The 57,671-nt window shown below is 57.8% G+C and carries 49 protein-coding genes and 2 tRNA genes (2 of these 51 cut by a window edge); 20 read left to right on the top strand and 31 right to left on the bottom strand.

The annotated features are described in order from the left end of the window. Both ACFC5L_RS08990 and ACFC5L_RS08985 read left to right on the top strand, forming a co-directional pair. Positions 1–256, top strand: the 3' end of a protein-coding gene (locus ACFC5L_RS08990; protein ID WP_375204084.1) for an RNA polymerase sigma factor. Its footprint begins 299 nt before the window's first position; only the last 256 of its 555 coding nucleotides appear in the window; the start codon falls outside the window, past its left edge; the stop codon is at positions 254–256. Positions 257–262: 6 nt separating this feature from the next. Then, positions 263–1,216, top strand: a complete 954-nt coding sequence (locus ACFC5L_RS08985) for a FecR family protein (RefSeq protein ID WP_375204085.1) — start codon at positions 263–265, stop codon at positions 1,214–1,216. Between the two features lie 38 nt (positions 1,217–1,254). Here the strand turns inward: ACFC5L_RS08985 and ACFC5L_RS08980 are convergent, their stop codons facing one another. From ACFC5L_RS08980 to ACFC5L_RS08945, 8 genes are all read right to left on the bottom strand, one after another. Next, positions 1,255–2,625 carry an MFS transporter gene (locus tag ACFC5L_RS08980; protein WP_375204086.1) on the bottom strand — a complete coding sequence of 457 codons (1,371 nt, stop codon included), beginning with the start codon at positions 2,623–2,625 and terminating at the stop codon, positions 1,255–1,257. A gap of 60 nt (positions 2,626–2,685) precedes the next feature. Beyond that, complete coding sequence (locus ACFC5L_RS08975; RefSeq protein WP_375210742.1) at positions 2,686–5,076, bottom strand: TonB-dependent receptor domain-containing protein; 2,391 nt, start codon at positions 5,074–5,076, stop codon at positions 2,686–2,688. A 126-nt stretch (positions 5,077–5,202) separates the two neighbouring features. Next, on the bottom strand, positions 5,203–6,120 hold the full coding sequence (locus ACFC5L_RS08970) for a fumarylacetoacetate hydrolase family protein (protein WP_375204088.1): 918 nt from the start codon (positions 6,118–6,120) through the stop codon (positions 5,203–5,205). A gap of 47 nt (positions 6,121–6,167) precedes the next feature. Next, a complete protein-coding gene (locus ACFC5L_RS08965) occupies positions 6,168–6,614 on the bottom strand; it encodes a nuclear transport factor 2 family protein (protein WP_375204089.1) in 447 nt (148 codons plus the stop codon). After that, positions 6,611–7,675, bottom strand: coding sequence for a malate/lactate/ureidoglycolate dehydrogenase (locus tag ACFC5L_RS08960; RefSeq protein ID WP_375204090.1), 1,065 nt, complete (start codon positions 7,673–7,675; stop codon positions 6,611–6,613). Before ACFC5L_RS08960 ends, ACFC5L_RS08965 begins: the two co-directional genes overlap by 4 nt. 85 nt (positions 7,676–7,760) lie before the next feature. Further along, positions 7,761–8,972, bottom strand: a complete 1,212-nt coding sequence (locus ACFC5L_RS08955; RefSeq protein ID WP_375204091.1) for a serine hydrolase domain-containing protein — start codon at positions 8,970–8,972, stop codon at positions 7,761–7,763. Then, positions 8,969–9,412: a hypothetical protein gene (locus ACFC5L_RS08950; RefSeq protein WP_375204092.1), complete on the bottom strand. Its 444-nt coding sequence runs from the start codon at positions 9,410–9,412 to the stop codon at positions 8,969–8,971. Before ACFC5L_RS08950 ends, ACFC5L_RS08955 begins: the two co-directional genes overlap by 4 nt. A 109-nt stretch (positions 9,413–9,521) precedes the next feature. Next, complete coding sequence (locus ACFC5L_RS08945; protein WP_375204093.1) at positions 9,522–11,516, bottom strand: M13 family metallopeptidase; 1,995 nt, start codon at positions 11,514–11,516, stop codon at positions 9,522–9,524. Between the two features lie 223 nt (positions 11,517–11,739). Between ACFC5L_RS08945 and ACFC5L_RS08940 the strand changes: the two genes are divergently transcribed. Next, positions 11,740–13,080 (top strand): amidohydrolase family protein, encoded by a 1,341-nt coding sequence (locus ACFC5L_RS08940; protein ID WP_375204094.1) that lies wholly within the window; start codon positions 11,740–11,742, stop codon positions 13,078–13,080. Positions 13,081–13,110: 30 nt separating this feature from the next. Here the strand turns inward: ACFC5L_RS08940 and ACFC5L_RS08935 are convergent, their stop codons facing one another. Further along, positions 13,111–13,977 (bottom strand): hypothetical protein, encoded by an 867-nt coding sequence (locus tag ACFC5L_RS08935; protein ID WP_375204095.1) that lies wholly within the window; start codon positions 13,975–13,977, stop codon positions 13,111–13,113. 216 nt (positions 13,978–14,193) lie between these two features. Here ACFC5L_RS08935 and ACFC5L_RS08930 point away from each other — a divergent pair, with 216 nt between their 5' ends. Beyond that, complete coding sequence (locus ACFC5L_RS08930) at positions 14,194–15,840, top strand: M28 family peptidase (protein WP_375204096.1); 1,647 nt, start codon at positions 14,194–14,196, stop codon at positions 15,838–15,840. A 54-nt stretch (positions 15,841–15,894) separates the two neighbouring features. Beyond that, positions 15,895–17,148 (top strand): serine hydrolase domain-containing protein, encoded by a 1,254-nt coding sequence (locus ACFC5L_RS08925; protein WP_375204097.1) that lies wholly within the window; start codon positions 15,895–15,897, stop codon positions 17,146–17,148. A gap of 71 nt (positions 17,149–17,219) precedes the next feature. Here ACFC5L_RS08925 and ACFC5L_RS08920 read toward each other — a convergent pair whose 3' ends face one another. Both ACFC5L_RS08920 and parC read right to left on the bottom strand, forming a co-directional pair. Further along, entirely contained in the window at positions 17,220–17,393 is a 174-nt protein-coding gene (locus ACFC5L_RS08920) for a hypothetical protein (RefSeq protein WP_375204098.1), read from the bottom strand. A 187-nt stretch (positions 17,394–17,580) separates the two neighbouring features. Next, entirely contained in the window at positions 17,581–19,866 is a 2,286-nt protein-coding gene (gene parC, locus ACFC5L_RS08915) for a DNA topoisomerase IV subunit A (RefSeq protein ID WP_375204099.1), read from the bottom strand. Positions 19,867–19,962: 96 nt separating this feature from the next. On the opposite strand from parC, the gene ACFC5L_RS08910 reads away from it, so the two are divergent. Both ACFC5L_RS08910 and ACFC5L_RS08905 read left to right on the top strand, forming a co-directional pair. Beyond that, positions 19,963–20,658 carry a hypothetical protein gene (locus tag ACFC5L_RS08910; RefSeq protein WP_375204100.1) on the top strand — a complete coding sequence of 232 codons (696 nt, stop codon included), beginning with the start codon at positions 19,963–19,965 and terminating at the stop codon, positions 20,656–20,658. Further along, positions 20,655–21,578: a hypothetical protein gene (locus ACFC5L_RS08905; RefSeq protein ID WP_375204101.1), complete on the top strand. Its 924-nt coding sequence runs from the start codon at positions 20,655–20,657 to the stop codon at positions 21,576–21,578. Before ACFC5L_RS08910 ends, ACFC5L_RS08905 begins: the two co-directional genes overlap by 4 nt. 75 nt (positions 21,579–21,653) lie before the next feature. On the opposite strand, the gene ACFC5L_RS08900 is transcribed toward ACFC5L_RS08905, so the two are convergent. Together ACFC5L_RS08900 and ACFC5L_RS08895 are read right to left on the bottom strand one after the other, a co-directional pair. Then, complete coding sequence (locus ACFC5L_RS08900) at positions 21,654–24,719, bottom strand: TonB-dependent receptor plug domain-containing protein (RefSeq protein ID WP_375204102.1); 3,066 nt, start codon at positions 24,717–24,719, stop codon at positions 21,654–21,656. 66 nt (positions 24,720–24,785) lie between these two features. Continuing rightward, on the bottom strand, positions 24,786–26,474 hold the full coding sequence (locus tag ACFC5L_RS08895) for an arylsulfatase (protein WP_375204103.1): 1,689 nt from the start codon (positions 26,472–26,474) through the stop codon (positions 24,786–24,788). A 356-nt stretch (positions 26,475–26,830) separates the two neighbouring features. Here ACFC5L_RS08895 and ACFC5L_RS08890 point away from each other — a divergent pair, with 356 nt between their 5' ends. Next, entirely contained in the window at positions 26,831–27,445 is a 615-nt protein-coding gene (locus tag ACFC5L_RS08890) for a TetR/AcrR family transcriptional regulator (protein ID WP_375204104.1), read from the top strand. A 23-nt stretch (positions 27,446–27,468) separates the two neighbouring features. Here ACFC5L_RS08890 and ACFC5L_RS08885 read toward each other — a convergent pair whose 3' ends face one another. The 5 genes from ACFC5L_RS08885 to ACFC5L_RS08865 all read right to left on the bottom strand — a co-directional run bounded on the left by ACFC5L_RS08885 (position 27,469) and on the right by ACFC5L_RS08865 (position 34,548). Beyond that, a complete protein-coding gene (locus tag ACFC5L_RS08885; protein WP_375204105.1) occupies positions 27,469–28,479 on the bottom strand; it encodes a formylglycine-generating enzyme family protein in 1,011 nt (336 codons plus the stop codon). A gap of 71 nt (positions 28,480–28,550) precedes the next feature. Next, positions 28,551–29,864 carry a spinster family MFS transporter gene (locus ACFC5L_RS08880; protein WP_375204106.1) on the bottom strand — a complete coding sequence of 438 codons (1,314 nt, stop codon included), beginning with the start codon at positions 29,862–29,864 and terminating at the stop codon, positions 28,551–28,553. After that, positions 29,865–30,818 (bottom strand): alpha/beta fold hydrolase, encoded by a 954-nt coding sequence (locus ACFC5L_RS08875; protein ID WP_375204107.1) that lies wholly within the window; start codon positions 30,816–30,818, stop codon positions 29,865–29,867. A gap of 91 nt (positions 30,819–30,909) precedes the next feature. Next, on the bottom strand, positions 30,910–33,303 hold the full coding sequence (locus ACFC5L_RS08870; RefSeq protein ID WP_375204108.1) for a TonB-dependent receptor: 2,394 nt from the start codon (positions 33,301–33,303) through the stop codon (positions 30,910–30,912). 159 nt (positions 33,304–33,462) lie between these two features. Beyond that, positions 33,463–34,548, bottom strand: coding sequence for a helix-turn-helix domain-containing protein (locus tag ACFC5L_RS08865; RefSeq protein WP_375204109.1), 1,086 nt, complete (start codon positions 34,546–34,548; stop codon positions 33,463–33,465). 151 nt (positions 34,549–34,699) lie between these two features. Between ACFC5L_RS08865 and ACFC5L_RS08860 the strand changes: the two genes are divergently transcribed. Continuing rightward, positions 34,700–36,433, top strand: coding sequence for a vWA domain-containing protein (locus tag ACFC5L_RS08860; protein ID WP_375204110.1), 1,734 nt, complete (start codon positions 34,700–34,702; stop codon positions 36,431–36,433). Positions 36,434–36,464: 31 nt separating this feature from the next. On the opposite strand, the gene ACFC5L_RS08855 is transcribed toward ACFC5L_RS08860, so the two are convergent. From ACFC5L_RS08855 to ACFC5L_RS08845, 3 genes are all read right to left on the bottom strand, one after another. Continuing rightward, positions 36,465–37,382, bottom strand: a complete 918-nt coding sequence (locus ACFC5L_RS08855) for a M48 family metallopeptidase (RefSeq protein WP_375204111.1) — start codon at positions 37,380–37,382, stop codon at positions 36,465–36,467. Positions 37,383–37,464: 82 nt separating this feature from the next. Beyond that, positions 37,465–39,348 carry a CHASE2 domain-containing protein gene (locus ACFC5L_RS08850; protein WP_375204112.1) on the bottom strand — a complete coding sequence of 628 codons (1,884 nt, stop codon included), beginning with the start codon at positions 39,346–39,348 and terminating at the stop codon, positions 37,465–37,467. Continuing rightward, complete coding sequence (locus tag ACFC5L_RS08845; protein ID WP_375204113.1) at positions 39,338–40,030, bottom strand: hypothetical protein; 693 nt, start codon at positions 40,028–40,030, stop codon at positions 39,338–39,340. Before ACFC5L_RS08845 ends, ACFC5L_RS08850 begins: the two co-directional genes overlap by 11 nt. Positions 40,031–40,229: 199 nt before the next feature. Here ACFC5L_RS08845 and ACFC5L_RS08840 point away from each other — a divergent pair, with 199 nt between their 5' ends. The 3 genes from ACFC5L_RS08840 to ACFC5L_RS08830 all read left to right on the top strand — a co-directional run bounded on the left by ACFC5L_RS08840 (position 40,230) and on the right by ACFC5L_RS08830 (position 44,791). Then, entirely contained in the window at positions 40,230–41,264 is a 1,035-nt protein-coding gene (locus tag ACFC5L_RS08840; protein WP_375204114.1) for a CsgG/HfaB family protein, read from the top strand. 128 nt (positions 41,265–41,392) lie between these two features. Next, positions 41,393–43,996, top strand: a complete 2,604-nt coding sequence (locus ACFC5L_RS08835; protein ID WP_375204115.1) for a hypothetical protein — start codon at positions 41,393–41,395, stop codon at positions 43,994–43,996. A gap of 90 nt (positions 43,997–44,086) precedes the next feature. Further along, positions 44,087–44,791, top strand: coding sequence for a Crp/Fnr family transcriptional regulator (locus ACFC5L_RS08830; protein WP_375204116.1), 705 nt, complete (start codon positions 44,087–44,089; stop codon positions 44,789–44,791). A gap of 56 nt (positions 44,792–44,847) precedes the next feature. Here the strand turns inward: ACFC5L_RS08830 and ACFC5L_RS08825 are convergent. Then, positions 44,848–44,932, bottom strand: a tRNA-Tyr gene (locus ACFC5L_RS08825). Between the two features lie 195 nt (positions 44,933–45,127). Here ACFC5L_RS08825 and rlmB point away from each other — a divergent pair. From rlmB to ACFC5L_RS08790, 7 genes are all read left to right on the top strand, one after another. Next, positions 45,128–45,994, top strand: coding sequence for a 23S rRNA (guanosine(2251)-2'-O)-methyltransferase RlmB (gene rlmB / locus ACFC5L_RS08820; protein WP_375204117.1), 867 nt, complete (start codon positions 45,128–45,130; stop codon positions 45,992–45,994). A 36-nt stretch (positions 45,995–46,030) separates the two neighbouring features. Beyond that, a complete protein-coding gene (locus ACFC5L_RS08815; RefSeq protein WP_375204118.1) occupies positions 46,031–47,155 on the top strand; it encodes a M50 family metallopeptidase in 1,125 nt (374 codons plus the stop codon). 72 nt (positions 47,156–47,227) lie between these two features. Continuing rightward, positions 47,228–47,851 (top strand): glutathione S-transferase family protein, encoded by a 624-nt coding sequence (locus ACFC5L_RS08810; protein WP_375204119.1) that lies wholly within the window; start codon positions 47,228–47,230, stop codon positions 47,849–47,851. Then, positions 47,852–48,235, top strand: a complete 384-nt coding sequence (locus ACFC5L_RS08805) for a GFA family protein (RefSeq protein ID WP_375204120.1) — start codon at positions 47,852–47,854, stop codon at positions 48,233–48,235. Continuing rightward, positions 48,236–48,883 (top strand): HAD-IA family hydrolase, encoded by a 648-nt coding sequence (locus ACFC5L_RS08800; protein WP_375204121.1) that lies wholly within the window; start codon positions 48,236–48,238, stop codon positions 48,881–48,883. An 84-nt stretch (positions 48,884–48,967) separates the two neighbouring features. Continuing rightward, positions 48,968–50,617: an acyl-CoA dehydrogenase family protein gene (locus tag ACFC5L_RS08795; RefSeq protein WP_375204122.1), complete on the top strand. Its 1,650-nt coding sequence runs from the start codon at positions 48,968–48,970 to the stop codon at positions 50,615–50,617. Between the two features lie 309 nt (positions 50,618–50,926). Beyond that, the gene (locus ACFC5L_RS08790; RefSeq protein WP_375204123.1) at positions 50,927–51,283 is read left to right on the top strand and encodes a hypothetical protein; all 357 of its coding nucleotides are present in this window, start codon (positions 50,927–50,929) and stop codon (positions 51,281–51,283) included. Here the strand turns inward: ACFC5L_RS08790 and ACFC5L_RS08785 are convergent. The 9 genes from ACFC5L_RS08785 to ACFC5L_RS08745 all read right to left on the bottom strand — a co-directional run bounded on the left by ACFC5L_RS08785 (position 51,267) and on the right by ACFC5L_RS08745 (position 57,036). After that, entirely contained in the window at positions 51,267–51,770 is a 504-nt protein-coding gene (locus tag ACFC5L_RS08785) for a tetratricopeptide repeat protein (protein WP_375204124.1), read from the bottom strand. The two genes, ACFC5L_RS08790 and ACFC5L_RS08785, sit on opposite strands and share 17 nt — an antisense overlap. Positions 51,771–52,036: 266 nt before the next feature. Then, the gene (locus ACFC5L_RS08780) at positions 52,037–52,303 is read right to left on the bottom strand and encodes a hypothetical protein (protein WP_375204125.1); all 267 of its coding nucleotides are present in this window, start codon (positions 52,301–52,303) and stop codon (positions 52,037–52,039) included. 246 nt (positions 52,304–52,549) lie between these two features. Then, positions 52,550–52,626, bottom strand: a tRNA-Pro gene (locus ACFC5L_RS08775). A 102-nt stretch (positions 52,627–52,728) separates the two neighbouring features. Continuing rightward, the gene (locus tag ACFC5L_RS08770) at positions 52,729–53,247 is read right to left on the bottom strand and encodes a MerR family transcriptional regulator (protein WP_375204126.1); all 519 of its coding nucleotides are present in this window, start codon (positions 53,245–53,247) and stop codon (positions 52,729–52,731) included. A gap of 37 nt (positions 53,248–53,284) precedes the next feature. Next, entirely contained in the window at positions 53,285–53,602 is a 318-nt protein-coding gene (locus ACFC5L_RS08765) for an integration host factor subunit alpha (protein ID WP_375204127.1), read from the bottom strand. Positions 53,603–53,731: 129 nt separating this feature from the next. Next, a complete protein-coding gene (locus ACFC5L_RS08760; protein WP_375204128.1) occupies positions 53,732–54,703 on the bottom strand; it encodes a beta-ketoacyl-ACP synthase III in 972 nt (323 codons plus the stop codon). Further along, entirely contained in the window at positions 54,700–55,779 is a 1,080-nt protein-coding gene (plsX, locus tag ACFC5L_RS08755; protein WP_375204129.1) for a phosphate acyltransferase PlsX, read from the bottom strand. The genes ACFC5L_RS08760 and plsX overlap by 4 nt, the downstream gene beginning before the upstream one ends. A 187-nt stretch (positions 55,780–55,966) precedes the next feature. After that, complete coding sequence (locus ACFC5L_RS08750) at positions 55,967–56,497, bottom strand: YceD family protein (RefSeq protein ID WP_375204130.1); 531 nt, start codon at positions 56,495–56,497, stop codon at positions 55,967–55,969. Continuing rightward, positions 56,494–57,036 (bottom strand): ubiquinol-cytochrome C chaperone family protein, encoded by a 543-nt coding sequence (locus ACFC5L_RS08745; protein WP_375204131.1) that lies wholly within the window; start codon positions 57,034–57,036, stop codon positions 56,494–56,496. Before ACFC5L_RS08745 ends, ACFC5L_RS08750 begins: the two co-directional genes overlap by 4 nt. 198 nt (positions 57,037–57,234) lie before the next feature. On the opposite strand from ACFC5L_RS08745, the gene ACFC5L_RS08740 reads away from it, so the two are divergent. After that, a protein-coding gene (locus tag ACFC5L_RS08740; protein WP_375204132.1) for an outer membrane protein assembly factor BamE crosses the window boundary here: on the top strand, positions 57,235–57,671 show its 5' portion. 22 nt of this gene lie beyond the right edge of the window; only the first 437 of its 459 coding nucleotides appear in the window; the start codon lies at positions 57,235–57,237; the stop codon falls past the right edge of the window.

Raw genomic sequence — 57,671 nt, 5'->3', positions numbered from 1 at the left:
GATTGATCGCGTTGACTGGGTGCTGGGCGAACCGGCTGAAACGCCTGAGGATGCGCTGATCAGAGGCGCCGAGAGTGAAAAGGTGAGAGCTGTATTTCAGGCGGCGACAGAACGGGAACAGGCGGTGTTTGTGATGCATTGGCAGCAAGGGCTGGTGTATGCGGAAATCGCGAAAAGATTGAATGTCTCCATACGAACGGTTGAACGCGACATGAGCCGTATCGTTAAACGAATGTTGCTGGAACTCGAGAGTTAACCCGGGATGATGTTCAGACAAATACAACGCTGGAAATGGCAAAGACGACTGGCTGCTATCGCAAAGGATTTTGCGTTGGAAGGCGGGTTTGAAAATGACACCTTTGGTCCACCGGCTGAGATCAGCCGGCTGAAGTCCATCCTAAGTGATATGGATCCCTTACCCGCGCCTGCCGCCTATATAGAAAGCCGCGCTCGCTCGCGCGCTTCCCGCGAAGCAGCTCCCTTAAATCTGTCGTTTTCCCGGCGGCGATTCGCTCTCCTGACAGGCGTCGGCGCGATCGCAGCGGCCGCTATCGGGGCAGTCTTGCTGATACCGCCGGCGGCGATCGAATACGCCACACCCATTGGACAGACCACCACAATCGCACTGGAAGATGGAAGCCAGCTATTTTTAAGCGGAAACAGCTCGGCGACGGTGCGCTTCGCCCCAAAAACGAGAGAAATCACGCTCGTATCAGGCGAGGCTTCTTTCAAGGTCGCCCATGATGCGGCGCGCCCGTTCTCGGTTGAGGCCCGGCACGTCCAGATTGTCGCCGTCGGCACGGAATTTTATGTGTCTCGCCGAAACGGCGTTGAAGTGGATGTTCTTGAAGGGCGCGTTCTTGTTCAGGCGCCGCAAGACGATGTCAAAGCTGTTCCCGTTTCAGCCGGCGGCAAAGCTGTCGCCAACCTGGAGACCGGCGCCATTACCCTCTCCGCCGCCGAAACAACACGAATCAGATCCCTGCAACAAGGAAGACTCTATTTCGACAATACCCCGCTGGCGGAAGCGTTCGAGGAATTTGAACCTTTCTCCCCAGTCCGGGCTCGTTTTACTGACGCCAGTCTGTCCCAACTTACTGTTAGCGGCGCCTTTGAAATCAGCGGCATTGAGGATTTTATTTTATCGTTGGAACAGTTGACCAATTCCAAAGTCAGACGCAACGGCAATAATATTACCATCAGCCCCACGCCATAGCGCTCCCGGCCGAGGGAGCTTAGCCTCCGGTTTTGGAATCATTGCGTTAGTAGCCCATCTTTTTCTATGACTCTCCGGATCTCGGCGTGGCGTTTACGATCTATCGGGAAGTGCCAGAAGAGGACGGCGCCCACGATATAAAGCGGCGCCGGCGCCACGAGATACAATGCACGGATTACCGGTGCGAGACTGTCGCGACTGACGGAAGGATCATCAAAACCGAAGAATGCGAGCAAGGGCAACCCCAAACCAATTGCAAAGGCATGCACGAGCTTTTGCATGAGGCTCCATGTTGCGAAATGCAGACCATATCGCATCCGACCTTTTTGCACAGCGTCATAATCGACAGCATCCGCGATAACAGCGGCAGGCAAGACCAGATATCCGGCCGCGGCGAGGCCGACGAAAAATTCGATAAGAACAAACCTCCATCCCTCGCCCGGGCCCAGAGGAACCGCAAAGATCATCAGGATTGAAACCGCCAGAACCAGAGACGCAGAAACGCTTTTATGTTTTCCAATCTTCTTGCTGATGGCAACCCATGCAGGCGTGCCGAGGATCACACCGCTAAAGGCTGCGAATAGAACATACCCGACCACTTCTGGCTGTTTCAGAACATAGGTGGCGTAATAAACGGTCATCGCGTTCTGAACGCCTTTCGCCAGCCCCATGCAAATGTAAGAAACCAGAACCAGAATAAATGGCCCTGTGAAGTTTGCGGACCGGAGACGAGCAATCAACCCTTCCCGCAATGATGGCTGAAACGAATCCGCTGGACGGTCTGGGAACGAAGCGGAAGCAATTAAAACTGTAACCGGCATGGCGAGCATGACAGCGCCCCCGATCATCGCCATCACAAAACGGTCTATGGAATCGTGACCAAAAAATACAGCGGCAATAATCGGTATGCTTGCAGCGCAGACGATTCCGATATTTGTAAATGTCTCTCGCGTGCCAGAGAGCACAGCGCGACGGTCATAGTTTGTAATCGTTTCTGCACCCCAGGCCTGATAAGGAATTTGTATGCAGGTCCATCCAAGAAAGACAGTTGTTGTCGCAAAAAAAAGATAAAGAACTCCCGCCTCTTCCGGCGGCATAAACATCATCCAGGCGCCGGTTATGAAAATCGGAACGCCGATTAACATCCAGGTGCGTCGCCGTCCTATTTTCAGCCGAGTGCGATCCGATATCCAGCCGACAAGCGGATCAGTGACGACATCAAGCAGCCGGGAATACAGGAGAATCATCCCAACGAGGCCCGCCGAAATGCCAATTACGTCATTATAAAAAAATGGAAGAAAAGCGTTGACCGGTATCAACATGACCGCCAGCGGCAAGGCTGGCGTACTATAGGCCAAAATACGCGCAATCCCCGGCGAATAGCCAGTGGATAACTGTTCTGTTTTCATGCTGCGGTTCCGTTAAAGCCGCCGCCAGCGTTTCCACCAGCGACGGCCCAGGGAGGAGTTTTAGAAACGCCCTGTAAGGGACACGCCAAAGGTTCTCGGCGCGCCATACCATGTTGCGGTTCCGTAAAAGCCTGCGCTCCTGAGTATATTCACAGCATAGGCTTTGTCGGTGATGTTCCTCGCCCACAAGTCGACAGTCACATTGCCTCCCGGCAATGTGTAGCCAATTTTACCTGAAAGCGTGGCGAATCCGTCCTGCGAACGCGATGTGTAATTGAACTCATCGAAATAGACTTTCGATTGATAGCTCACATCGCCGCGGATCAGCAAAGCGCTTTCATCGCCGAGATCCCACTTATATTCCGCTCCAGCGGATAGCTGCAGCTCCGGCGCTCTCGAAAGACGATTCCCCGCCAGGTCGATCACTGTCGCTGGCATGGCGCTGTCCGGATCGGTGGTCAGGAATTCTCCAAACTCCGCATCAAGCCATGACGCATTCAGATTAAGTGCAAACGCATCTGTCGGATTCAAATTGAACTGACCTTCGACGCCTTTAATATCGGCTTTCGCAGCGTTGGAAACGCCGCTGATAACGCCGCTAACGAGTGCACGAACCTGAAGGTCGCTATAATCGTAATAGAAACCCGTCAGGTTGGCGGTAAACAATCCGTCCCCCCAGACGGAACGCAAGCCCGTTTCATAGCTGTTGATCTTTTCTGGATCGAAACCAGGGACAGCCGTTGACGTTGCGTTGAACCCGCCTGACTTAAATCCTTTTGTGTAAGACGCATACAGCATGACATTATCTGTTGGCGTATATTCGAGCGCAACGCGGGGCGTAAAGGCGCTCCAGTCTTCGGAAGCCGAGTTGAAAGCGCTTGGCGGGTCGCCGGCCGTACGAACCATCGCCTCCTTGTCTTCACCGCTCCAACGGGCGCCAACCGTCAATCCGAGCTGATCCGCCAAACGGAACGTCGCCTGACCGAACACCGCATAGGCGTTCACGGTCGTGAAACCGTTCGGGACCACTCGGGTTGATGGAAGAATATTGATATCGAACAGCGTCGAGGCGTCCTCATTCAGATAGAACCCGCCAACCAGCCAGTCGAAATTTTCACCGCCGCCATAAATTTGCAACTCTTGCGTGATCATATCGGAGTCTTCTGTCTCCGGGTCGACGAAAGAGTGCGCGTTATCGCTGGCGTCAAGGTCAAGCGACAGTTGGAATTCACTATGACGAAGCGCTGTGATCGACTTCACATTGACGCCGCCAAGCGCCAACTCCCCGGTCGCGCTGACGCCATAGGCCTTGGTGTAAGTGCGCGCCGGATAATCCTTGCTGACCATATATGGATCGTCAAAAAATGTCGCACCTGCTGAACCGCCTCCTGGCTCCGTGACGCGGAACCCCTGCCCTCGCGTGCTGTCCTCGCGGCTGTAATCGCCGGCGATCAGCATTGAGAAGTTATCGGACGGCTCGAACAACACCTGTCCGCGAAAACCCCAAATATCCTGTCCGTCGAGCGTGCCTCCATCAAACGCATTATCCGTGAACCCGTCACGCTTCGCCCTGAAGCCAGTCAACCGGATGGACACGTCCTCTGTAATAGGCCCGCTGACTGTCGCATCACCGCGAAGCTGATCGTAATTGCCATATGTGAATCTGGCGGATGCTTCAAACTCGTCTGTCGGCTTTGCCGAAATGATATTGAGGACACCGCCGGTGGCGTTTCGGCCGTAAAGCGTTCCTTGGGGACCTTTCAGAATCTCGACGCGCTCAACATCGAAGAATTCCTGATAGGCGGACATGGGGCGCGTCAGATAAACGCCGTCAAGGTGAACAGCAACACTGGAATCCGACCCAATAGTCAGCGTACCATTGCCGATGCCTCGGATGTACGGTTGTCCAAAGACAACATTCGACCCCATGGTAAAACCCGGCGTTCTAAACTGAAGATCCTGAACATTTTGAATGCCCTGATTATCGAGATCTTCGGCGCTGAATGCCTGAACCGAAAGCGCAACATCCTGCAGATCCTGCTCCTTCTTTTGCGCCGTCACGACAATCGTATCGCGCCTCGACGATCCGCCGGAAGCGCTCGTCGCGCCGCCACCGCCGCCGCTTTGTCCTTGCATGAAAGACGCTTTGCGCACCACTGCCGTGCGCTCATTCACCATGGAGAACTCGAGGCCCGTACCACGCAGCGCTTGATCAAGCGCGCCAGACGCGGAATCAGTCTCAAGAACCGCGTTGGTGACAATGCCGTTTATATCATTGTTGGCGTAGAGGATTTGCAACCCGGACCGGCTTGATATCCCATCGAGCGTCGACGACACGTCCTGAGAAGGAAAGGCATATTTCTTTTCCTCCTCGGCCAACGCCGATTGCCCATAGGCGACCGCCAGCATGACTGAACCAGCCAATAATCGCTTCTTGAATGTTGAATTCATACCGACCACCCCTGCTATCGCATTATTCCAATGCATTTCACCCTCCCGCGTTACAGGCTTTAGCCTTTGTGTATATTGCTTAGACGCGCGTGGCCGCAGAACCCGACAGGGATTCCTATTAAAATTTTATTCTATTATTGAATTTGATAAAACACCAATTCCGTCGACTTCGATTTCAAGCCGGTCTCCGCGCGACAGCCACCGGTCAAGCTCAATCCCGCTGCCGTTTTCAATGCAGCCACTGGAAATTATCTCGCCTGGACAAAGGGTTTCTCCCGCACTTGCGAAACGCACGATGGATGGCCAGTCAAAAGCGGCGCCGGCGATTGTTGTTTCCGACCAACGCTCGCCATTGACGCGAATTTCAACAGCGCCGCATGAAGGTGAAAACTCGTCAGCCGTGACAATCACGGGACCGATTTTCATTCCCCCGTCGAATCCTTTTCCTTTGCAAGGGCCGACGCCAAACGGCATTTCCTGCAGCTGCGGAATGCGAGCGCTAACATCGTTCAAAATGGTGTAGCCAAAGATCGCATTTTCGGCGTCATTGTCAGTGAAATCCGCGCCACTCAAACCGATGATTGCGGCGATCTCGCATTCGAAATCAAGGTAGCGCGCAAAATCCGGCCAGGCGATTACATCGCCCGGACCGCCCAGCGCTTTATGATTGCCCCGGTAAAAGAACGGATGCTGAAAAAACAAAGGCGGAGGCTTGTCGGGAAACTCAGCCGGTTTCGGCGCGCCTAATTCGCGTTCGGCGAGCAACGCGGCGGCGCGCCGAGCACGAACATAATGCCCGGGATAGGCCGTACATAACCGTAATGCCGGCGGATTCGGCAAGGGACAGACAAGGTTGGAATATGGGTGTTGAGAAACATGGCCATCACAATCGCCTGCCGACGCCCTGTCCAGGCACCTGCGCGCTGCTTGCAACGCCTCATCTCCGCCGGAGATAAGCGTCATCATGCTTTCGAAGAAATGCGCCGGCTCTTTAATTTCCACCGCCACGGCCGCAAGGTCCGCGATCCCGCCCGAAGCCGTCAAGGCGCCCAGCCTGATCCGCCCATCCGTCGATCTGAATTGCGCCAGCCTCATTTCTTTTCGGCTGACCAGGTGAAAACAGAATTCACAATCCTGCTGCGAAACCTCCAACCGGGACCGTAACGCTCCAGGTCATCTTTATAATCCGCCACGACGATCAGAAAAGGAGAACCACCGTCTTCAGGGCCACGCATACCGAAACCCGCCGACCTGACTTCCATGTGATCGGAATTTTTCAGGCGCACCGTAACATTCCCGATGATATGACGGCTCGCGAATGGTCTTTCGCCCCGCCATCGCGCAAGAATTTCATCGCGCCCTCGCAACACTTGTCGCCCCTTCGGGGCCTCCAGTGACGGCAGGTCAAAAACAGCGTCCGGCGCGAACATCCGCTCCAGACTATCGCAATCGCCGGCGTCCACCGCAGTGGCGAATGCCGTGAGAAGCATCGTCGCCTGATGGAACGCTTCGATATCAGCGTTCAAAGACAAGCTCATACCTGACCCGCATCGCTGGCGAGTTCCGCTGTCGTTACGCCAAGCATTTTTCCTGTCTCTTCCAATAAGCGCCAAGCGCCATCCGAAAGCTCAAACCCTTCGACCAGGCGCATTTTTCGCGCCGCCGCCTCCGGTTCCCCCGGCGACAGGACTTTGTCTTGTCCTTCGATGGGCCGTGTCGCTTCAAGCCAGCCAAGGAGCGCGTCAGCTTCCTGTTCAAGTCGATCAGCAGGCAAGAACCGTGATGGATCAATCACGATGCTGAGCATGTTGTTGATAATCTTATTTGGCGCCTGCCGGTTTGGAAGACAGGCATTGCCTGCAAGGGCGCCGCCCAGAAGTTCGCACATCACCGAAAGCGCGTAGCCCTTATGGCCGGCCATGGGCAACAGCGCGCCGAGCGGCGCTTCAAACAGTCTGGCGGCGTCCGTTGTTGGGGCGCCTGTTGCATCACACAATGCGCCTTCCGGCGCGGGCCGGCCCGCCTCATAGGCGAGCCTTACTTTTCCGGCTGCAAAAGCGGACGTCGCAAAGTCGCATATGACAGGCGCACGCGCACCCATGCGCGGAAACCCCACACAGACGGGGTTAGTGGTCAACCGGGCTTCACGCCCCCAATGTGGCGCGACAAGAGATCGTGAAATAGCGCCAACAAAATGCACCGACACCAGACCTTCTCCAGCGCATTGCTCCCCCCAGGCGCCAATCCTGCCGAGGTGAAAGGAGTTTGCGATAGAAGCAACGCACACACCTTCCGTCTTTGCGATTTCGCATGCCGCTCTCATCGCTTCGCGGCCGACACGCTGTCCCAGCCCCTGATTTCCGTCGACGATTAAAATCGCACCTTGCCGACTGGAGTGAAGCTCAGCATTCAAACACAGATGCCCCGCACGCGCCGAGTTTGCATACATATAAAGAACGCCGATTCCGTGGCTGTCATGCCCGGCGAGATTGGCGTCCGTAAGCCCTTCCGCGCCGATCTGCGCTTCATCTTCATCGGCGCCCATGGCGGCGAGAATCCGTTTTGCAACAGCAATCGAGGCGGCTTTCGTCAGGCGCACAGCGGTCTCATCGATAACTCATCTGGTCTTAAGACGCATATCAACGCCAAACCCGACAGCAAGCGCCGGAAATGATTTTGTCAGGTCAGCTCGCAACCGCAGCGACAGCAAGATCAAGCAACGATTGGTGAATTTCTGCGTAAGCGAGATCGACCGTATTGATCATCAGCGACACAGCGAGATCATATCTGGGGAGATATTCGGTCTTTGCGATATATCCAAGCATATACCCGCCGTGAAAAAGACGGTCACCGAATTTCGGATCCTTGATGAACTGCAACGCAAGCCCGTATTCCGCACCCAAGGCGTCTACCGCTTCAGCGCGGCGAGATGCGTGCATTTCGGCAAGATACGAACCCTTCATCGCCGCTCCAGAGAAATACAGCTTCCCCCAGCGCGCGAGGTCTCCGGCCACCCCGACATAGCCGCCCCCGCCCCATTCGAATTCCGGGTCGTAAACGAACCCGTCATCATTGGCGGATTTTAACGGAAGCCCGCCAAACTGCTGCGCAACAGCTTCCGGCAAATATCCCGGCGCAACGCCCGCCATAGTCTTGCGTTGCGCTTCAATACTCGAAAGCTGAAACGGCTTCAGAAAGCCTTTCCTCACCTGCGCCTCAATTGATGCGCCTGCTGCGGTTTCCGCCACCATCGCGGCAAGAACATAATTGACGTCGGTATAGTGAAACCCTTCTCCCGCCGGAAATTCAGCCGCAGCCCCGGAAAGCGCGGCGGCGTAATCATCATGGGTCACCCCGAGCGCCGCAAGCGTCGTTCTTTCATCTATCGTTTGCTTGAGTTTTGCGAGGAGGTCCGGACGGTCTATGTAATCATATGGTGCGCCGGTTGAATGATTAAGCAGCATTCGAACGGTAATCGCATCGGCGTTCGGCCATGTTGGATACCATGGGCGGTCGCCCAGATAGGTGTGAACCTTGTCATCAAGCCGCAACACGCCATCCTGAACCAGGGCCAGAATAGCGGCTGCGATAAAGGTTTTTCCAATGCTGCCCATTGGCATGCGATGCCCGGGCTTCATCGCTATGGACTTCTCGACATCAGCAAACCCCGTCGCCGCCTCAAGCATCGAACCGTCAGGCAGAAGGATGGCGGCGCTGGCGCCCGGAAATCCATGCTTTGCCTTTTGCGCATCGAGCGCCGTCTGCATTGCGGCTGCAAGCTCGCGATGCGACTGCGCAGGGGCCTGAACATCCTTGCCGCGGCCTGAGACGGAGGCGCAGGCGGCGGGAAACACCGCCGCCGCCATCAGCCTGCGCAGAAACTGGGCCCGGTTCACGCCCCTGTTCCCGCTTCCGCATCCCAGATCATTTGCAAAACTTTCCAGCCGTCATGCGCGCGCACAAGTTGCAGACAGTTCACGCCGCTCCACTCTTCCGGCTGCGCGCCGCGGTTCAACCAGGCATGAAACCCGCTTCTGACATCAGCAACATCGCCGTAAACTTGGGCTTCATGGCTGATTTCTTCCTCACGAAAATCGAATTTGGCGAATAGCGCCCCGGCGCCCGCAATATACTCATCGACCGACATGATGACGCAACGTTGATCGCCGCTCCCTGTCTGCGCCGGCTGGCCACGGTCGGCGCGTCCATTCACCCGAATCAGCCTCGCCTGAGGGTGATAGGCGCTGCGAAACCGTTCCCAATCACGCTGACCGGCCGGGCCTGAAATCACGTCATACATGTCGCGCATCAACGGCAGAAACTCATCAGTTTTCATACAGGTGTCCTTGTTCCGGGAAGATACGAATGCAGCCATGACAGCAGAGGCGCACAACCCATGAGAGAGAGCTTTAGAAAAGGATTGCAACACCTCTGCGCCACGACGCCTACCAGATTTGCACGCGCTCTTCTGGAGGCAGGTATAGAGCATCCTCCGGCTTCACATTGAACGCTTCATACCAGGCGTCCATGTTTCGAACGATGCCGTTAACCCGATATTCCGCCGGGCTATGAGGGTCGGCAACCATCCGCCACTTCATATCTTCTGCGCGATATTTGCGTTTCCAGATTTGCGCATAACCGAGGAAGAACCGTTGATCGCCCGTATATCCATTCAGTATTGGCGCTTCTTTACCACCTAGCGACTTCCGGTATGCGTAATACGCAACCGCCATGCCTCCGATATCGCCCACATTCTCGCCCATCGTCAGCGCAGGGTCGATTTTCATACCGGGAACCGGCTCATACTCGGCGAACTGTTCTCCGAGACGGTCTGTTAGCTCCGTAAACCTTTGCTCGTCGCCCGCCGTCCACCAGTTACGCAGTCGACCGTCGCCATCAGACTTGCGTCCCTGATCGTCAAATCCATGACCGATCTCATGACCGATTACCGCGCCAATGCCGCCATAATTAACAGCCGGATCTGCTTCTGGATCGAAAAATGGCGGCTGAAGGATGGCAGCCGGAAAATAGATTCCGTTTCGCGGCGGACTATAATAAGCATTGACGACGTCCGGCGTCATGCCCCATTCATTTGCAGCATCCACGGGCTTGCCCAGCCTATTGGCGTAGTATCGCCAGTCCGCTTCATTTGCGCGTTTCAAATTCTCTAACGCATCATTCGAACTGACTTCCAGCGCGGAATAATCTCGCCACTTCTCCGGGCCTCCAATAAACGGCCGAAATTTCTGCAACTTATCCTTTGCTTCAACCTTCGTCTCTTCTGACATCCACTCGAGCCCATCGATTCTTTCATCAAAGGCATCGATAACATTATCAATCAACGTATTCATTTGCTGCTTGGCCTGAGGTGGAAAATATTTTGTCACATAAATCTCGCCGACCGCCTCGCCGAGGGCGCCGCTGACGGCTTCAATCGCCCGCTTGCGGCGGTCCTTTTGCTCCTGCTGACCTGACAATGTCGTGCCGTAAAATTGAAATACCGCGTCATCAATCTCACTGGGAAGCACGCTTGTATGAGCGATGAGATAGTGAAATTTCAGGTACTCGCGCCAAGTCTCTACGGGTGTTTGACGAAACAGCTCACCAAGAGTCTGTATTGCGTCAGACTCGTTCAGGACAAACTCATCCTGCCCTTCAATGCCAGCTGAAGCGAACAAGACCGCCCACGGGAACTCGGCGTATTGCGTCTCCAGCTCCTCTTTAGACACAAGGTTATAAGTCAGATTGGGGTCGCGTTGCTTTGAAATAGGCCAGTGAATAGCCGCAATCCTGGTTTCAAGGTCAAGCAGAACACTTTCCGCGTCTGCAAGTTTTCGTGCGCCCGCAAGGTCAAGCACCCGTCCGATAGTGTTTCGATATTGAGCTTTTTGAGACGCGTAGCGATCCTCCAGATAATATTCCCGGCCCGGCATGCCGAGCCCGGACTGGGTGACATGCACCAGATACCGGTCAGGCTGTTTCTGATCGATATAGACATATGGCGTGATCGGGGACGCCGACAAAAGACCGGGCCGCGTAAATGCGGCCGCCACATCCTCATGTGTCTGCAAGGCGTCAAAATAGGCCAGATCATTCGCGAACGCCTCGGCGCCACGGGCGTCTATGGCGCCCTGATCCAGGAAGGCCTCGTAATAATCGGCGATCTTGCGTTCGTTTACGGTCGGATTTTTAGCGTTGCGCGCCGAATCGATAATTTCGCCCAACCTGGCTTCCGAACGCTCTAACAGCATCGTGAACGAGCCATAATTCGAATATTCAGCGGGAATCTCAAAACTGTCCAGCCAATCGCCATTGGCGTACTGAAAAAAGTCATCCCCGGGTTTCACGCTCTCCTGCTGATATTGAAGATCCACACCCCATTGGCCGATTTCAGCACCGGCCGTGGCCGCCTCAACACCCGCGGCCTTGTTATTAGGCACGGTCACGCCTGGCCCATCGCAGGCGCTGACAATGAGCGCAACGCCGGCGAGCCAGGCGCTCTTGCGGAGATGATTTTTCATGTACTTGGTCTCTCTTCTCGCTCTGAAGCGTGCACTGGCAAGTGCTTGCCCGCAGCCAATATCCCCCGTCCCAGCTTTCGATTATGTCAGCATGGTTGATTATTCTTATTCATTTTTTTATTATTTTTTCAAGAGTAATTCGATGAAACGAGATATTTGCATGATGAAATCCTGCCTGCGTCTTTTCCTGATCTGCATATCCGTCGCGGTAACGACAAGCCCGGTTTACGCCCAGAAAACGATCGCCTTTACCCGCGTAAATATTGTCTCGGTTGAAAACGGGGAAATCATAGCGGGGCAAACGGTCGTCATCTCAGACGGACGGATCGTCGCTGTCGGTCCCACCGGTGGAACTGCAACGCCCCAATCCGCCACGATTATCGATGGCGCCGGCCAATATCTCATGCCCGGACTGGCCGAAATGCATGGCCATATTCCTGGCAACAATAGTTCATGGCCGGCGGAAGACGTTCTGTTCCTCTATGTCTCCCAGGGAATTACAACCGTCAGGGGCATGCTCGGCGCAGAAGGCCAGCTCGAGCTTCGCGAAAAAGCTGCAAAAGGCGAGATTATCTCTCCCACCCTCTATTTAGCCGCCCCTGCCCTTGGCGGGCATAATGTGGAAAGCCCGGAAGACGCCCGCGCAAAGGTCAAACAATACGCACAGGAAGGTTGGGACCTGTTAAAGGTTCACGAAGGGCTCAGCGCCGAAGCTTATGATGCGATCGCAGAGGCGGCGAATGAAGTTGGCCTTCCTTTCGCCGGCCATGTGACGGACAAGGTCACTCTTCAACACGCACTCGACAAGGGCCAGCGGACCATTGAGCACATGGATAACTACCTCGCATTTATCGGCGCGGAAGAAACGGCAGTGACCATAGCCCAGCTTCAGCAGGCTGTTGACATTACGCTAAAGGCTGGCGCAGGGATTGTCCCCACCCTCGCCCTCTTCGAACATTATGAAACATCTCCTGATGTGCTGGCGTCTTACGGTGAGCTTCGCTATGCGCCGCAGGACGTCACCGACAACTGGGCGAAGATAAGCAAGCAAGAATACGAACAGAATGCTGAGAACATGCAAGAAATTGTGCTGTTTCTTGAAAATCAGCGAAAGTTGTTAAACGCCTTGTCCAAAGACGGCGTTGAGATACTGCTCGGCTCTGATGCGCCCCAAGTCTATTCCGTTCCGGGCTTTTCTCTCCATCGTGAAATGGCGAGCATGGAAAATGCCGGAATGAATCGCAAAGACATTCTCTATTCGGGAACGGGAGCGGCAGGCGCCTATTTCGCTAGCGACGACACATTCAGCGTCATCGCACCCGGAGCCCGAGCTGACCTCGTGCTGCTCAGCGCCAATCCACTCGACGACCTTGCCAACACACAGCTTATCAATGGCGTTATGTTGAATGGGCGGTGGATTACAAAATCGGAAATCGCTGAGCGGTTAGAGGAGATAGCCGAACGCTATTTGAAAGACGAATAAATATCGCTTTCAAAATTCGCCTTTCTCCAGCTATTCCAAACTAAACGAGCCTTCCGCAGCGCAAACAGCCGACATATAAAAAATATCCGATGGTATCATAGGATCTTCCGCAGCGCGCTGGACAGGACGACTGGACCAATAGAAAGTTCCATCGAAGACTCTCGCGCCATCTTCGTATCCGGACTTGTTTACTGGCCCACCAAGCATGCGCGCTTCAGTCCAACGTCCATCTACACGCGTTGACGCATAAATGTCGTCACCGCCGGCGCCTGATTTCCGAATTGAACTGAACAACAGCGTGTCCGACTCTTCGATGTAAGCGCTGGGCCACGCGCCATCATCTGTGTTTATACGGCCTTCCAATTTTTCGACGATATAACCATTTGCTGCAGGCAGGGCGCGATAAAGACTCCACGGTCCATTCCTATCGGAAGAGAAGAATATCTCACCTCCCTTTCCGAAAACCGCGCAACATTCATTTTTGTCTGTATTGACGGGTGCATTCAAGAAGGCCGCCTCTCCAAAACGCCAGCCAGCCCCCTCAGTCGATACAGAAACGCTCCATATATTCCAGTTTCCTTCCGGCGCCACGTCGCTTTCCCGTGTGGATGTGAGAATCAGGCGCTTCATATCTTTCGAAAAAACTACACCCGCGTCATATCCGCCATTCGAGAATGGAAGCTTCTCGCTCCGCCACCCCGCAGCCTTTTTTGCTGCGAAATAGATTTCCGATGTAGAGAAATCAGGCGCGACGCGGGTGAATATAACCTTGTCCCCTGTCCCGGAAATCCAGTCCAAGCCTTCATGGAAGCCATCGCTCGATATTTCTCCGGGTACGAAAGTCTCAGGAGGCTCACATAAAGCACTCGGAGCCAGTTCCATCATTTCCAGAAGCATCGTTTATTCCCCTCTCCCTCTCATTGGCACGGATTTCTGGCGGCCACCTACGCGTCGCGCTCATTACCCATTCACTTTTTATTGTTTTTCTGATTTAGTAAAATGCAGAAAGTGTTGCTTGCGACCAACCGAAGTCAAACTGAGACGAAACGTTTCGGCCTCATAAACCCTTTTCGGCGCAGGCGGTGAGTTTAGCTTGGGATCAGGAGTATCCAGATGATGTTGAAGAGACTGCTCGTAGCCGCCGCCATTTCGGCAATCATAGAGCCGACGCCAGGCATGGCGGATGAGGCTTTCACTTCTATTACGAAGGAAGATCTTGCAGTTCATATTGAATTGCTGTCGTCAGACGCATTTGAAGGGCGGGCTCCGGGTACGGCAGGTGAAGAAAAAACTGTTTCTTACGTTTCCAGCCAATTTGAACGCGCTGGCGCCCAGCCCTGGAAAAGAAAAAGCTATGAACAGCCAATTCCGCTTGTAGAGGTGACCCGCAAAGACGGCGCCGTTTTCAGCGTCGAAGCGAACGGCGCCAAGGAAACCTTCAAACTTCTAGATGAATTTGTCCCATTTGCGGGCACGCCCAAAGGCGCCGCGGATCTCAAAAACGCCCGTCTTGTATTTGCCGGATACGGCGTTGATGCGCCCGAACTTGGCTGGAATGACTATCAGAATATTGATGTCGAAGGCGCGATTGTCGTCCTCATGCGGGGCGAACCGGCGCGCGAAAATGATGAAGATTTTTTCTGGGGCCGCGAACTTACGGAATACTATCACTATCAGAAGAAGTATGAGACAGCGGCTCAAAAGGGCGCTGTTGGAGCAATCTTGATTCATACAGAGGAAAGCGCGGGCTGGCCTTGGTCGCTCTTGAGCGGCGGCGGCGCAGGCTCATCCCAGTATTTTATCGACGAGGCACAATCGGAAGCATCGCTTGAAGTGTCTCTTCAAATCAGCGAACCGGCCGCCAAGCGCCTCTTTTCGCTTTACGGAAAAGACTACGATGATGTCATTCAACAAGCTAATGAATCAGCGGACGCAAGCTTCGTATTTGACGGCACAGCAGACATTCGCTTCGCTGGCCAACGCCGCAAACTTTCTTCAAGCAATGTTATCGCGAAAATACAGGGCGCATCGCAACCTGACGAGTGCGTTATTTATACCGCGCATTGGGACCATGTCGGCGTCAATACCGAGCTTGAAGGAGATCAAATCTTTAACGGCGCTCTCGACAACGCAACCGGGATTGCAGCGCTCATAGAACTGGCCGAAGCCTTCAATAAATTGCCTGAGGCTCCGCGCAGGTCAGTTTATTTCATCGCAACCGCGGTCGAAGAGAAAGGACTGCTTGGCGCGCAATATTTGGTCGATCATCCGGTTTGCGCACCGGAAAAAACGGTTGCTGTTCTCAATATCGATTCGCTCTTCCCCTTTGGTTCGTTTGAGGCGATGACTATCGTAGGATATGGTTATTCTGAAATTCAGGATGAGTTCGCAGCAGCCGTGAAGACGGTTAATCGCGTTATCCAACCGGACAGCAATCCGGAGATCGGCGGTTTCTTTCGTAATGATGCTTATCCCTTCGCCAAGGCAGGCATACCGGCGATCTATGCCGTCGGTGGACCGCTTAATGAAAAGATTGAAGATGATCCAGCGCTGCTCCAACGCTTCATCGACTATGGAACAAACAAATATCACAAACCCGCAGACGAATATGATGCGGAAACCTGGGACCTGCGCGGTGTAGAAGAAGACGTCAAGGTGTTCTTTGAGGTCGGTCGGTCACTGGCTGATAGCGAAAAATTCCCCAATTGGCGATATGATTTGCCGTTCCGCACCCTTCGCGATCGTATGATGGCGAAATGACAAGGCTTCTGACGCCCGGCGTTCCGGCGCCGGGCGGGCTATAAAGAGAGGGCGATGATGATGAAGTTTTTATCCCGCTTTCTTCTGCTCGTCAGCGCGCTTTTTATCGCAGCGTTCATAAGCGTGCTGCTGCTAAAGGTTGAAAGACCAGCCGGCGCAGCGCCCACCGATATTCAGCTCTCTCCAGTCGCAACGCTGGCTTACAACAGCGCAGCGGAAAAGGCGCTTCAACGATTTGATGCGCTGCAAAGGAGCAAGGCCTACCCTTCCATATCGGCAAGCGTCTTTATTGGCGCCAAACATGTGTGGTCCGCCAGCAAGGGATATGCAGACCTTCAATCTGCGTCACCGGCAAGCATTCAGTCCGTCTACCCGATTGGCAGTGTGTCAAAGCCTTTTACCGCAGCCTTAACAATGAAACTTGCGGAAGGCGGAGCGGTCGATCTGGATGCCCCAATCGGCATGATGGCAGACGGTCTTTCAGACGAATATGCAGCCCTGACGCTTCGCCAACTTTTGTCTCATCAGGCCGGCGTGCGCCATTACAAATTCGCCTGGAAGCCGCCTGTCTTCACTGAAAACGGACTGAATCATGAGTATGAAAGCATCCAAGACAGTCTTTCGATATTTATCCATGACCCGCTCTTGTTCCCGCCAGATGAGGGATTTGAGTATTCAACATATGGCTACACGCTTGCGAGCTATGTTCTCGAGCAGGCGACAGGAAAAACCTTCCTTAAACTACTGAATGATGAGCTTGCGGCGCCATTGTCGCTAACAACCCTTGCCGCCGACCGGCAAGGGGAAGCCATGACTGAGCGCACGAGCGATTATATCAGCGCCCTAAGGCGGCTTGCGATTTTTCCGTCACCCCAGACAAATTCCAGTTACAAATGGGCGGGCGGCGGCCTGATCGCAACACCGGAAGATCTTGCCCGCTTTGGCGCCGCATTGCTGAACAATGATTATTTGTCTGAGGCGTCATTTCTGGAAATGACGACGCCAAGAAAGACGAAAGATGGCAACAATAACCCCCAACATTATGGCCTCGGCTGGCGTAGCGGAACCATGACGTATCCGCGTGAAAGTGAAACAGCGACGCCCATAATACATCACGGCGGCACAGCCTTGGGAGCGGAATGCGCTCTTCTGCTGGCCCCAGAGCTTAATATTTCGGTCGCCGCGTGCGGCAATGCGTTCACTGGAGGATCAGGGCATGTCGTGCAACTTGCCGCCGATATTGCTCGCGATTTTACCGAAGCAGACCTTTCGAATTTTGACTCATTGATAAATGAAAATCTTCGGTAGCTTGAAGCTAATCATTCGATCAGAACAAGCTCGGAAGGATACGAAATTGGGGCTCAGGCTACGGCCAACGTCTAGTCCGATGCGTCTTTGAACTTTTCTTTCGCCGAATCCGCCGCGGAGGTGATCGCGTCGCCGGCCTTGCCAAGCATTGAATCTTCGCCGTGATGGGCGACAGCGATTTCTGTGAATACCAACGCCGCAGTAAGGATAATCGCCCCGGCGGCGACAATTCTGTTTCCAACCATTATTGATCTCCTGGAGTGCAGCGGAACATGACGCCGCTGCGCATCGCGCGAGGAGTCTCGCGCACTCAGAAGATTTGCCGACTTTCAGCGCTTGCCAAGTGGACAAAACGCCCGGCCTCAAAATAACACGGAACCGCCCTTTACACGCAATAATCGTTCCTGCAGGAACAATTTATCACCTCGCCCATCAGGCGCCGAATTTCTTCGATGTGGGGAACCCTTTCGGCGCAATCTTGCCCGCCTGCGCGCGCTTGCCCAAATAGGATTTCCAGTCCTCCACCGTTTGCGTGCGGCCTGACCGGTCGGTCCAGGTGAGACCTTCCTTCTTCGAGAAGAGTTTGGCGTCTGAAAGGCCGTCCTTTTGATATTTTTGCAGGACGACGCCCTTGCCGCGCGTCATCTCCGGCAGCTCTGACGCCTCGAAAACAAGGAACTTCTTGTTGTCCCCGACAACGGCGAGCATGTCGTCTTTAGAGACTTGAGAGGGCGCCGGGCGGCAGACCGCAGCCTCGGCGCCTGAAGCGACATTCAGGACCTGCTTGCCTTTGCGGGTGTTGGACAGACACTCGTCTTCCGGCGCAATGAAGCCATGCCCCGACGACGACGCCAGCAGGAATTTTCGTCCGCCTTCGTAAAGAAACGCCGCCACGACCGCATCGTCATTGCCCATGTCAACGATCAGGCGGATCGGCTCGCCATGGCCGCGCCCGCCAGGCAGGTTCGCAACGTCGAGCGCATAGAACTTGCCATTGGTGGCGAAGAGCATGAGCTTGTCCGTCGTCTGGGCGTGGACGACCCAGTGCTCACGGTCGCCCTCCTTGTACTTGATGGACTTCGCGTCCTCGACATGCCCTTTCATGGAGCGCACCCAGCCCTTTTCCGACAGGACGATGGTGACAGGCTCTTTTTCCACGAGAATGTCGAGGTCGATGTCGTCGATCGCGGGCGCATCGGCAAGATCCGTGCGGCGCCGGCCAAGGTCCGATTTCGGATCGAAGAGTTTTTTTACCTCTTTCAGTTGATCAGCGATTTTCGCCCACTGCTTTTCCTCTGACTTCAGGAGCGCCTTCAACTCTTTCTGTTCTTTCTTGAGGTCTGAATGTTCGGTCTTGATCTCCATTTCCTCAAGCTTGCGCAGGGACCGCAGGCGCATATTGAGGATCGCCTCGGTCTGCGTCTCCGTCAGCTTGAAGGTCTTCATCAACTCCGCTTTTGGATCGTCCTCATAACGGATGATGCGGATCACTTCATCGAGATTGAGATAGGCGATCAGGAAGCCGTCAAGAATCTCAAGACGCCTGGCGATCTTGTCGAGGCGGAACTCCGTGCGCCGGCGCAAGACCTCTTTGCGGTGATCGAGATAAGACTGCAGCACCTCGCGCAGCCCCATGACGCGCGGGCTCCCGTCGGCGCCGAGAACATTCATGTTCAAAGAAAAGCGCGATTCAAGATCGGTCGCCTTGAACAGCGATTCCATCAGCGCCGCCGGTTCGATATTCCCGGATTTCGGCTCGAGAATAAGACGAATATCCTCCGCGCTTTCATCGCGTATGTCGGCGAGCGCCGGGAGTTTTTTCGCCTGCATCAGTTCGGCGATCTTCTCGATCAGCTTTGACTTCTGAACCTGATAGGGAATCTCGGTGACGACGATCTGATATTTGCCGCGGCCAAGATCTTCCTGTTCCCACCGCGCCCGCACGCGGAAACCGCCGCGGCCCGTGGCGTAGGCTTCCTCCATGGAGGCCGCGTCTTCGATGCAGATGCCGCCGGTTGGAAAGTCCGGACCTTTCACATAGCCGAGCAGGGTCTGTGTGCGCGCATTCGGCGTTTTGATGAGATGCAAACTCGCGTCAATGAGCTCGGCCACATTATGCGGCGGGATCGACGTCGCCATGCCCACCGCGATGCCGCTCGCGCCATTGGCCAGCAAATTCGGAAACGCGGCCGGCAGAACGATGGGCTCTTTGCCTTCGCCGTCATAGGTCTCACGGAAATCGACTGTATCTTCATCAATACCGTCGAGCAGCAATTGCGCGGCTTCCGTCAGCCGGCTTTCCGTGTAGCGCATGGCCGCGGCGTTATCGCCGTCGATATTGCCGAAATTCCCCTGCCCGTCGATCAACGGCACCCGCACGGAAAAATCCTGCACCAGACGCACCATGGCGTCATAAATCGCCTGGTCGCCATGGGGATGGAAGTTGCCCATCACCTCGCCCACGACTTTCGCCGACTTCTTGAAGCTCCCCGCGGGATTCAGCTTCATCTGGCGCATGGCGTAGAGGATGCGCCGGTGAACCGGCTTCAGCCCGTCGCGCACATCAGGCAGCGCCCGCGCCGTGATGGTCGACAGCGCATAGGCGAGATATCGCTGGGACAGCGCCTCGTCGAACGGCTCGAGAAAAATCTCCTCGGGCTTCGCCGGCTTCTGGGCGGATTTTTGGGATTTGGCGGATTTGGTCTTGGAACGCTTCATAGCGCCAGTCTCTAGCAGAGTCTCGGGGCTTCGCCAGTCCCTTCCCAGGCTCTGCACGGGACCGGGACGGGCGGCGTTTTCCCCAGCCACGCAATCATGTATTCCGGGCTCATGCTCGCCTTGCTCGCTGACATTGCCGCCTTCCCGCTCATGATGCTCACGCTGGCCGGGGGCGCCATGCGCTTTTCAGCGGAGACCTTCGCCAGTGCAGCCTATTCCGGCGAGGCGCAGACGGCCGCGCTCGCCATCGCCTTTCTGGCGGGGGTTTCGGAAATGCTGGGCCAGTCCGTGATTCTCGTCATCAACCGCGTCGCGCTATACCGGTTTCTGGCGAGCCTCGCCTTTACCGGCTTCACCTATGTGCTGACAGCCCTCGCCTGGGCGCTGTCCGCCGTCGCCGTCGCGCCATTGACGCGCTTGGGCGTACTCGGCCCCCACGAGATCGCGGGGGTGTTCGGCGTGGTGTCGCTGGCTTTCGCGCCGCGCCTGTTCGGCGTTTTTTCAATAGCGCCCTATTTCGGTCAGGCCCTCGGCAATGCGCTTGAGGCCTTCGCTATGGCGCTTGCGATTTTCGGATTGCATGCAGGGTTTGGTCTGCCGCTTCCCGCCGCTGTTTTTTGCGGCGGCGCCGGCTGGATCCTGTCTTACGGCGTCAGGAGCTATCTCGGTCACTTGTTGGCGAAACCACTCGGGCGGGTGCGCGTTTTTGTGTCCGGATCGGCCCTTGAAAAGACACCGAAGCAAATCATTGAGGACCTGGCCCGACGGCTCGGCGTAGAGGGCGACGCATGATTTCCGACGTCCTGCTTGTCGCGTTCGGCCTCGGTCTGTTTGCGCTCATTTTGACCGCCGCCCTCTCGCCGCTTGAAACCTTGAGCTGGTGGGCGGGCTGGACCGAAGAAGAGCTCGATGAAACATCGCCGCCGCCGCCGAACCCGGACGGCAGGCGCAGGCGCTACATCGTCTATCTTTCCGGCGTCGCCTCCCTTTCGGGTGAATTTCTGTTGCCCCGGGAGAAAGCCTTTATCCGCCGGCTCCACCAAAAGTTTCCCGACGCTGTCATCGTCTCGGACGTCTTTCCCTATTCGCCAAACGGCATGCCCTTGCTTGAAAGTCCCCGTTTGTTCGACCGGATCTGGCGGCGCGCGCAAATGCTGAAATTGCGCGAGCGCCAGTCTCTGTTTCACACCCTGATCAACCTGCGGAATATTTTTCAGGTCATGGTGTCCGCCGATCATCGCTATGGCCCGATTTTCAACCAGGGCGCCGCCAGCGTTATCGAAAACGCCCTCATCGAAGACGGTTATGTTCGCGGCTCGGGCGCGCCGGTGATTATTATCGGCTATTCCGGCGGGGCGCAGGTGGCGGTCGGCGCGGCGCCGTTTCTCAAAGCGCGTCTCGGCGCAGATATCGACGTCATTTCCCTCGGCGGCGTGCTCGCCTCCGATCCGGGCCTCAACTATGTGCGTCAGTTGCATCACCTGACCGGCGACCGCGACAGGATTGAACGGGTCGGCGCCGTTCTTTTTCCCGACCGCTGGAAGGTGTTGGCCTATTCCGACTGGAACGCCGGAAAAAAGGACGGGCGTATCCATATCCACCGGCTGCCGCGCATGAGCCATGCAGGCGTGAAGGGATATTTCGGGCGCCCGCCAGTGAATGGCGTCTCAAACGCGGAACGAACGCTGGAAAAAATCGCAGAGTTGATCTGATCGCAAACATAAAAAGAGCCGCAAGCCCGATATTCCGGCGCTTGCGGCTCAAATAAACGCAACAGGAGGGAGAAACTAGAAGTTCACTCTGGCGCCGATCACAAAGCGCCGGCCAAGAACATCGAACACACTTTGGTTATGCTGCTGCGTATAGCCGAAGAACGCATTGTAGTAAGGCGTGATCGGCGGGTCTTTATCCAGCAGATTGGTCATCGTCCCATAGAGTTCAATGCCTGATCCGCTATCCAGCTCGTGGAAATAGCTGAGACCAAGGTCGACATAGAACGCGCCATCCACATGATTGCTGCCGATGTCGACGCCTTCTGTGAGACTGTTCTCGATTGTGCCGCTGCCGATATAGCGCCCTTGCAGGAAGGTGCGGACCGGCCCGTTCTGATAAGTGAGATTGGTTGTGAACTTGAATTCCGGCAACGCATAGGCGATGCCGTCGGACTGTTGCAGACCCGTCTGTCCGGCGCGGTCGATCTTGTTCGTGCCGGCGAGCGTTTCGGAGTTTTCATCCAGCCAGGTGCCGAAAAATCTCCAGCCAAGAGATTCATCGCCGCCAAACAGGCTGACATCGCGCTGGTATGACGTTTCAAGATCAATACCGCTGATCTTGGCCTGATCGACATTGATGAAGACATCGCCGATCAGCACGATCCGGTCCGTCATCGTATCGCGGCTGACCAGATCGCAAAGCTCAAGAGCGCCTTCTTCACAACGGTCAGCGACGGCCTGAACGCCAAGCTGGCCAATCGCGTCGTCGATCTTGACCTGATACCAGTCCATCGAAATCGAGAAACCGTCGATATATGACGGCTGGTAGACGAAACCGACCGTGATCGTGTCCGCTTTTTCAGGCGACACTTCCGGGTTGCCGCCGGAGAAACGGGTTACGTTGATAACGCCGTCGCCCGGATAGCGGGGATCGGTGATCGTCGCCGAACCACCGGTCTTGTCAAACCGCTCCGACAGATTGGCGGCGCGCACGTCGCGCGAATACGTGCCGCGGAGACGGAAATCCTCCGTCACCTGCCAGTCGAGGCCGCCTTTCCACGCCCAGATGCTTCCCGAACCGGAATAGTCGGCCCAGCGGGCAGCGCCATGCAGGGTAAGCTGCTCCATCATCGGCGCATCGGCGACAAGCGGCACCAGCACTTCGGTGAAAGCCTCCGTCACCGTGATCTTGCCGTTGATGTTCGAGACTTTCGAATATTGGAGGCCCACCGTGTTGCCGCAATCCGGCGCGCTGACGCCGCGCAGTCCCGCCGCGATGGCTTCAGGATCTGTGTCGCAAAGCACCGGATGACCATTGTCATGATCCGAAGGCGGGTTGGTGGGATCGCGAACGATCTGGCGGATTTTTTCCTCCCGGTGCGACCCGCCGATCGCCATGGAGATCGGACCGGCGCCCCATCCCTCATAAACTTCACCGCTGGCGGACAGCTCGAACAGATGCTGGCGCATATTGGTAATGTTCACCTTGGCTTCCTGCGTCGAATAGGTGTCCGTCACGCCAAGATCAAAACCGGTGTCCGCGAAGTAAATCGGCGTCGTTATCGTCTCGCCAGGCTCATATCCAACGACCCAGTCGACCGCCGCCTCAGAAGCATTGCCTCTGCCAAAGAGGTTAAGCGGTTCGCAGCCGGCGAAGGTATCGTTGAATAAAGTGGTACGGCAGACGATGTTGCCCATACCGTCATCGACAGCGTCGACAGCGGCGTGAATACGGTCAACGCGCAGGCCGACCTGATACCATTTCCGCGTGTTGCGGCCATATTGATAATAGCCGTCCACTGACCAGTCATTCATGAAGCCGCCATTTTCAATCCGCCAGTTGAAGCCGCCGGTGATGGAATGCATCACGCTGTCGTCGTAAATCCGGATGTCACGGCCAATATCTTCAAGGCTGCCCATGCGCTTCAAAGTGAAGGAATCGATGCTCTCATCCATCATGATCTGCCGGACATCTTCAGGCAGGAAAGCGTTGTCGGCGAAAATCGTGATCGCCGTCGGTGTGCCGTGGAGAGAACCGCGTGGATAGTTCGGCTGATTGGTTTTGTTCTGGCCGCGAATATATTGCCCGAAGACGGTGAAATTATCCGCTAGCTCATAATCCGCATAGGCGAAGATGTTGTTGCGGTCCACATCCGGATAGAGCGACGGCGCCTCAGCGCCGAGATCGTCGCCGCTGCCGCCATTCGCAATGGAGTGACGCGCCGGGGGAATGCCGAACGGAAATTGCGACTGGGCGCCGAGCACAAAAGGCTGAATGCCGGACCCGTCAGACAGAAACTCGGTCTGGTGGAGAGGGGTGCCCGGCGCAAAGATGAGGCCGTCAAAACTCGAATTGGTCGAGACGACATTGGGCGTAAGCTGCGGCACGCCGCCCGCGTCATTGATAAGGCCCCAGCCCTGATACCAGTCGCGGTCCTCATAGCTGAAGACGCCGTCCTGCTCGAACAGTTCGCCGGAGATAAGCAAATGGCCGCGATCGCCGATCTCGGTTCCGAATGAAAGCGAAACTTCGTAATTGTCGCTATCGCCCCGGGTTGTGGAGCCCCACTGGCCGTGGGCCTGCAGCCCTGTGAAATCCGTATCCAGGATAAAGTTGGTGACCCCCGCCACCGCGTCGGTGCCGTAAGCGGCGGACGCGCCGCCGGTCACCGTCTCCACCCTGCTGACCATCGCTTCAGGGAACGCGTTGATGTCAACGCCCCCGAAGGCTGTAGCGGAAATCATCCGCCGGCCGTTCAGCAGCGTCAGCGTACGGTTAATTCCAAGCCCCCGCATGTTGAGATTGCCATACCCGCCGCGCTCGAACCATGTTTGCGAAACGGAGTTCGGCGTCTGGTTGCCAAAAAATTGCGGCAACTGTCCGATGCCCTCGATCATGTTGCCCGGCGCCATGGTGGTGAGCAATTCCGCATCCACCGAAGTCACCGGCACCGGCGTTTGCATGCCCGTTTGCGCAATGCGCGTGCCGGTCACGGCGATGATATCGGAATTGTCTCCGTCGTCCTGCGCCAGGGCCGGCAACGCGGCGAAGCTGAGCACAGCCCCCGCCGCGACGCAGCATGACAATTTTCGTTTAAAGCTCACCGCCCTGCTGGCGGTTCTCTCGCCCCGATTTTTCATTTTTCTACCTCCCTATTTATCTCATGTTATCGCCCAGCTTTCGCAGCCAAGGCGTTCTTCCCTTCGTCAAGGCCGCAGCCCGTTCTCCTCGTGATAAGTCCGCCAGAGCGAAATCATGGTCTTCAGCCGTTCGGTTTCGACGTCGCTCAAATCGTTTTGTTCCTGTGGATCTTCCGCGATGTTGTAGAGCTCCCAGGCGGCGTCATCGGCTTTCGCCGCATCCCAGACGAGCTTCCAGTCGCCGCGGCGCAGCGCCCTGTGCCCGTAAAGCTCCCAGCCGACAGCATTGGAGCTGTCGTGAATTTGCGTCTTTGGATCCTGCAACGTGGCGATGAACGAACTGCCCTTGACCGGAAATACGGTTCGACCGCGATAAGCCCCGTTCGGAAGCTCCGCATCGGCGAGGTCCATGAATGTCGGCAGGACATCCATCGCCGTAATGAACTGATCGTTGCGCGCGCCGCCGTCGATCATCGCCGGGTAGCGCACAAAAGCGGGAACATGAATGCCGCCCTCAAAGCCGGTCGACTTGGCGCGATAAAATGCGACGGAGCTCGCCCGCGCCCAGTTCGGCCCGTACATCACATAGGAATCGCCGTCGCCAAGATTTTCGTAAGAATTGTCACAGCATTGTGCCACCCAATCGGCGATCGCCTCGTTTGTGAGATCGCGGCGCTGGTTTTCAGGCCCGTTGTCGGACATGAAAAAAATGAACGTGTTGTCGTATTCACCGATCGACTTCAGGTAGTCGACAACCTGTCCAATATAGACATCGAGATCGCTCACCATCGCCGCATAGATTTCCATCTTGCGCGCTTCGGTTTTCTGTTCTTCCGCCGTCAGATCTTCCCAGGCGGGCTGGCCTTCGACAGGCGGCAGTTCCTCCGCATCGGCTGAAACGAAACCAAGCTCTTTCATCCGTGCGAAACGGCGCTTGTAGAGCGCCTCATAGCCGTCGTCATACCAGCCTTTGAATTGCTCGATGGAGCTGCGCGGCGCCTGCAACGGCCAATGCGGCGCGGTATAGGCGAGATAGGCGAAAAAAGGCTTGTCGTCGGCGCGATCGGCGTCGATGTAATCAATCATCCGTTCTGTGTAGAAACGCGTCGTATAGAAATCATCGTCGACGGTGACCATCTCTTCGCCGTCGCGATACGGCGCCAGCCCGGGCCCGTTCCAGGACAAGCCGCCAAGATGCGCGGCGCCGTCGATGGAGACGAAAGATTTTTCAAACCCCCGGGCGCGCGGGCCCGTTTCAACGGTGGCGCCAAGATGCCACTTGCCGGTCATGTAGGTGTGATAGCCGGCGTCTTTCATGAGGTTCGCCATGCTGGCGACGCGAAAGTTCAGATAGCTTTCATAGCCAGGCTGGCCTTTTTGCGCTGGATCATTCGACGGATTCATCACCCCGAGACCGGCGATGTGACTATCCGTTCCTGACATCAGCATCGCCCGGGTCGGCGAGCAGGCCATATGGGCGTAAAAGTTGGTCAGCAACATGCCGCTTTTCGCCAGGGCATCCATGTTCGGCGTTGGAATTTCACTGCCGAAGACGCCTAAATCTGCGTAGCCGAGATCATCGGCGACGATCAGCAAAATGTTGGGGCGTTTTTCTTTCGCGTTGCTGGAAGGTGCTTGCACAACGGGCTGGGCCGCGCTCGGCGCCGCATTGCCTTCGCCGCCATTTTGGCAGCTTGCGGCCATCGCTGAAAAGACACAGACAATGGCGTAGCCAATGGTTTTCCAGCGCCGCACGCTTCCCTCCCGCCGCGGGCGCCGCCTTTTATCTGGCTTTAGTTAAAGCGCGCCGCAGATCGAATTTCACCGCCCCTTTTCCGGCGCCGCTTGATGGCGGGTTCCGGATGAGACTTTTCATTTCAGAGGGACGTCGGCGGAAAACCGCACTGGCAACCATGTGCAGGGAGTGTTGAAGGCGGCGCATGGCCGCTCCCGAAAACGCTCCCTTTGCATCGCCGCCGAAATGACGCAAAAATCCATTCGAATCGAAACGGAGTAATGCGGCCATGCGAACTAGGCTTCCACCAGGTAGCCCCTCTTGTGAATATGAACTCATATTCACATAATATTGTCAAGAAGGGGGAAGGACGCCTATGGCTGAAACAGTCGAACGCTTTCCGCAGCAGAACCGGAGCCGGGTGACGGCAGAGCGGTTCATCGCAGCGGCATTTAAATTGTTGGAAAAACAGACCTTTGCGGAACTTTCCGTGGGCGATTTCGCGCGCGCCGCAAAGCGGTCAGTGGGCTCGTTCTACCAGCGCTTCGGCAGCAAGGAAGAGTTTCTGAAAATCCTCATCGTGGATTTTCTCGAAACCGGGGTCGGGGACGAAGCGACATCCTATCTGGAGGGAAAGACCGCCAAAGAGGTCTACTCAAAGTTCCTTCAAAACACCTATGACCGCATCCTGAACCATCGAAATCTGTGGCATGCGGTGCTGGAAATGTCCGCCAGCGATCCCGCTTTCTGGGGGGAGTTCGGCAGCTATCGCGAACAGCGCCTTCAGGACCTGATCGACGCGATCGAAAAGACACCGCATGGAAAACTCTCACAAGCCGAACGCACCCGGCTTGCCGTTGCAGGCCAGGTGTTCAACAGCGTCATGAACAATCAGATCATCAATAGCCCGGGCCCCCTCGCGCTCGACGATGACCAGTTTTTTCCGACCATGGCTAAAATTGCACTGGATGTCGCTGCTCTCGAAGACTAGCCGCACCGCCGGCGCATACTTCGTCAATCAAGCCGGTCATAGACGATGCGAAAGCCGATATGATTGGTGCCAAGGCCGGTCTCTTGCGCGTGGCGTGCGGACGGCCGGTAACGAATGCAGTAATTTTCCGCACACAGATAACTGCCGCCTTTGATGACGCGCACGGGAACGCCGGGGCTTCTCGGATCATAACTCCGGTCAACCGCAGGCCCCTGGGGGTTTGCCCCCTCGCCTTCCTCATGGCCGGGCGCGTACCAATTGGCCGTCCACTCCCAGACATTGCCAATCATGTCATAAAGGCCAAAAGCGTTCGGCGCGAAACAGCCTGCGGGCGCCACCCCTTCAAACCCATCGCGCTTCGTATTCTGGACTGGAAAAATCCCCTGCCATGTATTGGCGTCAGCAGGCGGGCTTGAAGTTGTCTCTGATATGGTTCCGCCAGCCTTGGCCGCATATTCCCACTCCGCTTCCGTGGGCAGGCGGCCGCCCGCCCATTGCGCGAAAGCGCGCGCATCTTCAAACGCGATTTGCGTGACAGGCTCGGATAAAGCTGCGCGCGGCTTTTCGGGGCCTTGCGGATAGCGCCAATTGGCCCCGGCCACATATTTCCACCAGTTAAACGCGCTCAACGACATATTAGGCGATGGCTGGAACACGGCGCCCCCCGGTTCAAGCACGGAAGCATCTAGACCAAGCGCGTCTTCGACTGTCGCCGGGTCCATTATTTTTTCAGCGACGGTCACATAACCGGTCGCCTCAACGAAGGCGGCGAAACGCGCCACGGTGACTTCCGCAGGATCAATCCAGAAAGACGATACCGTGACCCGGTGCGCCGGTCCCTCTTCGGGATAAGCGTCATCCGCGCCCATGACGAAGTCGCCGCCCTCGATGAAAACGGGCTCGGACGGCGCGGCGCAGGCGTTTTCTTCAGCGCTGGTTTCAGACGCAACATCACTGTCGCCGCCGCAAGCGGCCATGAACAGCGACGGCGCGAGCAGCAGCGCCCTTAATCTTTTCAGGTCCGGCATGGTCATGGAACAGCTCAACCTCAACGAACCCGCACGCTGTCAAGATCGCGCGGCGACGTCAAGCTGGCGGCCGCGAGCTACTCAACCCAGTCTTTTCTGAGGCGGCGTGAGGTCAGAAAGAAAAGCCCGGCGGCGATAACGTAAAAGACAGTCCCGCAAAGGATCGCATAACGCAGGCTTTCATCACCAAATTCGGCTTTCAGACTGTCCGAAATCGCGCCAATCGCAAGATTGCCGACGCCGATGCCGATCAGATTGTTGATGAAAAGAAAAATCGCCGATGTCGTGGCGCGCATATTCGGCGGCGCCAAATGTTGAAACGCCGAAAGAACCGGTCCCAGCCAGACAAGGCTCAACGCTTGAATCACAAGGAACGCCGGAAACGCGATCCAGAGCAACGGCGCCGTGACCCCGATCACGAAAAAAGGAATCGTCGCCGCAAAAGCGAAAGCCGGCACCAGCGCATAGGCGCCCTTGCTCTTCGCGCCATAGCGGTCCGCCATGGAGCCGCCAAACCAGATGCCGGCAATCCCACCAATCAGCAGGATCGCTGCGTAAAAATAGGAGGCGTATAATAACGGACCCGGATTTTCCGGCACGAGAAAATCCGGCATCCAGGCAAAGAAAGCCGGCAACTCGTCGCCATAACTACGCACAAAGAAAGACGGCAGCCAGAAAATGAGACCATACCCCATCATGGAAGAGCTTGCGGCGCCAAGGGACAGGCCCCAAAAACTCGGCTTGCCGATAATCGTGCGCAGGACCTCGCCAATAGCAGCAGGCGCCGCCGGGACGCCGGCGCGATCAAGTCCGCCGCGTTTCGGCTCACGCATGGTCAGGCGAAAGACCGGCACAATCGCCAGCCCCGCAAGCCCCACAATGATAAAAGCCTCGCGCCAGCCGAGATAACTCGTCAACACACCGCCGAGCAAAATACCAAGGGCGGAGCCGATCGGAATGCCGAAAGAATAAATGCTGAGCGCGCGGGCGCGTTTTTCCTGCGGGAAATAATCGGAAATAAGAGAATAAGCCGGCGCAACGCCGCCCGCTTCGCCAACGCCGACGCCGAGGCGCGCCAAAAAGAGCTGCGTGAAGTTCTGTGCAAAACCGCAAGCCGCCGTCATCGCGCTCCATACCGCGAGCGCGCCCGTCATGATCCATACACGGCTTTTTCGATCGGCGAGCATCGCAATCGGAATGCCGAGAAAGGTATAGAACAGCGCGAAGGCGAGCCCACCCATCAAACTTAGCTGTGTGTCGGAAAGCGCAAGCTCCGCCTTGATCGGCACGGCGAGAATGCCGACGATCTGGCGGTCGATAAAATTAAACGTGTAAACGACAACGAGCGCAAACAGAACATAAGCGCGATAAAACGGTGTCGGCGCGTTCATCTACTCGCCTGCCTTGTTATCGCCGAGACCATCCAGAAACGCGATCGCATCGGCGACGGTTTCCTCCGGCGCTTCTTCCTGCGCTGCGTGGCCGACCCCGGGATAGGCGATGAGCGCAGCATTCGGCATTAACGCCTGCATCCGCCGTCCTTGTTCAATGGGAATAACCGCATCCGCCTCACCCCAGAGAATAAGCGTCGGCGTTTCAATCTCTGTCAGCGCCGCCGAGGGATCAGGCAATGTAAACTCTTCGAGCGACTTGATCATCGCCGCGCCGTTGCCTTCCCGGCGCATCATGTCGCGCATGGTGGCGAGGCGCTCAGGCGTCAGTTTGTCATCATCGCCATAGATGATGCCCGCGCTTGCGGCGACGCCCGCCTCAGGCGCAGTCATGAGATAGGCTTTCATCGCCGCAGGGATTTCCGCGGGCTCGTCACTGACGCCATTTAGTGAGAAGACGCCAGGCGACACCAGCACGAGCGCCGCCGCGCGATCCGGATGGTCATGGGCGAAGCGCCAGGCCGCCAAGCCGCCAAGGGAGTTGCCCGCAATGATGGCGCGCTCCACGTCCAGCGCATCGAGCACATCGCCGACAACGACGGCGCGCTCGGTTGGCGCATAGCGTTCCTGTGAATCGGGACCCGTCAAACCATGCCCCAGCAAATCATAGCGCACGACGCGGTAATCGCTTTTCAACGCCGCCGCCCATGCGTCCCAGGTTTCAAGACTGTGCGTGAACCCGTGGATGAGCAAAATCACGGGAGCGTCCGCAGGCCCTTCTTCGCGCACACGCACCCGCGCGCCGGCGATATTCACAAAACGGTCCGAGGCTGTGAGATAGGTCTTTTCAAGATCGCTCGCCGGCGCGCCTTCGCTGGCGCGCCAGTAAAGAACGCCTGCTGCGACCGCGAGGATTGCGGTAAGCAATAATATAAAAACAAGAAACTTTTTCATCTTGGTCCTGCGCTCCAAGAGATGAAGGAAAAACGGGGCGGCGGCAAGGAACGCAAGCCGCCGCCCCGTTTCGCGAGGAAGGGATTTCTCCCTAGAACTGCACCTGCACCGTTCCCGTGATCGTGCGCGGCGCGCCGTAGAACGCCGTCAGCACGCCTTCAAGGCCAAGGGTCGGCGTCAGCGGCGTCGCCAAACTGCCGTCTGCATTCTGAGCGACGAAGTTGTAGCCCGCGACCTTGTATTCACGGTCGAGGAGGTTCTTGCCGTGGACGCCAATCTGGAGCTTGCCGTCTTCCGATGTCCAAACAAGGCTCGCGTCAAGAAGGCCGTAACCGCCCTGATCGAGATAAGCGTTCGGCACTTCGAACTGGTTGGTGCGCGACTTGTAGGATGTCTGCGTGATGAAGGCCACATCGCCGCCGCGGCTGAAGAAATTCGCCGGATGCGTATAGGTCGTGGTGAGCGCGCCTGAAAATTCCGGCGTGTTCTGAACGACGCGCTGATCGGAAACATCGACGGTTCCGACCAGGAACTGGGTGTAGTCGGCGTCGATCCAGCCGCCGCCCCAACCGATTGAGAACGCATCGCCCGCCCCGAACATGTCTTCAGCGAGCAGCGCCGTCCCTTCCCATTCGACGCCGAAGAATTCTGCGCCGCCGGCATTGGTGGTGACGCCGATAAAGGTCGGCAGCATGGTGACCGGATCGGTCCCGCCCTGCGAGCCCGGAATCTGGACATTGGTGTAGTCGGCATAGAACAACGCGAGGTTCGATGTGATGCGGCCATCGGCAAGGCGCGCTTTCCAGCCGATCTCATAGGAGTCGACTTCTTCCGGTTCAAACAGGAAGAATTCAAACACGTCGTCAGCGTCAACATCGCCGTCGCCGTCAAAGTCAACCGTCACCGAGCTTGACTGACCGCGCGGATCGAAGCTGCCGCCTTTAAAGCCCTGGCTGTAGGAGGCGTAAAAATTATGGTCGCCATTGGGGCTCCAGGAGAGCGAAACACGCGGGCTGAAATCGGTGAAGGTTTCCTCGCCTTCAAAGTCCGACGTGGTGGCGATCAGAACAGAGCTTGTGCCGCCAAGCGCGGGTGTGTTGCCGCCAATAAAGGTCTGGCGCAAGACGCGCGAAGACCGCTTGTCGCTGGTGTAACGGCCGCCGACCGCAAGTTCGACGCCCGAAAGGCCGACAAGTTCCTCAAGGTCAAAGGTGAGATCGCCGAACACCGACCAGGACTTGGTGTCGACTTCGCCGGTCGTATTGGCGTTGAGGCCCGGCAGCGGACCAAACGGCGCCGGCGTCAAACTGCCGGTCAGGTCAAGAACGACATCAAACGTATCAAACGCGTTGGCGTCGATATAGTAGAAACCAAGGACGCCGGCGACGGCGTCGCTTTCATAAAGAAGCTGAAGTTCTTCAGTGAACTGCTCGTTATCGTAAATGACGGGAACATCCACATCCACCGCCGGCAGCGCGTCGAAATCAATCTGCTGAAGATTGTCGTCCTTGCGCCATGCCGCAATGTTCTTGATGGTCCAGTTGTCGTTAAGCGAGAGCTCGACGTGAAGCGCCGCACCATAGGCTTCCGCTTCATTTTCGCCCGTGATTCCGCCGCGGGAGTCGTAGACATCGTCGAGCACGGGCGCTGCTGAAAAGAAGCTCGGCAGCAGGCGGTGGCCGCCCTTGGCGCTGGATTTGTCTTTCAGATAGTCACCCGCGAGACGGACGAACAGAACATCATTGTCATATTCGGCGCTGGCGCGGAAGGCGAGGAGATCCTTGTCATAATTCTCCTCGCCCGTGGTCAGGTTTTCGCCAAACCCGTTCCGCGACAGATACGCAACTGATCCCCCTACTGCGAAATCATCCGTCAACGGCATTTCCGCCGTACCAACAACATCGAACTGTCCATAGGTGCCGCCCGAAGCGCGCAGTTTGAATGTCGGCTCATCGCCCAGACGCTTGGTCACATATTTAACGGCGCCGCCCACGCTGTTGCGGCCGTAAAGCGTGCCTTGCGGCCCGCGCAACACTTCGATCCGCTCAACATCATAAATATCGAGCACGGCCGCCTGAGGACGATTGAGGTAAACATCGTCCACGTAAACGCCAACACCCGATTCAAATCCTGCGACGGGGTCCTGCTGGCCGACGCCGCGAATGAACGCAGTGAGCGTCGAGTTCGTGCCGCGCGACACTTTTAAGGTCAGGTTCGGCACTGACTGGGTCAGATAAGTGATGTCCTGCGCGCCCTGAAGCTCAAGCTGTTCGCCGCTGATGGCCGTCACTGCAATCGGCACATCGAGAAGCGATTCATCCCGGCGTCGTGCCGACACGACAATGACGTCGCCGCTCGCCTCGGATGCGGCGTCCTGGGCGTTCGCAACGCCGGCGCCAGCTACGACGGCGGCGCTGGCGCAAAAAGCGGCCAGACCGGCGCTGCCGGCGGTCTTCAACAAGGCGGATTTCAAGCGTGATCTCATAATAGCCTCCCTAAACATCGGTATTGTTGTTTTTTCCCACGTTAGAAGGGATTGCCGCGCCGCAGAACGACCCTAGCGCTCAGAGTAACAAGACAAATTCGCTCAATATTCACTCCCGAAGATCGAAATTATGCAAGACGGGAGGCCACTCGAACAGCCTCAGGACTGGCTTGTAAAGGCTTTCGGGGTGACGCCGTTCCAGTCCTTAAAGGCGCGATTGAAGGCCCGCGCATCGGAAAATCCGAGCGCCTCGGCGACGTCTGACACGGACTTCCCCTCGGAAAGAAGGCGTCTTGCCGTTTCGTTCAGCACCTCTTCGCGCAAGGCGCGGAACGTGAAGCCCTCCCCCGAGAGCCGCCGGCGAAGGGTGGCGACCGACAGACCCATCTGGGCTGCAACATCGGGTTGTTCGACAACCCCGCGCGCGAGCGCATCGCGAACACGCGTCGCGACCGGATTGATCATGCCGAGCGCGGCGTGTTTGCCCGCGACGGTCTCCACAATCATCTGGTAGACGGCGTTTGCCGTCAGCGCGTCAGCAGAGGGCATGCGGAGCGGCGCAAGTGCGACGTCCCTATCGAACGAAACCGTGTAGACGTCAGCGCCAAACCGGATCGGCGCATCCCAATAGCCAAGGTGGCCGCAATCGCCGCCGGGGCTTGGTCTGCGAATGTAAAGGCCCGTAATGGCGTCGCGCGCCGAAGGAGAAATCACCATTAAAAGACAGTGCAGAAAAATCAGAATGCACTCGCACTGAAAATAAATGTCTTCCGGCGCCGCCATGCCCGCATAAGGAAAGTCGCGGTCGTCGATAAGGTAATCGACGGAAGCGCGGCGCTTTTCCACCTGATTGAACTGGCCCCCGTGAAGAAGGTTATAGGACTTCGCGACAACGCCCATAACTTCGAATAGATTCTTGCAATCGGAAAGGTGGGCGAGCACGAAATCGGTACTGCCCGGCAATAATTGCCGGGATGACAAATGCACCGTCTCGTCACCTATCAGGATCGAAAGCCGGTTTTGCAAACGGTAATAGTCGGCAAGCGAAATGAACTCATTGCGCCCGTTTTCAACCAGGCGCACCGGCAGATTGAGCGCCGAAAACAGCTTTTCAACATCGACGCCAGAAGCCCGCGCGCTGTCAATGAGCGGCGTCACCCGCTCAAAACGCACCGAAATCGTGTGCTCTCCTGCCTCCTGCATGGGGCGACTGTGCCGCGCCGCTTCCTGCTTCGCAAGCCGCATAGGCTGTGGCTTCCGGAAGCGCCGTCCGCCTTTCGCCCCCTCTTTTGAATGGCCGCGCCCTGTGATTTCACGCACAGCCCCCGTCCCCGCCCCTAACTATCCTCGCCCTATCAGGTTCTCGAAACACCGACACTCAGAGAAGGGGTAAACCATGTTGAACGCTCGCAAGACAATGATGAACGGCGTCGCCGCAATGGCCGGCGCCCTGTGCCTTTCCGCAGGGGCCGCCGCGTCGGCGCAAGACGCGACGCAAGAGGCGCAATCGGCCATGATGGTGCTCGACGGCTCGGGCAGCATGTGGGGCCAGATTGACGGCGTCGCCAAGATCGAGATCGCGCGCAATGTGATCAACGACATGCTGGATGGCTGGAACGACAGCGTGCATCTCGGCGTCATGGCTTACGGCCACCGCGAAAAAGGCGCCTGCGCCGATATTGAAACCCTCGTCAATGTGGGCCCGGTCGACAAGGCGGCGGTGATGGCGCAGATCAACGCCATCAGCCCCAAAGGCAAGACCCCGATTTCCGCGTCTGTTCGCAAGGCGGCTGAAGCGCTGAAATACACCGAAGAAAAAGCAACCGTCATTCTGGTGAGCGACGGCCTTGAAACCTGCGAGGCCGATCCTTGTGCGCTCGCAAATGAACTCGAAGCTTCGGGCGTCGATTTCACTGCTCATGTCATCGGCTTTGACATCAACGAGGAAGAAGAGGCGAGCCTCGCCTGCCTCGCAGAAAACACCGGTGGGCGTTATATGCGTGCGTCGAATGCGAGCGAGCTTACGACCGCACTTGCAGAAACGGTGGAAACCGTATCCCAGGCCCAGCCAGAGCCGGAGCCTGTGAATGAAGGCCCGCAAGGCGTGCGCCTGCGTGCAAAACTCTGCGAAAGCTGCGCCATTGTCGAAGACAATATGTTCTGGTGGGTGTTCGAGACCGAACAGGATCTCGAAGGCAACCGTAAACAAGCCGCCATTGACAGCGACGCCACCGCGATTATCGAACTGCCGGCGCGGGAGTATCTGGTGCGCGCGCGTTACGGCCAGTCTTTCACGGAAACCACGATCACCGTCGAACCGGGCAAGCTCACCGACACGGTGGTGAACCTCAATGCCGGTCACCTGCGCGTCAAAGCGGCGGCGACGGAAGGCGCAGAGGCGCTGAAAGACAACATGTTCTACTGGGTGTTGTCGCTGACAACCGACCTTGAAGGCAATCGCAAGCAGATCGCCATTGACAGCGATGCGCAGCCGATCTTCCGCCTGACCGCCGGTGAGTATCTTATTCGCGCACGTCACGGCAAAGCGTTCAAGGAAGAAACCGTCACCATCAATCCTGGCGCGCTGACCGATCTTACCTTTGACATGGACGCCGGCTATCTGCGGGTGAACACGGTGATGGCGGAAAATGGCGATCCCCTGAAGAAAGACATGTTCTACTGGGTGCTGTCGCCGACAACCGACCTTGAAGGCAAGCGCAAGGAAATCGCCATCGACAGCGATGCGCAACCGATCTTCCGCCTTCCCGCCGGCGACTATACGCTGAAAACGCGTCACGGCTCCGCTTTCAAGGAAACGCCGGTCACCGTCACCGCCGGCGCCGTTGTCGACAAGACCATCGTTCAAAACTCGGGCCGCGTAAAAGTGAGCGCCGTGCAGACGGCTGGCAGCGCGCCTTTGACGACCGGCGTCTTCTGGTGGATCTATGAGCCCACCGGCGACATTGAGAAGACGGAAAAACAGATCGCCATCGACAGCGACGCCTCGCCCATCTTCATTCTGCCGGAAGGCGAGTATGTCGTCGCGGTCCGCTATGGCGGCGAGATCACCCGCACGGAACTCAATGTGACTTCAGGCGAAGAGAAAAAGTTTGAAGTCGTCCTGAACTAGCCCGAACGAACAACAAATACAGGCGAGCGGCTTACCCGGCCGCTCGCTTGTATATTTTCCGAGTGGGAAAGGACTGCTTCAGCGCATAAAAGTCGGGATTAAACAGCTCATCCGCATGGGGCGCCGCGGCGCCCGCCTCGCGCAACGCCGCGAGGCGTTTTTCCGTTTGCGGATGCCCGGCGAATAGAGATGTCGTGCCCTTCGCTTTCTCTGGTATGATGTCCAGTAAGGTTTCGTAAAACCTTGATCCGCGATCGACGTCATATCCGACCTTCTGAAACGTCTCGACGATATAGTTATCGGCTTCGTATTCGAGATCGCGCGAATAGCCTGACGTCACGAGGCGCAACATTGGCAAGGCGATGCTTTCCATCCCGGCGCCGGCGCCGATGCGGCTCGATCGGCTGTCCGCGGCCGCGACCGCCGCGGCCTGCGCCGCCGTAGACAGTCCCGCGTAAAACGCTTTCTTCTTCATTTCCTTCGCGGCGTGGCTCAACTCCGCATGACCCATTTCATGGGCGAGCGCCGCAGCGAGTTCGTCTTCGCTGTCCACATATCGCAAGAGGCCCTTATTGACGCCGATCTTGCCGCCAGGCAGCGCCCAGGCGTTCACTTCGTTGTTGTCGACAACGACCGCTTCCCAGGAAAATGCTGACCGTGCGCTGGTTTCAAACAGCTTCACGGCAATCGAAGACAACGCCTTTTGCGCATCAGCATTGCGATAAAGGCCGCCCATGGTCTGGATCAGCGACCCAAAGAGATCCTGCCCCAGCGCAATCTCATCTTCCTCATCGAGATTCATGCCTTTGAGCATGCGCCCGATATCGCCGATCTTGCCGAGATCGAGACTGAACTGCGCCCGCGCCGGAAGCACCGTGCCGCTGACGGACAATCCCGCGACTGCGCCCATCATGGCGCGGCGTGTGAGCTGTGACTGCTGATCGCTCATAATTGCTCTCCCCTGTTCCGCCGCCTTCAGATTGCCCCATCCGTGTTCGCCTCGCAAACAACGCGGCGAACGCCTGAATTTCCTAGCTTTCTTCCCCTGCAGTATAAAGCTTCGTCGCAACGGACTGACCGCGCAGCACGGTTTCGTCAAGAAAGCGCGCCTTTGCATTTTCACTTAAATGGCTTGCGATCGACTCGTCGAACAGAATGCGCGTGCCATGACGCTTGTTCTCCGGTTCGAGCCGCGCGGCGCGGTTCACCGCATCGCCGATCACGGTATAATTAAAGCGCCCTTTCGACCCGAGATTACCCGCCACCACTTCGCCGGCGCTAATGCCGATGCGCAAGTTGATGGGCATATCGACATCTTCTTGTGCATTATATACGTCCACCGCTTTCAGACAGGCGATAGCCGCTTCAAAAGCGTGTTGTTCAGGATTTTCAAGCGCCACCGGCGCGCCCCAAACCCCCATCACCGCATCGCCGATGAACTTGTCCACATAGCCCTGATGCGCTTCGATGGTCTCGGCCAGAATTTCAAAATACTGATTGAGATAAGCGACAATCGCCTCAGGTTCATTCTTCAACTCCTCGCTCGTGGTCGTAAAGCCGGCAAGGTCAGTGAAAAGGATGGCCACACGGCGGCGTTCACCACCGAGTTTCAGCGACGCCGGTTCTTCCGCAAGCCGGTCAACAAGCGACGGGCTGAGATAGTGACGGAAAGCGTGCGTCACCCAGCGTTTCGCCTGGTCTTCCAGAAAGACGCGATAAGCATAGATCGCCACGTAAAGCGCAAAGGCCGAGACAAGCCATGGCAACACCGGCGCCAGCACTTCCCGTGACAGCATCCATGCGCCATTCGCCCAGAGCGCGGCGGCGTACACTATGTAAACGCCGGCGCCACTCGCCGGGTTTAATTTGAAAAAGACAAGGGCGAGTACGCCGAGCCCAAGCAGCGACGAAAAGAAAACCGTATAGCGGTTTAACGTCTCGGGGCCCATGTCGCTCAGAAAAGTGCGAACAGCGCGCGCCTCGATAAAAACGCCCGCTGTTGACGCCCGGGAAACGGAGCGCATAGGCGTTTGAACCGCACCCTGGCATGGCAAGGTGAAGATTGGCGGATCTTTCTCGGCGACAAAGCGATTGCCGGCCACATGACGGTCCTCAATGTCCAGCGCGGTGCCGATGATGACGATCTTGTCTCGAAAGACGTCCAGCGCCTCAGTCTCTCCGCTCTCAATACAGGCGTAAACATCGGAAAACCGGTAAGTGGGAAATCTGATCGCGGGGGTCACGTAATCGATAAGTATATTTTCATCCGGTGCCTTTCCATCCCATGCCGCGCGCGCCGCAAGTTCAGCCGCAAAGGAAAGCACACGGCTACCGTCTTCCAGCGCAAAAGAAAACGGGTGACGGCGCACCACATTGTCGGCGTCGGGCGTCAGGTGGACGGGCCGGATGTTGCCCGCGCCGCCCACGGCCAGCACCTGTCCCTCATAAGGTCTGATCGGCGTTTCAGAGAGTCGCGCTTCGGCGAGCACCAGCCGCCCCGTGCGCCCCGATTGCGCCAGCGCCTGAAGAAAGGTCCGGTCATAGCCAGGCGCCAGCGTGCGGCCCGCAATCGACTTCGGGAAAATCATGTCGAGCCCGATGACTTTGGGTTCGGTCTTGTCGATGGCGGAAATCACCTCGCCGAGAAACGGCGTCCACGCCACTTCCGGTGTTTCGGAAAAAGGCGGCGTGTTGTGCGTAATCTCGTCGATAACGACAAGAGCATAACCAGATGGCGTGTCAAAACCGAACTGCCAGCGCGACGCGAGCGGCGTGAGAAAGTCGCCGCTAAGGCGGGTCAGATAATCCGTTTGCGGCAAGGAAGACCAAAGCGCGAGCGCAAAGCAAATAATCGCCGCGAACGGCCATCGATAGCGCTTCGCCCGGTTGCTGAACCCGCCTTGATTAAAGTCCAAGTGGCACCGCTGTGGTCAGGACGCCGTCAGGCATTTCAAGATCGGGGTCAATGGAAAACACCGCTGCATTTTGTTCCTTGCCGTCAATGGCAACAGCGACGCGATAAGGCAGTCCGGTTTCGAGCGCAGGCGCGTCTTCAGGATAAACGAGAGAATTCCCCGCCGCCTCGCCCTGCCAGATGAGTTCAGCCGGATCGGCTTCCAACAGATAAATGCTGACGGTGGCTGTTTTTCCAGCCTCTTTCTCATGCGGCCAGACAAAACGCGGCGTCGTTGTGGCGATGGAAATTTCCCGCCACTCGCCTTCATCAAATGGCGAAACGCGCTTCACCGCCGCAGCCGCCTCCTTGGCTTCGTTTGAAAGCGCGAGCGCAGCTGTCTGACAAGGGCGCGCTTCACGGTTCGAAACACCGCCTTTTGAAATCTTCGCCTCTTTTTTCTTGTCCAGCTTGACGACGCCGCCAGTGAAAGTTTCCACGATGCAGCTATCGAAATAGGCGATGCGCATGACGCCATCGGGACGAAGATCAATTTTGTCATCGTCATAGAGATAATCGAAAGCGCCGATCTCCGCCGCCGGGGCCGTCACATGCTCAACAAGGGCAAGCGGGCGGTCCTGTGCAGCGGCAAGCGTCGGTGACGCGAAAAACGTGACGGCGACCAAGATACGGGTGCGGATCATTTTGAAATCCCCCGGAGCGCAGCGGCGCCCCTCTTCTCTCCGGTGTTTACTATAGCCCCCGCATGGCTGGCGGCAAAACAGGGTGAATCCCCGGAAACCAGTTAACCCTGTGCGTCCACTCACAGCCCGATTCCGGCCCCGGACCTAGGGTCTTTCCTGACACCAAACAGCGCCCCGGCGCAAACTCAGGAGAGGCACAATGACCAGCAACACACTGAAAAACGTAGGTTTTCTAAAATCCGTATCATGCGCCGCCGTGGCGGCCGTGATGATGGCGGCGGCTCCGGCCCCGGCATTCTCGCAAGGATTTGAAGCCAGCGAATACGCCCAGTCAGAAACCCGCATGGGCCCCAAAAAATCCGTCGCCGTCGTCGATTTCGGCGCCAATGGCGGCTTCCTTTTTCAATATGGCGAATGGCAGGCCGGCGGCGGCCTCGCGGCCATGCTCGAGACGGAACTTGCAGAAACCAACCAGTTCCGCATCGCCAGCCGCAGCCATCTCGATGCCGCGCTTTATGAGCAACAGCTCAGCAATAGCGGCCTCACCGCCCGCCAGACCGCGACGCCAGGCCAGTTGCTCGGCGCGCAATATCTCGTGCGCGGCACGGTGACCGATTTCACGCTGTCGGAAAAAGGCGGCGGGATTTCCGTTGGCGGCTCGATCGGCGGCGTCCTTGGCGGCATCAGCCCGCAATCGCGCACCGGCCGCATCTCCATCGACTTCTCAGTGATGGACTCAACCACCGGCGAGGTCGTCGACAGCTTTTCAGTCGACCGCAAAGTCAAAAGCAAATCGATCGCTGTTTCCGCATCAAAGAGCGGTTTCAATGTCGGCGGCAATACGTTCCAAAACACGCCCCTCGGCAAGGCCGCACGTGAAGCGATCTCCGAAGCGGCCGTCCGCATTTCAGACGGCCTTCGCGGTCGGTCCTGGTCGGCGCATGTGGCGCAGGTCAATATAGACTCGCTTTACGTCAATGTCGGCGCCGACGCCGGCCTTGAGCCTGGCGACACGCTGAAAATCTCTCGCGTCGTCGAGCAGATCAACGACCCGATTACCGGTGCGCTTCTTGGCCGGGAAGTCTCCGAAATCGGACGCGCCACGATTGTCAGCGTTTCCGAACAATACGCCCGCGCCAACTTCAACGCCATGTTGCCTCCCGAAGCCGGCGACATCCTCACCTATTCCAACATGCAGCTTTCCCAGCTCGGGGGAGCGAACGGGGCTGAGTAACCGCCCCGGAGCCGCCCGGAACCGGTTGTTCCGGGCGGCGCGCTTTTTTGAAAGGAACCGCCACCATGACCGCCCTCACCATAACCGCCCAAACAAGTTCAACCCGCTCCACCAATGGAGATTCAATCATGAAAACCATTCAAAGAAAGATTACAGCCATTGCGCTTGCAACCACATTGGCCCTGACAAGCGCGTCGCCCGCCTTTGCGGACAGTGAATCCGCCAAGGCGGCGAACCGGCTTGCCGAAATGCAACAACGCATGACAACGCTGGAGCAAATCAAGAGTGAAGTCGATAATTTCACGATTAGAGATTCATACTGCAAGAAAGTTCACAAGAACGACAAGCGAGCCCATGAACAAAGACTGGCGACGCTAAAGAGCCGCGCCAACACGGAAATGCGCGAAATTTCCAATATCCGGCGCATTTTGATTCACACCGTCAATCGCAATCAGGCGGCGCGCACGAAACTCGACCATCTTCTCCCCGGCGGCAGCGGCGTCATAGTCGACGGCAGCTTCTTCCGCCCCTTCTTTAATCTGCGTAGAACCGTCAACGAAGCGCTCTCCAAGAAAAATACGGCGCTTTCCGGCGCCGACACTTATGAGTGCAACAAGACCGCCGTAACAACGCAAACGGCTTTTGTCGCCGTCAACCCGATTGCTGAAGTCCCGATGACGACAGACTATGAGGAAGCGGTTTTCATAGAGCTTCCCGATAAATTCTGTCATCGTGACGAAAAGAGTGAATGGTATGACGCCATTGATCGCCAGCGTGAAACGGCGCAGCGCAATGAAGTCGCCGCCGACCGCCTTCGCGACCGGCTGCGCGAGTTGAAAGCGGATATCGCGGCCAAACGCCAGAAAACCTGGAACGACGCTGACAACGCGGCAAAATCCGGCAAGACGCAAACACTCAATAATATGACGTCGCAACTGAAGCTTTATGATGCGGCGCTGAAAAACCTCACCGCCGCGATCCGCGCAGCCACCGCGGACATTGCGCACTGGAAAAAGCTGGATCTTCAGCTTCTGTCGCAAAGAGAGGCTTTGACAGCAGCGCCCATCACCGACTGCGTGAAAGCGGATGTTTCGCCACAGGACACGTTCGATTTCAGCAATTATGGCGGCCTGCCCGAGAGCATTCCCGCCATCTCATTGAACGGCATGGAGCTTAAGGATGTCGAGTTCATCAACATCCCTGCGCATGTTTGCGAAGAAGCAATGAAGCGCAGCGTTGAAATGAACGCCGACACCCAAAACAGCAACGCGTTTGCGAATATTACGATGTGGAGCAAACGGCTGGAAGCGATCCGGGTTGAACTTCTCCGCCAGGACAATGCCGGCGAAAAATCGTCGGACCTTTACAAGAAACTGACCTTCGCTCGCCGTGAAGCGCGTCAGGAACTCGCGAAATGGGAGAAGATCCAACTCAAAACCCAGGAGATCGTCGAGAAAGCATATGCGCTCAAAGTCATCGACTGCTCCGGTCCCGGCGGTAAGACTGAGATCGGACGCATGGACCCAGGTTTTGAGGAGGTTTCAGACGACATCCATACACCCAATCTGCAGGAATATGATCTCCCGGCGATCCCTGCAAAAATCTGCTCATGGGAAGAACTGCAGGCCTTGCGTTTGCGCGCTGCGAAAGCCCGCGAAGTCTCGGCCCACAATCGCCAGGAATGGGGCAAACGTCTGACCCAGCTCGGCAAGCTTCTGTTCAACGGCCAGCCGGGCAGCGCCTATCCCATGAACGCGGAATATGCGGCTCATCTCGATGCACAGCGCCAGTATGATTACTGGAGCGGGCAGCAGGCCATCTCGCACAAGGTCTATTGGGAGCTCATGAAGCGCAAAAATGTCGACTGCACGAAGGCCGACAAGAAAGTCTCGTTGAACGATGCGCTGCAGAACGCCCGCAATGACGCGCCGGCCTTCGCCAGCGGCCAGAACAGCGGCTTCGGTAATTTTGGCGATGCGTCCTTTGAACGCGATTGCCTTCTGAAAAAAGGCGGCTGCCTCTATCCCGATCCACGCAAGGACTGGATGATTGACCGCACGGGCGGGTTTGACGGCAGCGAAGCCGAGCATGCGCTGAACCGCACGCTCGACGGCGTCAAGATCGAACCGAAGCATGATGACGACCATCATGAGCAGCCGGTTGATCATCCGAAACCGCCTTATAAGGGCGCCGTCAACAGCAAGAACGGCAAAACGCTGATCGAGACAATGCCGGATGTCAAAAAGACCCCGGCTATGGGGCAACCGGTCCCGGTTCCCTATCCGAATGTCGCCATGAGTTCCGACACATCGAAAGACGTGAAATCTGCGCCAGTCGAGACCGGCGGTGAGCAAGGCGTCAAGCAGGTGAAAGTGAAAACACCGGCAACGCTTGATAAGCGTAATGTCACGCTGAACATCCCGGCTCAGTCGACAGACGGCCAGATGACAGCGCTGAAAGGACCGCCTCTCGTTCTCAACGAAACCGCAACCAGCGCGCAGAACGCAGGAAAGACCGGCGGCTACGGCGCCAGTGACAAAAACTCTCAGACGGGGGGCATGGTCCAGATTGCGCCGCCGCCGAGAGTATATGTGCCGCACACAAGGACGCCAGACACAGATGGGCAGTTTGTCCAAACGGCGCCGCCAACGCTGGTGATCACACCGCAAGGCGGGTCGGCGGCGGACCTGAGCGCCGCAGAACTTGAACAGGCGCAAGAAGGCCAGAACTAGGCCAACACGCGAAATAACGGCCTGAAGATGATCTTCAGGCCGTTTTCTTTAAGGCCAAACATCCGTAATCTGACAGCGAGGGGAAGCGACATGAGCGGTTTGAACGACAGCCTGAAATGGGAGCTCAAAAAGAACCCGCTTTTTCGCGAGCTTGACGACGGCGCTTTCGACAATCTTCTGCGCGCCGCTCAGCCCCGGGTTTATAAAGCGCGGGCAGCAATTTTTCATGAAGGCGATCCCGGCGGCTCCCTGCTGATGGTTCTGTCCGGTCAGATCAAGATTTCCGGTGTGACGCCGAACGGTAAGGAATGCGTGCTCGCCTTTATGGGCCCCGGCGATGTCATTGGCGAAATTACCTTGCTCGATGGCGGCGCGAGGACGGCGAGCGCAGAAGCCATGGAAACGTCCCGCGTTCTCGAACTGACGCGCGGCGCCTTCATGTCGGCGCTCGACGACAGCCCGCCCACCGCGCTCAAGATTATCGAGATCCTCTGCAAAAGGCTGCGCACGACATCGCAGATGGTGGAAGATTTCACCCTGTTGACGGCAGGGCCGCGGCTGGCGCGCACGCTGCTTCGTCTCGCTGACTCCAATGGGGTTGACGATAAAGCCGGCATGCTGATCGACCTTCCCCTTTCCCAATCGACGCTCGGCGCCCATGCCGGTCTTTTGCGCGAAAGCGTCAACCGGCAATTGCGCGCTTGGGAGGGCGAACAGGTTATCCAGAGAGCACATGACCGCATTGTGATTGTGCGCAAGGATGTTCTTGTCGACTTGAGCGAAGGCGGCTCCTAAGTCCAAAAGCCGTCCCATCACAGGTCTCGGCGAGACGCATCGCAGCAAGAGAGAAATGGTGGAGGGGGTTGGATTCGAACCAACGTACGCTAAGCGGCCAGATTTACAGTCTGGTGGATTTAACCACTCTCCCACCCCTCCACGAGGCGCTGAAACCGTGGCCGGGAGCGGCTTGATTTCAACCATCATGACAACGAAAAACCGGGCTGCGCCCGGCGCTCCATCATCGGGAGAACGGGGTCTATAGCGGCGCTGCGCCGCCTTCGCAACCGCCCCTGTGGCCGCATGAGGCAATTTCCTGTTTCCCGTTGAATAAGAACCGGCTAGGCCAACGCCATGACCCAAAAACACCACGCAGGCCCGAGAAAACAGACCCGAAAAGACGGCGCCCGGCCAAGGTCCGGATCAGTATCCGGATCGGGGGCCAGATCCGGGCGCAGCAAGAGCCCGCGGAAGAAAGGGACGGCCCCCAAAGGAGAGGACGGCGTCTGGCTTTACGGCCGCCACGCCGTCGCGGCGGCGCTCGCCAATCCGCGCCGCAAGATCAAGCGCATTCTCGCCACGAAGAACGCCGCCGCCTGGCTCACTGAACATGGCGCAGACGAGGCGGTGCTGGCGCGTCTTGAAGACATGAAGCCCGACGCCATCGACCGGCTGCTCCATGACGGCGCGGTGCATCAGGGCCTCGCCGCCGTCGCGGACGAACTTCCCCGCGCGCGCCTGAAAGACGCTTGCGCGCCGGCGGAAACGCATGCGCCCGTCCTTGTCCTCGACCAGATCACCGATCCGCAGAATATCGGCGCCCTCTTTCGTTCCGCCGCCGCTTTCGGCGCCAAGGCGGTTATCGTTCAGGAGCGACGCACGCCGCCGCTTTCCGGCGCACTCGCCAAAGCCGCCGCCGGCGCCATCGAAGTCATTCCTTGCGTACAGGCGGTGAATATCGCCCGCGCCCTCGAGGCGCTGAAAGATCTCGGCTATCACTGCGCCGGCCTTGCCGGTGAAGGAGAGGACGACATCACCTCACTTCCCGATGCGCCGCTGGCGATTGTCATGGGGGCCGAAGGCGCAGGGCTGCGCCAGCTTGTGGCCGCAACCTGCGACAAACTCTACCGCATCCCGATTGCCCCGGGCGTTGAAAGCCTCAACGTCTCCAATGCCGCCGCCGTCTCCCTATATGAGGCGCAGCGCCAGAGAAGGCCCTGAGGCGCCAGGGCCGACGAAAACACGGGAGACACGACGATGTTCGGACGTTCGCTCAAGCTGTTTCGGGTTCTCGGTTTCGACGTTCGCGTCGACATAAGCTGGACGTTTTTCGCCCTCCTGATCGCGACGTCGCTGGCGCTCGGTTTTTTTCCCGCGGTCTATGAAGGCTGGCCAGCCTCCACCTATTGGTGGATGGCCGTCGGCGGCGTCATCGGCGTCTTTTTCTCCATCGTCATTCATGAACTCTCGCATTCGGTGGTGTCGCGCGCCTTCGGCACAGGCATGACCGGCATCACGCTGTTCCTGTTCGGCGGCGTTGCGGAAATGAAGGGCGAACCCGAAAGCGCCAAGGCCGAATTCTTCACCGCCATCGCCGGCCCGGCGATCAGCATCGTTCTGGGGGTGATATTCTTGTGGCTCGCGTCTTTCGGCGGCGAGGCGCCGACGCCGGCCAGCGCCCTCGCCGGCTATCTCGGCCGCCTCAATCTCGTGCTGGCCATCTTCAACCTCATCCCCGCTTTTCCCATGGATGGCGGACGCGTCTTGCGCGCGATCCTCTGGGCCATGAAAGGCGATCTTCGCTGGGCGACAAAATGGGCGTCGGGTCTCGGCGGGCTGTTCGGATTCGCACTGATGATGGCCGGGCTCTGGGCGGCGTTTAGCGGCAGCCTCGTCGCCGGGCTCTGGTGGTTCCTGATCGGCATGTTCATTCGCGGCGCGGCGCAATCTTCCTACCAGCAAATGGAAGTGCGGCGCCTTATGGGCGGCGTGACGGTGCGCGATCTTATGCACAAGGACGCCCATGTTGTTCCCCCCACGCTCACGCTTGCGGAACTTGTCGACCGCTATGTCTATGAATTCCAGCAAACGGCGTTTCCGGTCAGCGAGCACGGCGACTTCGTCGGCGTGGTGGATACGGCGCATGTGAAATCGACGCCGCGCGAGGAATGGAGCCGCGTGACTGTCAAAGACATCATGACCCCGCCGGAACAGGCGCCCCTCGCCGCTCCGGCGCAGGACGCAATCATTGCGTTGCAGTCCCTTCAGCAAACAGGCGCAGATACGTTGATTGTCACTGACGGGCGCGGCGTCCTCGGCACGCTGTCGCGCGGCGACGTCATGAAACTCCTTGGTCTTAAAATGGATCTCGAGTCTGTTTGAGATGACGGCGAAATTTCTTTGCCTCCGGCGCCGCGCAGGCGTTATGGTGCCCGCACAAAATGGGAGAGACTGATGGCGAAACCGGTTTTCTATTACTGCCCGCGCACCCGCGCCGACACGGTGATGTGGATGAATGAGGAGCTTGGCGGCGTCTGCGACATCAAGCTCATCAATCTCAAGGCCGGCGAACATAAAAGCCCGGACTTTTTGACAATCAATCCCATGGGCAAAGTACCGGCGCTTGTTCATGACGGCGTCAACGTCACGGAGAGCGCCGCGATCTGCGCCTATCTCGCCGACGCGTTTGCGGAAAAAGGGTTTGCGCCCGCGCTGAACGATCCCCAGCGCGGCGCCTATTACCGCTGGATGTTCTACGCCCCCTCCTGCATCGAACCGATGATGCTCGACAAGCTCGGCGGCGTGAAGCGCGAAAACGCGATGTCGGCCGGCTATGGCACAGAAGAAGACGTGTTGAAGTCGATTGATGTGATGCTGTCCGCCGGTCCCTACATTCTCGGCGACACGCTGAGCGCCGCCGACATCGTCATGGGATCGCTCCTGAATTTCGCGATCATGTTCGGCGCCATCGAAAAGAAAGGCAAAATCGCCGACTATGTGGATCATATGACGGCGCGCCCGGCTTTTGCGAAGACGCAGGAAATCAGCGCCAACTACGCCGCCGAACTCGGTCTTTGAATGAGCGCTGAACACCATCTCGCGTCATGCCAATGCGGCGCAGCCAAGGCGGAAATGACCGGCGCGCCGAAATTTGTCAGCAATTGCCATTGCGAAGCCTGCCGAAAGGCGACAGGCGGCGCCGTCTCCACCTGGGTCGGTTTCAACAATGAGCAGGTGCGGTGGTTGACGGACAAACCATCTTATTATGAAAGCTCCATAGGCGTTCAACGCGGCTATTGCGGCAAATGCGGCACGCCGCTGACCTATGCCGGTGAAAAATGGGCGGGCGAGACGCATTTCCTGATCGGCGTGATGGAAAAACCGGAAGCCTATACGCCACAAGGAGAAGTTTTCGCCGACGAGGCCCTTCCCTGGGCGCAACATATCGAGAAGGCGCCGTAAGTGTCCTTTGAAGCCGTCATCTTCGATTTCGGCGGCGTCTTTACGACCTCGCCCGTGCAGAATTTCGCCGAGTTCGAGCGAAAACATGGCCTTCCTGAAAAATTCATCGGCGGCGTCATCAAGACCAACATCCATGACAACGCCTGGGCGAAATTCGAGCGCGCGGAAATCTCGCTCGACGACTTCGACTCTGCTTTTGCAATGGAAACAAAAGCGGCGGGTTTTGAGGTGACCGGCAAAACGCTGATCTCGCTTCTGTCGCTGCGGTTTTATCCGGCGATGGTCGACGCCCTCGCCCGCGTGAAAACCGCCGGCTACAAGACCGGCTGCATCACCAATAATCTGCCGAAGATCGATTCCAGAGGCATGCTGGCCCCGGATGAGACGCGCGAGACCGTAACGCGTATTCACGAAAATTTCGATCACATCATTGAATCGTCGAAAGCCGGTGTCCGGAAACCGGAGCCGCGCATTTACGAGATGATGTGCACAGCGCTTGCCGTTGCGCCCGATGCCTGCATTTTCCTCGATGATCTTGGCGTCAATCTGAAACCCGCCCGCGCCATGGGCATGACGACGATCAAGGTTCCCATCGGCGATGTAGCCCCCGCGATCGCTGAGCTTGAGCAGCTCGTCTTTGCGGACTAGGCGCTGCTTAGGGCGCTGCGCAGAAAGATTGCGGCCGCGCACGCCGGCGCGCACAATAGACGAAAGATCACAGGGAAGCCGCCCATGTCCCATTACCGCCCGCGATCCGAACTTCAGACCCACGAAGTCGCGAACCAGCCGCCGCCTTTTGAAGATGTGAACATCTTCGACAGCGACGCCGCGCTGAAACAAACGGTGGAGAAACGCGGCGGCGGATCTCATAAAAAACAATTGTCCGCCTATGGCGCAGCGCTCGGCTCTGCGGAGATGGTGGAGAATGCGCGGCTCGCCAATCAAAACCCGCCCAGGCTCGTCAGCTTCGACCGTTACGGTCACCGCCTCGACGAAGTGGAGTTTCATCCCGCCTATCACGCGCTGATGGATCTCGGGCTTTCGTCCGGCTATTCGTCGATCGCCTGGACGGCGGAGGACGGCGGTCATGTGGCGCACGCGGCCATGGCTTATATGCAGGCGGGCGGCGAAGCGGGCGTCGGCTGTCCCATGACCATGACCTACGCCGCGATCCCGGCGCTGCGCCGCGAACCCGATGTTGCGAAGGAATGGGTCCCGCGCCTGACCGCCGGCCACTATGACAAGCGCTTTATTCCCGCTTCTGAAAAACGCGGCGCGACCATGGGCATGGCCATGACGGAAAAACAGGGCGGCTCTGACATTCGCGCCAACACGACCGTTGCGACGCCGATCAGTGGACATGAATACGAACTGACCGGGCATAAATGGTTCTGTTCGGCGCCCATGTGCGACGCCTTTCTGACGCTGGCGCGCACTGACGAAGGGATCACCTGTTTTCTTGTTCCGCGTTGGCGCCCGGATGGAACGCGCAACGCCTTTCACATCATGCGGCTTAAAGACAAGCTCGGCGACCGCGCGAACGCGTCGTCCGAAATCGAATATCACGGCGCCTATGCGGTGAAAGTCGGCGAGGAAGGCCGCGGCGTCAGAACCATCATCGACATGGTGCAGCATACGCGGCTCGATTGCATCGCCGGGTCGGCAGGCGGCATGCGCGCGGCGCTGGCGCAGGCGCTTTGGCATACGAGCCATCGCTCTGCATTCCAGAAAAAACTGATCGACCAGCCGGCGATGATGATGGTGCTCGCCGATCTTGCGCTGGAGACCGAAGCGGCGACGGCGCTGGCGCTGCGCATCGCCGAGAGCTTTGACAACATGGACGATCCGCGCGAGGCGGCCTTCATGCGTCTGGCGACGCCGATCGCCAAATACTGGGTGTGCAAACGTCAGCCGGGCGTTGTTTACGAGGCGCTTGAATGCCATGGCGGCGCCGGTTTCGTGGAGGAAGGCGTCATGCCGCGCCTTTTCCGACAGTCGCCCCTGAACGCCATCTGGGAAGGGTCGGGCAATGTCATCGCGCTTGATATTCTGCGCGCCCTCGCCCGGGAACCGGAAAGCCTTGACGCCGTGCGCGGGGAAATTCTGTCGGCCCGCGGCGCCAACACCGCGCTCGACCATCACCTTGCAAGCCTCGATGACTGGCTGAAACCCGGCGCCCTCAATGAAGCTACGGCGCGCGCCTTCGCCGAGGATATGGCGCTGGCGCTTTGCGCCGCCGCCCTGAAACAGACGGCGCCCGATTATGTCTTTGACGGATTTTGCAATGCGCGTCTTGACCCCGGTCAGCGTTCTTACGCTTACGGCGCCGTCACGGCGAATATCGACACACGCGCCATCATCGACCGTGCAATTCCGCAATAGCGCGTTCATCGGCGGCAGAACTCCTTCTTCAACCAACAGGAAGGAGTCTAAGCGCCACTGGCGAGTGGTGGATAAGTCTTCACCAAACCTCAAAAAAGAGCGGTTTTTCGCCTGAGAGGATATGCCGGAACGGCCGCCGCTCGCCTTATGCGTGCGTTCATTTTCTTCCGGTCTGACGCCCATTGCGCCTTCATCCGCAAGGTTAAGCGCAATCCCGCATATTCCCTTAAATCTCTCTCAAGAGCCGCTTTCTAGGTTGTCCTTACGAGGCTGTAACAAACCGATTGTAACAAACGGGGCCGCAAATCCATGGCGCGTAAAATGAACCCTTCTTCTTACGCCGCAATTCCTGCAATTCTGGCGCTTGCGGGCGCGGCGTTTGTGATGAAGCCGGAAGAGCTTCGCCGCGATCCCCTGCTCGAAACGCAAGGGCTGATCGGCATGGCGGCGAAATATGAAGTGATGTATTCGCGCTGCGATGTCAGTGCGGCCACAGGGTTCGCCGGCGGCTTTTCACACCGCTTTCCCGCGCGCAGCGACCAGGACGCTGCCCTGTTTGTGCTCAAGGCGCGGCCGCAATGCGATGTCGCAAGCCTTTACCGCCTCGACGGCAAAACGGCCGGCGCCCATCACCCCCGCTATCGCCGCATCAGGATCGAAGTTTAGGCGCTGTCGGCAGCGGCGCAGCATCGGTATGATCGCAAGCGTCGCCGCCCATAAGCGCGCAGGCGCGTCCGAATGCGCGTTCCGATTCTTCCTGGTTTTTCCGCGCGCCTTTGCCGATCTCATAGAGACGTCCAAGACTGGAGCATCCTTTTCCATAGCCATGCTCGCAGGCAAGGCGGAAATAGCGAAGCGCTTGTTCGTCGTCGCGATGAACGCCGTCGCCTTTGATCTGGCGGCCCCATAAATCCCTGCGGGTCTCATAAGCGTCGCCAAGGATGTAACAGGCGGACCCGTCGCCAGTGGCGCAGGCGATCCGCCAGTCCGCGATCATCTGCTGACGGGTCTTCGGTTTTTCTTTTTCCTCGGCAGGCGCAGACGACGCCGCGGCCGGAGAAACCGGCGCAGCGATCCATAAAAGCCCGACGCACACGCTCAACAGGCGCGCATACGAACGGCCACTGCCCTCACAACAATGGCGATGCAACATAGGTATCCCTCAACAGCGGAATCCACGCGACAGGCGTTTTTTTCTCACAGGAACCTCCACCGAAGTCCTAAAGAAAATCACCGCATTTGAGGGGGTCATGCTTACCTTTGCGGTAACCATGAAGCCGCTTTTGCGCACTGCGTTTTCGCCCGTGACTGCGTTGGCGAAATCAATTTCGGAGGGAAGAAAACGGTTCTCCGCGCGGCGCAAGGATGCGTGAAACATGAATAATTTCGGCCAGCCATGCGCCGCGATCCCGGCTCGCTTTAAGACGCCGGAAAGCAGGCGGCCATGGCGCCTTTCATGTCGTCGCTTGCACGGGCGTTCCAGTCATCTTCGTTTTCGAGGCTGAGATAGAGGCTTTTATCTTCTTCCGACAGAGAGTCTTCAAAACAGGTGCAGCCGCCATTGGCGTCTTCCATGCCCATTTCGGTGATGACGGCGCCGCAAAAGTCAGCAACGTCCCCGGCGCTGGCCGCGCTAGCGATAAACGAACTTGCAAAAATGAAAGCAAAAAGCGTTTTCTTGATCATGGGTGTTTCCTCTTGTCACGCTGATATTGATCGACATTCGCAACAGGCCGCCCGGCAGTTGGCGCCGCCGGACTTCTACTGATCGTACAATTAAATATGGCGGCGACCCATTGGGCCGATGTCGCGATGCTGCAATCACTCCCGACCAAAGGCGCAGCTGATGTGCATTCCGATGGGAACATCTTCATGGACTCGCTTCGGAATCCAAAAGCACTTTACCTGACGGTGATAAGTGGTTGTTTGAAATGGTCGGAGCGGCGGGATTCGAACCCACGACCCCTTGACCCCCAGTCAAGTGCGCTACCAGGCTGCGCTACGCTCCGACCTTACGCACGGGGGCGAAAGCCGCCACGCGCGAGCGCGTCTTATAGGCGCCCGGCTGAGGCGGGGCAATGGTGAAAATCGGAGAATTCCCGGGTCCGCGCTTACTCGCGCTCCGCCTCAATGGCTTCAAGCGCGAGCGACGCCTGGTCGAGGGAATCCTGAACGCTTTCAAGACGGGCGAGCAGCGCCGTCAGCGTCCGGCGCAGCTCCGGGGAGAGGGACGGCGTTTCCTTCAGGGCCTCGGCGGCCCCAAGTTCGAGCATATCGCCCTGTTGCGCCTCGCCATTCAGCGGCGCATCGTTTTCCGCTTCAAGCAAGGGGCGAACATCCGTCGACTCGCCGGCGGCGGCCCGGCGGCCGAGTTCGGAAACATATTTGACGCCCTCGTCCTTGAAGATCTTCTGGACGCCCTTGGTGGTGTAGCGCTGTTCATAAAGAAGGACGCGGATGCCCCGCAACAGATCGAGATCGAGCGGGCGGTAATAGCGCCGCCCGCCGGCGCGGCGCATGGGCCGCACCTGGCCGAACACTTCTTCCCAATGACGCAGAACATGCTGGGGCACATCCAGCTCTTCTGCGGCTTCGGAGATCGTGCGGAACGCTTCGGCAGATTTCGCCACGGGGGGAGCGCCTTCGTCAGTCAGAACGGAAGTCGGCCTACTCGGCGGCTTTCGCCTGCCGGTGGGTGTTGTTGATTTGGTCTTTCAGCACATGCGAGGCGCGGAAGGTGATAACCCGCCGCGGCTCGATCGGCACTTCTTCACCAGTCTTCGGATTGCGGCCCATTCTGAGCTTCTTGTCGCGCACCGAAAATGTGCCGAAGGATGAAATCTTGACGGTCTCGCCCTTTTCGAGCGTCTGGGCCACTTCGTCGAGAATGCGCTCCACAAAGGCGGAGGATTCGTTTCGCGAAATTCCCAGGGAGCGATAGACCGCATCGGTCAGGTCCGCTCTCGTGATGGTTTTTCCGGCCATGGTTTGCCTACCCGCGTCAGTCCCCAAATTAACGCCAAGGTTAACGGCTAGACGCCTCTTTGGTCAATAAGTCTTTGAAATATATTGCCTGTTTTTTATATGGCGGCGCGCAGCGTCCTAACCGGAGGATCACGCGCGCATCAGCGCGGCGCCCCAGGTGAGCCCGCCGCCCATGGCTTCAAAGAGGACAAGATCGCCGGTCTTGATCCGGCCGTCGGCGACGCCCGCGCAATAAGCGAGCGGGATCGAGGCTGCGGACGTATTGCCCTGACCGGAGATCGTGGAAACCACCTGATCGGGACGAAGATCGAGCTTTTTGACAACGCCCTGAATGATCCGCTCATTGGCCTGGTGCGGCACGAACCAGTCGATCTCGGTGACGTCGACTTTGGCCTCGGCGCAGACCTTGACCATGGCGTCGGAAATGCGGGTCACCGCCTCGCGGAAGACCTTGTTGCCCTGCATGCGCACATGGCCCGTGGTCCCGGTCGATGAAACGCCGCCATCCACATAAAGGAGGTCCACCATGCGCCCGTCGCATCTGAGATAACTGCCCATGACGCCGCGGTCGCCGGCTTCCTCCGCAGACTGAGCTTCCAGAACGAACGCCCCGGCCCCGTCGCCAAAAAGAACGCAGGTGCCGCGGTCTTCCCAGTCGAGAATGCGCGAGAAAGTTTCCGCGCCGATCACGAGCGCGCGCTTGTGCTGTCCTGAAACCAGGAATTTTTCCGCCGTCGACAACGCATAGACAAAGCCCGTGCACACAGCCTGAATATCGAAGGCCGCGCCCTCGCCCGCGCCGAGTTTGGCCTGAACAATCGCCGCCGTTGACGGGAATGTCAGATCCGGCGTCGTTGTGGCGACGACGATCAGGTCGATGTCATCCGGCGTCAGCCCGGCGTTCTTTAACGCCGCCTTCGCCGCCTCAGTCGCAAGATCGGAGGTCAACTCCCCTTCCGACGCAATGTGACGCTCGCGAATGCCGGTGCGCTCGCGAATCCACTCATCGCTCGTATCCACGCGCTTTGAGAGATCTTCATTCGTCAGGATTTTTTCAGGCAAAAACGCGCCGCACCCACGCAGCACTGCTTTCAAACTCATACCGCCGCCGCTTTTATTGTATTTTCACTCGCCGATGCTTCGGCGATACGCTGACGCCGGCTCATCACTGATTTCACTGTAGACGCCACTTCATCCCGGAACGGACGCGCCGCCAGGCTCGCCGCCATGTTGACCGCGCTCGCCACGCCGCGCGCATCGGCGCCGCCATGGCTTTTCACCACGACGCCGTTCACGCCGAGAAAAACGCCGCCATTATTCGAAGACGGATCGATGCGATCCTTCAGCTTTCGAAGGCCCGGCGCCATCAACAAGGCGCCCAGCTTGGCGTTCAGCGTGCCGGTCAGCGTCTCTTTCATCCAGCCGCCCAGCAGCCGCGCCGCGCCTTCCGCCGTCTTCAGGGCGACATTGCCCGTAAAGCCGTCGGTGACGACGACATCGACGGTGCCCTTGGAAATGTCATTTCCTTCAACAAAGCCTTTAAACGCCATATCCGGGTCCGCCTCACGCAACACGCGCGCGGCGGTGCGAATCAGCTCGTGGCCTTTCAGGTCTTCAGCGCCCACATTCAATAGGCCGACTGTGGGTTTTTCAACATTCATCAGGGAACGGAAGAACGCCTCACCCATAATGGCGAATTGCACGAGCTGGTCTTCATCCGCCTCGACATTGGCGCCGACATCGAGAACGACGCAGCGCCCGCGCGGCGTCGGCCACAGCGCCGTCACAGCGGGGCGTTCAACGCCCTCAATCATGCCGAGCTGTTTGCGCGAGACCGCCATCAGCGCGCCAGTATTGCCGCCGGAAACAACCGCCTGCGCATCAGCCTCGGCGACAGCGGTTACGGCCGCCCACATGGAGGTGTCGCGCCCGCGCCGCAACACATGCATGGGCTTGTCGGTCATGGAAACGACATTGTCGGCGTGCCGGATTTCGACGCCGACAAGATTTGTGTGCGCGGCGATCAGCGGTTCAAGCTGCGCCTTGTCGCCAAAGAAAATGACCCGCGCCTTGAGGCCGCGCTTCACCGCATGCGCAACGCCGTCGACGACCGCTTGCGGGCCGGCGTCGCCGCCCATGGCGTCCACCGCCAACGCCAGATCGCGTCCGTCAGTCATGGCCTCTGTCATGGACTTGCCCAACCAGCCGTCTCCATTGCCGCAATGCCGCGCGAGGACCCAAGTCTGCGAAGATATCGCAGCGCAAAATCTGCGGCGCAGAATATGAGCGCCCGCGGCTCCTTGCAACGCGGCGCCCATTGCGCCTTTTCGCGGCCCTTATAGCCCCTTCGGGCCCCACGTAAACCTATTGATTATCATCACTTTTTCCCACGCGCCCCTTGAGCACGGCGAATGGGGAGACATTCTCGGCCGGTGCATAGGCTTCTGCGAGGCTTTCCGCCCCCTCCTTGCGCGGAAACGGGTCCATGGCGAGGGAAAGCTGCTGCACCAGAAGTTCGCCGAGATCGAGCGCGGCGCCGTCGAGATATTCAGGCGCGTCGAGATCTTCCTCTTCCGCCCCATCGTCTTCCGGCGGGACACGCGTAAATTGGACTTCGAATGGCTCCGCGATCGTTTCGGTCATGGACTCGAGGCTGGCGACGCATTCGCGGGTGAGCGCCGCTTTTATGTCGCCGGTGATGCGGATCATTGTCCTGGAGGCGGTGACCGTCATCTCGCCTTCAAGGCTTTCCACCGAAGGCGTTTCAAGACGCGCAGCGATTCTTTCGCGCTCTGCCTTACTGGCGCTCAGCTGGAATTTTTTTCCGGCGCGGCCGACATCGTCCACATCGACGACATAGCTGAATTCAGGCGCAGGCCCGGCGCCTTGCGTCATGACAGCGCCCCTTCCGCCACCGGCGGAAAAACGACGATGCCGCCGGCGATGCGCGCGTCCGGCTGGTTTTCCAGATGCGCATTTGCACGGCGGACATAATCGGCAAAAGCCGGCGCCGTTTCCGCCAGTTCCTGTTCGAAGATATTGCGCGACAGCGCCTTCGCCAATTCATCTTCGGCGGCGCCTTCTTTCATCGCCTCTTCATAGGCGCCGATGCGGCCGTAGAAATTCTCGGCGAGTTTGCGGATCTTCTTGCCGACCTGAAGGTCGCCGACCCCAAGCTCGCGCAAGCTGTCATCCAGATTCTGGAACATGGCGTCGAACAGGCACTGGCTCACCTTCTTCGCCGCCGCGTCGCCGCGCAGCCGGCGCATCACCAGCCAGACATGGAGCGCCACCATCTCAAACCGGCCCTCAACCGTGTCCGGCGCGCTGAGGCTTGCGTAAAGAGCGGGACTTCTCGCCTGCTCCACCGCCGCCGCATAGAGCGCGCGGCCGGCCTCCAGCGCCGGGTCCTTCCTGAACAAGGTTTTGAACATCAAGGGCTTTCCTTCGCGCCGCCGGAATATTACCTAGGATTTGCGGCAATTTGAAATCACTGGTAGATCACTGCTACCCATGGGGCGAGGTATTCCCGACAGCCCCCGGGATCAAGTCCCGGCCCAAGTCCCGGCCCAAGTCCCGGCCCAAGTCCCGGCTCCGGCCGGCGAATGGCGTAGCAGCGTAAAGAGAGCCCGATGACCCGATTCCTTCTTCTCGCCCTTGGCCTTCTCATGCTTCAGGCCTGCGTTTCCGTGCGCTCAAGCCACGGTTACGTCCTCGAAGCGGACCAGAAAGAGCTGACAGCGGAAATCGGTTTCGACACCAAGGATTCGATCCTCGCCAAATATGGCGAGCCCTCGATGATCGGCGTCTTTGACCGCGACGCCTGGTATTATCTGCACTCCACAGACCAGACCCGCGCCTTCTTCAAACCGAAGACCCAAACGCGCCAGGTCATCGCGATCCATTTCGCCGATGACGGTTCGGTTGAGGAGTTCAGTGAATATGATCTCGCTGACGGTGAAGACATTCGCCTTGTCCAGCGTTCGACGCCGACACGCGGGCGCCAGCTCAATTTCTGGGAGCAGCTCCTCGGCAATGTCGGCGCCCTTCCCGCCTCGCTCGGCGAAGA

Origin of the sequence: Hyphococcus sp. (genome assembly GCF_041986965.1) — a bacterium.
Lineage (GTDB): Bacteria > Pseudomonadota > Alphaproteobacteria > Caulobacterales > Parvularculaceae > Hyphococcus.
Note: the sequence above shows the minus strand (reverse complement) of the source record. Positions and strands in the feature narration are given on the sequence as shown.

What these genes read in the sequence shown, in the direction of transcription:
- ACFC5L_RS08855 (WP_375204111.1), bottom strand. Translation starts at nt 37,382, where the DNA reads ATGAGCGATCAGCAGTCACAGCTCACACGCCGCGCCATGATGGGCGCA.
- ACFC5L_RS08985 (WP_375204085.1), top strand. Translation starts at nt 263, where the DNA reads ATGATGTTCAGACAAATACAACGCTGGAAATGGCAAAGACGACTGGCT.
- ACFC5L_RS08815 (WP_375204118.1), top strand. Translation starts at nt 46,031, where the DNA reads ATGTTCGGACGTTCGCTCAAGCTGTTTCGGGTTCTCGGTTTCGACGTT.
- ACFC5L_RS08870 (WP_375204108.1), bottom strand. Translation starts at nt 33,303, where the DNA reads ATGAGATCACGCTTGAAATCCGCCTTGTTGAAGACCGCCGGCAGCGCC.
- ACFC5L_RS08860 (WP_375204110.1), top strand. Translation starts at nt 34,700, where the DNA reads ATGTTGAACGCTCGCAAGACAATGATGAACGGCGTCGCCGCAATGGCC.
- ACFC5L_RS08745 (WP_375204131.1), bottom strand. Translation starts at nt 57,036, where the DNA reads ATGTTCAAAACCTTGTTCAGGAAGGACCCGGCGCTGGAGGCCGGCCGC.
- ACFC5L_RS08905 (WP_375204101.1), top strand. Translation starts at nt 20,655, where the DNA reads ATGATTTCCGACGTCCTGCTTGTCGCGTTCGGCCTCGGTCTGTTTGCG.
- ACFC5L_RS08865 (WP_375204109.1), bottom strand. Translation starts at nt 34,548, where the DNA reads ATGCGGCTTGCGAAGCAGGAAGCGGCGCGGCACAGTCGCCCCATGCAG.
- ACFC5L_RS08795 (WP_375204122.1), top strand. Translation starts at nt 48,968, where the DNA reads ATGTCCCATTACCGCCCGCGATCCGAACTTCAGACCCACGAAGTCGCG.
- ACFC5L_RS08785 (WP_375204124.1), bottom strand. Translation starts at nt 51,770, where the DNA reads ATGTTGCATCGCCATTGTTGTGAGGGCAGTGGCCGTTCGTATGCGCGC.
- ACFC5L_RS08760 (WP_375204128.1), bottom strand. Translation starts at nt 54,703, where the DNA reads ATGAGTTTGAAAGCAGTGCTGCGTGGGTGCGGCGCGTTTTTGCCTGAA.
- ACFC5L_RS08790 (WP_375204123.1), top strand. Translation starts at nt 50,927, where the DNA reads ATGGCGCGTAAAATGAACCCTTCTTCTTACGCCGCAATTCCTGCAATT.
- ACFC5L_RS08965 (WP_375204089.1), bottom strand. Translation starts at nt 6,614, where the DNA reads ATGAGCTTGTCTTTGAACGCTGATATCGAAGCGTTCCATCAGGCGACG.
- ACFC5L_RS08920 (WP_375204098.1), bottom strand. Translation starts at nt 17,393, where the DNA reads ATGGTTGGAAACAGAATTGTCGCCGCCGGGGCGATTATCCTTACTGCG.
- ACFC5L_RS08835 (WP_375204115.1), top strand. Translation starts at nt 41,393, where the DNA reads ATGAAAACCATTCAAAGAAAGATTACAGCCATTGCGCTTGCAACCACA.
- ACFC5L_RS08885 (WP_375204105.1), bottom strand. Translation starts at nt 28,479, where the DNA reads ATGACCATGCCGGACCTGAAAAGATTAAGGGCGCTGCTGCTCGCGCCG.
- ACFC5L_RS08930 (WP_375204096.1), top strand. Translation starts at nt 14,194, where the DNA reads ATGATGTTGAAGAGACTGCTCGTAGCCGCCGCCATTTCGGCAATCATA.
- ACFC5L_RS08875 (WP_375204107.1), bottom strand. Translation starts at nt 30,818, where the DNA reads ATGAAAAAGTTTCTTGTTTTTATATTATTGCTTACCGCAATCCTCGCG.
- ACFC5L_RS08940 (WP_375204094.1), top strand. Translation starts at nt 11,740, where the DNA reads ATGAAACGAGATATTTGCATGATGAAATCCTGCCTGCGTCTTTTCCTG.
- ACFC5L_RS08890 (WP_375204104.1), top strand. Translation starts at nt 26,831, where the DNA reads ATGGCTGAAACAGTCGAACGCTTTCCGCAGCAGAACCGGAGCCGGGTG.
- ACFC5L_RS08900 (WP_375204102.1), bottom strand. Translation starts at nt 24,719, where the DNA reads ATGAAAAATCGGGGCGAGAGAACCGCCAGCAGGGCGGTGAGCTTTAAA.
- plsX (WP_375204129.1), bottom strand. Translation starts at nt 55,779, where the DNA reads ATGACTGACGGACGCGATCTGGCGTTGGCGGTGGACGCCATGGGCGGC.
- ACFC5L_RS08910 (WP_375204100.1), top strand. Translation starts at nt 19,963, where the DNA reads ATGTATTCCGGGCTCATGCTCGCCTTGCTCGCTGACATTGCCGCCTTC.
- ACFC5L_RS08980 (WP_375204086.1), bottom strand. Translation starts at nt 2,625, where the DNA reads ATGAAAACAGAACAGTTATCCACTGGCTATTCGCCGGGGATTGCGCGT.
- ACFC5L_RS08845 (WP_375204113.1), bottom strand. Translation starts at nt 40,030, where the DNA reads ATGATCCGCACCCGTATCTTGGTCGCCGTCACGTTTTTCGCGTCACCG.
- ACFC5L_RS08840 (WP_375204114.1), top strand. Translation starts at nt 40,230, where the DNA reads ATGACCAGCAACACACTGAAAAACGTAGGTTTTCTAAAATCCGTATCA.
- ACFC5L_RS08780 (WP_375204125.1), bottom strand. Translation starts at nt 52,303, where the DNA reads ATGATCAAGAAAACGCTTTTTGCTTTCATTTTTGCAAGTTCGTTTATC.
- ACFC5L_RS08750 (WP_375204130.1), bottom strand. Translation starts at nt 56,497, where the DNA reads ATGACGCAAGGCGCCGGGCCTGCGCCTGAATTCAGCTATGTCGTCGAT.
- ACFC5L_RS08765 (WP_375204127.1), bottom strand. Translation starts at nt 53,602, where the DNA reads ATGGCCGGAAAAACCATCACGAGAGCGGACCTGACCGATGCGGTCTAT.
- parC (WP_375204099.1), bottom strand. Translation starts at nt 19,866, where the DNA reads ATGAAGCGTTCCAAGACCAAATCCGCCAAATCCCAAAAATCCGCCCAG.
- ACFC5L_RS08880 (WP_375204106.1), bottom strand. Translation starts at nt 29,864, where the DNA reads ATGAACGCGCCGACACCGTTTTATCGCGCTTATGTTCTGTTTGCGCTC.
- rlmB (WP_375204117.1), top strand. Translation starts at nt 45,128, where the DNA reads ATGACCCAAAAACACCACGCAGGCCCGAGAAAACAGACCCGAAAAGAC.
- ACFC5L_RS08925 (WP_375204097.1), top strand. Translation starts at nt 15,895, where the DNA reads ATGATGATGAAGTTTTTATCCCGCTTTCTTCTGCTCGTCAGCGCGCTT.
- ACFC5L_RS08975 (WP_375210742.1), bottom strand. Translation starts at nt 5,076, where the DNA reads ATGAATTCAACATTCAAGAAGCGATTATTGGCTGGTTCAGTCATGCTG.
- ACFC5L_RS08830 (WP_375204116.1), top strand. Translation starts at nt 44,087, where the DNA reads ATGAGCGGTTTGAACGACAGCCTGAAATGGGAGCTCAAAAAGAACCCG.
- ACFC5L_RS08810 (WP_375204119.1), top strand. Translation starts at nt 47,228, where the DNA reads ATGGCGAAACCGGTTTTCTATTACTGCCCGCGCACCCGCGCCGACACG.
- ACFC5L_RS08935 (WP_375204095.1), bottom strand. Translation starts at nt 13,977, where the DNA reads ATGCTTCTGGAAATGATGGAACTGGCTCCGAGTGCTTTATGTGAGCCT.
- ACFC5L_RS08805 (WP_375204120.1), top strand. Translation starts at nt 47,852, where the DNA reads ATGAGCGCTGAACACCATCTCGCGTCATGCCAATGCGGCGCAGCCAAG.
- ACFC5L_RS08950 (WP_375204092.1), bottom strand. Translation starts at nt 9,412, where the DNA reads ATGAAAACTGATGAGTTTCTGCCGTTGATGCGCGACATGTATGACGTG.